General features: G+C 58.0%; 38 protein-coding genes and 3 pseudogenes. 27 read left to right on the top strand and 14 right to left on the bottom strand.

Annotated elements, in window-relative coordinates; translation table 11 throughout:
• Together A5906_RS39700 and A5906_RS39705 are read left to right on the top strand one after the other, a co-directional pair.
• The coding region (locus A5906_RS39700; protein WP_080140496.1) for a restriction endonuclease subunit S domain-containing protein at positions 1-944 on the top strand (944 nt) is incomplete at its 5' end.
• A gap of 8 nt (positions 945-952) precedes the next feature.
• On the top strand, positions 953-4,555 hold the full coding sequence (locus A5906_RS39705) for a type I restriction endonuclease (protein ID WP_136615827.1): 3,603 nt from the start codon (positions 953-955) through the stop codon (positions 4,553-4,555).
• Between the two features lie 99 nt (positions 4,556-4,654).
• On the opposite strand, the gene A5906_RS39710 is transcribed toward A5906_RS39705, so the two are convergent.
• The 3 genes from A5906_RS39710 to A5906_RS39720 all read right to left on the bottom strand — a co-directional run bounded on the left by A5906_RS39710 (position 4,655) and on the right by A5906_RS39720 (position 6,932).
• Positions 4,655-5,047, bottom strand: coding sequence for a hypothetical protein (locus A5906_RS39710; RefSeq protein WP_245327142.1), 393 nt, complete (start codon positions 5,045-5,047; stop codon positions 4,655-4,657).
• Between the two features lie 65 nt (positions 5,048-5,112).
• On the bottom strand, positions 5,113-6,492 hold the full coding sequence (locus tag A5906_RS39715; RefSeq protein WP_080140498.1) for a recombinase family protein: 1,380 nt from the start codon (positions 6,490-6,492) through the stop codon (positions 5,113-5,115).
• A complete protein-coding gene (locus A5906_RS39720; RefSeq protein ID WP_080140499.1) occupies positions 6,489-6,932 on the bottom strand; it encodes a DUF2924 domain-containing protein in 444 nt (147 codons plus the stop codon). The genes A5906_RS39715 and A5906_RS39720 overlap by 4 nt, the downstream gene beginning before the upstream one ends.
• Positions 6,933-7,410: 478 nt before the next feature.
• Between A5906_RS39720 and A5906_RS39725 the strand changes: the two genes are divergently transcribed.
• Entirely contained in the window at positions 7,411-8,205 is a 795-nt protein-coding gene (locus A5906_RS39725) for a hypothetical protein (RefSeq protein ID WP_080140500.1), read from the top strand.
• 88 nt (positions 8,206-8,293) lie between these two features.
• On the top strand, positions 8,294-9,040 hold the full coding sequence (locus A5906_RS46565; protein ID WP_080140501.1) for a helix-turn-helix domain-containing protein: 747 nt from the start codon (positions 8,294-8,296) through the stop codon (positions 9,038-9,040).
• 807 nt (positions 9,041-9,847) lie between these two features.
• On the opposite strand, the gene A5906_RS39735 is transcribed toward A5906_RS46565, so the two are convergent.
• Entirely contained in the window at positions 9,848-10,744 is an 897-nt protein-coding gene (locus tag A5906_RS39735) for a 3'-5' exonuclease (protein WP_080140502.1), read from the bottom strand.
• A 39-nt stretch (positions 10,745-10,783) separates the two neighbouring features.
• Here A5906_RS39735 and A5906_RS39740 point away from each other — a divergent pair, with 39 nt between their 5' ends.
• From A5906_RS39740 to A5906_RS42290, 4 genes are all read left to right on the top strand, one after another.
• Positions 10,784-12,766, top strand: coding sequence for a DUF2075 domain-containing protein (locus tag A5906_RS39740; RefSeq protein WP_080140503.1), 1,983 nt, complete (start codon positions 10,784-10,786; stop codon positions 12,764-12,766).
• A gap of 199 nt (positions 12,767-12,965) precedes the next feature.
• Positions 12,966-13,562 carry an RNA-binding domain-containing protein gene (locus A5906_RS42280; RefSeq protein ID WP_161495488.1) on the top strand — a complete coding sequence of 199 codons (597 nt, stop codon included), beginning with the start codon at positions 12,966-12,968 and terminating at the stop codon, positions 13,560-13,562.
• Between the two features lie 323 nt (positions 13,563-13,885).
• A complete protein-coding gene (locus A5906_RS42285) occupies positions 13,886-14,599 on the top strand; it encodes a tetratricopeptide repeat protein (RefSeq protein ID WP_136615829.1) in 714 nt (237 codons plus the stop codon).
• A 6-nt stretch (positions 14,600-14,605) separates the two neighbouring features.
• Positions 14,606-14,989: a hypothetical protein gene (locus A5906_RS42290; RefSeq protein ID WP_136615830.1), complete on the top strand. Its 384-nt coding sequence runs from the start codon at positions 14,606-14,608 to the stop codon at positions 14,987-14,989.
• A 394-nt stretch (positions 14,990-15,383) separates the two neighbouring features.
• On the opposite strand, the gene A5906_RS39755 is transcribed toward A5906_RS42290, so the two are convergent.
• The gene (locus A5906_RS39755; RefSeq protein ID WP_080140506.1) at positions 15,384-16,145 is read right to left on the bottom strand and encodes a hypothetical protein; all 762 of its coding nucleotides are present in this window, start codon (positions 16,143-16,145) and stop codon (positions 15,384-15,386) included.
• A gap of 95 nt (positions 16,146-16,240) precedes the next feature.
• Between A5906_RS39755 and A5906_RS39760 the strand changes: the two genes are divergently transcribed.
• From A5906_RS39760 to A5906_RS39790, 8 genes are all read left to right on the top strand, one after another.
• Positions 16,241-18,415 carry an AAA family ATPase gene (locus tag A5906_RS39760; RefSeq protein WP_080140507.1) on the top strand — a complete coding sequence of 725 codons (2,175 nt, stop codon included), beginning with the start codon at positions 16,241-16,243 and terminating at the stop codon, positions 18,413-18,415.
• Entirely contained in the window at positions 18,412-19,761 is a 1,350-nt protein-coding gene (locus A5906_RS39765; protein WP_080140508.1) for an McrC family protein, read from the top strand. The genes A5906_RS39760 and A5906_RS39765 overlap by 4 nt, the downstream gene beginning before the upstream one ends.
• Before the next feature lie 220 nt (positions 19,762-19,981).
• On the top strand, positions 19,982-23,380 hold the full coding sequence (locus A5906_RS39770) for a TM0106 family RecB-like putative nuclease (protein WP_080140509.1): 3,399 nt from the start codon (positions 19,982-19,984) through the stop codon (positions 23,378-23,380).
• Positions 23,381-23,740: 360 nt separating this feature from the next.
• Positions 23,741-24,802, top strand: coding sequence for a toll/interleukin-1 receptor domain-containing protein (locus A5906_RS39775; protein WP_080140510.1), 1,062 nt, complete (start codon positions 23,741-23,743; stop codon positions 24,800-24,802).
• A gap of 8 nt (positions 24,803-24,810) precedes the next feature.
• Positions 24,811-27,678, top strand: coding sequence for an nSTAND1 domain-containing NTPase (locus A5906_RS42295; RefSeq protein ID WP_136615831.1), 2,868 nt, complete (start codon positions 24,811-24,813; stop codon positions 27,676-27,678).
• Positions 27,679-27,710: 32 nt separating this feature from the next.
• Entirely contained in the window at positions 27,711-28,589 is an 879-nt protein-coding gene (locus A5906_RS39780; RefSeq protein WP_161495489.1) for an alpha/beta fold hydrolase, read from the top strand.
• 79 nt (positions 28,590-28,668) lie between these two features.
• Positions 28,669-31,431 carry a patatin-like phospholipase family protein gene (locus A5906_RS39785; protein ID WP_161495490.1) on the top strand — a complete coding sequence of 921 codons (2,763 nt, stop codon included), beginning with the start codon at positions 28,669-28,671 and terminating at the stop codon, positions 31,429-31,431.
• Positions 31,432-31,547: 116 nt separating this feature from the next.
• The gene (locus tag A5906_RS39790) at positions 31,548-32,072 is read left to right on the top strand and encodes a TIR domain-containing protein (RefSeq protein WP_080140513.1); all 525 of its coding nucleotides are present in this window, start codon (positions 31,548-31,550) and stop codon (positions 32,070-32,072) included.
• 243 nt (positions 32,073-32,315) lie between these two features.
• On the opposite strand, the gene A5906_RS39795 is transcribed toward A5906_RS39790, so the two are convergent.
• The 3 genes from A5906_RS39795 to A5906_RS39805 are packed head-to-tail and all read right to left on the bottom strand — an operon-like array spanning position 32,316 to position 35,661.
• Positions 32,316-33,182, bottom strand: a complete 867-nt coding sequence (locus A5906_RS39795; RefSeq protein WP_245327145.1) for a plasmid partitioning protein RepB C-terminal domain-containing protein — start codon at positions 33,180-33,182, stop codon at positions 32,316-32,318.
• A 33-nt stretch (positions 33,183-33,215) separates the two neighbouring features.
• A complete protein-coding gene (locus tag A5906_RS39800) occupies positions 33,216-34,094 on the bottom strand; it encodes a plasmid partitioning protein RepB C-terminal domain-containing protein (RefSeq protein ID WP_080140515.1) in 879 nt (292 codons plus the stop codon).
• The gene (locus A5906_RS39805) at positions 34,072-35,661 is read right to left on the bottom strand and encodes a recombinase family protein (RefSeq protein WP_080140516.1); all 1,590 of its coding nucleotides are present in this window, start codon (positions 35,659-35,661) and stop codon (positions 34,072-34,074) included. The genes A5906_RS39800 and A5906_RS39805 overlap by 23 nt, the downstream gene beginning before the upstream one ends.
• A 69-nt stretch (positions 35,662-35,730) precedes the next feature.
• On the opposite strand from A5906_RS39805, the gene A5906_RS39810 reads away from it, so the two are divergent.
• The 4 genes and pseudogenes from A5906_RS39810 to A5906_RS39820 all read left to right on the top strand — a co-directional run bounded on the left by A5906_RS39810 (position 35,731) and on the right by A5906_RS39820 (position 37,118).
• The gene (locus A5906_RS39810; RefSeq protein ID WP_080140517.1) at positions 35,731-36,099 is read left to right on the top strand and encodes a hypothetical protein; all 369 of its coding nucleotides are present in this window, start codon (positions 35,731-35,733) and stop codon (positions 36,097-36,099) included.
• A gap of 11 nt (positions 36,100-36,110) precedes the next feature.
• Positions 36,111-36,248, top strand: a pseudogene (locus A5906_RS45860) (IS1595 family transposase); the annotation flags it as partial.
• A gap of 264 nt (positions 36,249-36,512) precedes the next feature.
• On the top strand, positions 36,513-36,797 hold the full coding sequence (locus tag A5906_RS39815; RefSeq protein WP_080140518.1) for a type II toxin-antitoxin system RelE/ParE family toxin: 285 nt from the start codon (positions 36,513-36,515) through the stop codon (positions 36,795-36,797).
• Between the two features lie 24 nt (positions 36,798-36,821).
• Positions 36,822-37,118, top strand: coding sequence for a HigA family addiction module antitoxin (locus A5906_RS39820; RefSeq protein ID WP_080140519.1), 297 nt, complete (start codon positions 36,822-36,824; stop codon positions 37,116-37,118).
• 2,348 nt (positions 37,119-39,466) lie between these two features.
• Here A5906_RS39820 and A5906_RS42310 read toward each other — a convergent pair.
• The 4 genes and pseudogenes from A5906_RS42310 to A5906_RS39835 all read right to left on the bottom strand — a co-directional run.
• Positions 39,467-39,619, bottom strand: coding sequence for a dihydrodipicolinate synthase family protein (locus tag A5906_RS42310; RefSeq protein ID WP_136615833.1), 153 nt, complete (start codon positions 39,617-39,619; stop codon positions 39,467-39,469).
• Positions 39,620-39,782: 163 nt separating this feature from the next.
• Positions 39,783-40,226, bottom strand: a complete 444-nt coding sequence (locus tag A5906_RS39830) for a LysR substrate-binding domain-containing protein (protein ID WP_161495491.1) — start codon at positions 40,224-40,226, stop codon at positions 39,783-39,785.
• A 32-nt stretch (positions 40,227-40,258) separates the two neighbouring features.
• A pseudogene (locus tag A5906_RS45865) lies at positions 40,259-40,492 on the bottom strand (LysR family transcriptional regulator); the annotation flags it as partial.
• 1 nt (position 40,493) lies between these two features.
• A pseudogene (locus tag A5906_RS39835) lies at positions 40,494-41,212 on the bottom strand (LysR family transcriptional regulator); the annotation flags it as partial.
• A gap of 98 nt (positions 41,213-41,310) precedes the next feature.
• Between A5906_RS39835 and A5906_RS39840 the strand changes: the two are divergent.
• Both A5906_RS39840 and A5906_RS39845 read left to right on the top strand, forming a co-directional pair.
• A complete protein-coding gene (locus tag A5906_RS39840) occupies positions 41,311-42,492 on the top strand; it encodes an MFS transporter (RefSeq protein WP_080140523.1) in 1,182 nt (393 codons plus the stop codon).
• 10 nt (positions 42,493-42,502) lie between these two features.
• Positions 42,503-43,537, top strand: coding sequence for an aldo/keto reductase (locus A5906_RS39845; protein WP_080140524.1), 1,035 nt, complete (start codon positions 42,503-42,505; stop codon positions 43,535-43,537).
• 7 nt (positions 43,538-43,544) lie between these two features.
• On the opposite strand, the gene A5906_RS42315 is transcribed toward A5906_RS39845, so the two are convergent.
• Positions 43,545-43,721, bottom strand: coding sequence for a hypothetical protein (locus A5906_RS42315; protein ID WP_167523706.1), 177 nt, complete (start codon positions 43,719-43,721; stop codon positions 43,545-43,547).
• Positions 43,722-44,071: 350 nt separating this feature from the next.
• On the opposite strand from A5906_RS42315, the gene A5906_RS39855 reads away from it, so the two are divergent.
• The 5 genes from A5906_RS39855 to recQ all read left to right on the top strand — a co-directional run bounded on the left by A5906_RS39855 (position 44,072) and on the right by recQ (position 51,190).
• Complete coding sequence (locus A5906_RS39855) at positions 44,072-45,646, top strand: amidase family protein (protein WP_080140526.1); 1,575 nt, start codon at positions 44,072-44,074, stop codon at positions 45,644-45,646.
• Between the two features lie 255 nt (positions 45,647-45,901).
• The gene (locus A5906_RS39860; RefSeq protein WP_080140527.1) at positions 45,902-47,203 is read left to right on the top strand and encodes an O-acetylhomoserine aminocarboxypropyltransferase/cysteine synthase family protein; all 1,302 of its coding nucleotides are present in this window, start codon (positions 45,902-45,904) and stop codon (positions 47,201-47,203) included.
• A 12-nt stretch (positions 47,204-47,215) separates the two neighbouring features.
• Entirely contained in the window at positions 47,216-48,217 is a 1,002-nt protein-coding gene (metA, locus tag A5906_RS39865) for a homoserine O-succinyltransferase MetA (protein WP_080140528.1), read from the top strand.
• Between the two features lie 106 nt (positions 48,218-48,323).
• Entirely contained in the window at positions 48,324-49,067 is a 744-nt protein-coding gene (locus A5906_RS39870; protein ID WP_080140529.1) for a polysaccharide deacetylase family protein, read from the top strand.
• 257 nt (positions 49,068-49,324) lie between these two features.
• Positions 49,325-51,190, top strand: a complete 1,866-nt coding sequence (gene recQ, locus A5906_RS39875) for a DNA helicase RecQ (protein WP_080140530.1) — start codon at positions 49,325-49,327, stop codon at positions 51,188-51,190.
• A 179-nt stretch (positions 51,191-51,369) separates the two neighbouring features.
• Here recQ and A5906_RS45870 read toward each other — a convergent pair.
• The coding region (locus A5906_RS45870) for a pyridoxal-phosphate dependent enzyme (protein WP_245327146.1) at positions 51,370-51,883 on the bottom strand (514 nt) is incomplete at its 5' end.

A 51,883-nucleotide genomic window follows, 5' to 3' on the forward strand; every position in this document is an offset into this window, starting at 1 on the left:
CCTCTGACCTGGTCCGCGATGGACAAGCACTTCGCTACTCCAACTTCGGGCAAGTCCCGCTTCCGCGAGTCCCAAAAATAGAGCAAGCCGCGATCGTGCGGTTTTTAGACCAAACGAACCAGAAAATAGACAGGTTCATCCGGGCGAAACAGAAGCTAATCGCACTCCTCGGGGAGCAGAAGCAAGCTGTGATTTACAGTGCTGTCACCCGCGGCCTAAATTCAAAGGCCCCGCTCAAAGATTCCGGATTGGACTGGCTGGGAGAGATTCCTAGTCACTGGGATGTCGTTCCAAGCAAATCATTGTTCGGACATCGAAAGGAGAAGGCGCGAGCAGAAGACCAAATGCTCACCGCTTCGCAGGTTCATGGGATTATTGCCAGAGATGAATTCATGGCAATCGAGCAACGACGCGTCATGCACGTGTTTACGGGGGCAGACATTCTAAAGCACGTCGAGCCCGATGATTTTGTCATGAGTATGAGAAGCTTCCAGGGTGGTTTGGAGTGGTCAAAAGTTCGTGGAGCTATCAGCTCAGCATATGTGATGCTCATACCAAAAGAACAGGTGTACCCACCATACTACGCGCATCTCTTGAAGAGTAAGGCTTATATCTCAGCGCTACGTAGAACCTCTGACCTGGTCCGCGATGGACAAGCACTTCGCTACTCCAACTTCGGGCAAGTCCCGCTTCCGCGAGTCCCCATTGATGAGCAGCACGCCATAGCTGCCTATCTTGATAACGCAGTTGCGGACAGCGACGCAGCGATCAACCGGACGGAGCGCGAAATCGCACTGTTGCAGGAATACAGAACTCGGCTAACCGCCGACGTGGTGAGCGGGAAGCTGGACGTGCGCGCCGCTGGAACGAAGCGGCCCACCGACCCTGCTGAGGCTGCCGCTGACCTCGCAATCAGAGAGCCGCTGGAAGAGATTGAAGCGTAGGAAGTCTCATGAGCGACCGGCCCAAAGTTCCCATTCCCGTTAAGCGAGCCGTCCTTATCGAGACCTGTCATAGGTGTGCAGTTTGCGGCTTTGGACTGTCCATCGAGCTTGCGCACATTATCCCCTGGTTTGAAACCCACGACCACAGCGCCGAGAATCTGATCGCCCTGTGCGCCAACTGTCACGACATGGCGGACAAGCAGAAGTGGAAGAAAAAGGATTTCGAAGCCTACAAGAAGAGCCCTTGGGCGCTTCGCAACGGCGCACCGCAGCCAATGAGTGCGCCGCAGAAGGCGATGGTGGATTTTATCCTCGCCCGTGACGCCGCGGACATGGATGCAATTCACCGCGTGCAGTTAGTGCAAATGGTCGCGGCCTATGCAGGGGTCCTTGTGACAGACGTTAAGCTGGTAGCCGTGGCGGCAAGCAACAGCTCGTTGGTCCGCATTGAAATGCCGCGGGAGGCTGCCGAGCGGATCATTCGAGGATTTCAATCCGAAGACCCTCGCCTGGCTTCGTTCCTCGATGAGTTTGCACTGACAGGCCCGGTTGTGGATGCGGACGACAAACATGGCTCCCCCTTCGGACTTGAAGGCGGCCTCAAGCTCATCGAAACGGCGCGCCCAGCACCGGCAGAAACTCCGCCGGTCACGAACGTCAAGGAAGAGGGACTGGAGTCGCTTATCGTCGCAGCGATGACGAATTTCGGCTGGTTCGTGGGCGAGAACGCGGACTACGACCAGGAATATGCCGTGGACTTGAAGCATTTGACCGCCTTTCTCGAAGCGACGCAGGAGGACACCGCGGCGGAGCTGCAACTGCGAACGGATGGTCCGGTGCGCCGCAAATTTTTGGCGCAGCTGCAGGGCGAGATCACGCGCCGCGGCACAATCGACGTGATGCGAAAGGGCGTGAATCACGGGAAGCATCATGTGGACTTATTCTACGGGACACCATCGCCGGAAAACAAAGCGGCCGTGGCACGGCACGCAGCAAACCGATTCAGCGTCACTCGCCAGCTTCGTTACAGCCGCGAGCAGACCAAGCGCGCCCTCGACCTCGCGCTCTTCATCAACGGGCTTCCGGCTGCAACGTTCGAGCTGAAGAATAGCTTGACGAAGCAAACAGCGGAAGACGCCGAGCAACAATACAAGCGCGACCGCGATCCTCGCGAGACCCTATTCGCCTTTGGCCGGTGCATCGTCCATTTCGCAATGGATGACCGCGAGGTAAGGATGTGCACGGAGCTGAAGGGCTCGAAGGGTATGGCCAAGGATTCATGGTTCCTGCCGTTCAATCAGGGCTGGAATCAAGGAGCCGGAAACCCGGTCAATCCCTACGGGATCATGACGGACTATCTGTGGCGGCGCATCCTCACGCCCGGAGGATTCACGGAAATCTTGGAAAATTACGCGCAGATCGTCGAGGAGAAGAACGAGAAGACGGGCAAGAAGAAGCGGGTCCAGATCTTCCCTCGCTACCACCAACTCGACGCCGTGCGAAAACTCCTCGCTGATGCCGCATGGTTCGGTGCTGGCAAGCGTTACCTGATTCAACACTCGGCCGGGAGCGGAAAATCGAACTCCATTGCCTGGCTGGCCCATCAGCTCATAGGGCTCCGTAAAGGCGGCACGGATGTGTTTGATTCCATCATCGTGATCACCGACCGGCGCATTCTGGACCAACAAATCCGAGAGACGATTAGAGGCTTCGCCCAGGTATCCGCGATCATCGGAGCGGTGAAGGAGGGAGGTGGTATCTCCAAGACACAGCAGCTCTCAAAATTCCTGAAGGACGGGAAGAAGATCATCATATCCACGGTCCAGACGTTCCCCTTCCTGCTTGACAGCATTGGCGAAGAACATCGTGGCAAGAAGTTCGCCATCATCATCGACGAAGCTCACAGCAGCCAAGGCGGGCGGACGGCAGCTGCAATGAACGTGGCGTTGGCGGACAAGAACGACGACGCGGAAACCGCCGAGGATTGGATCAACGCCCGCCTTGAAGAGCGCATCAAATCGAAGAAGCTGCTGTCGAACGCAAGCTATTTCGCGTTCACCGCGACGCCGAAGAACAAAACTCTGGAGATGTTCGGCATTCCCTACCGAGTTGGCGACGAGGTGAAACACCGACCGTTCCACAGCTATACGATGAAGCAGGCCATCCAAGAGGGATTTATCCTCGATGTTTTGAAGAGTTACACGCCTGTCGATAGCTATTATCGGCTGGCAAAGACGGTTGAGGGCGACCCGGAGTTCGACGTGAAGAAAGCGCGCAAAAAGCTTCGCTTCTATGTCGAAAGTCACAGCAAAGCCATCCGCGACAAGGCCGAGATCATGGTGGACCATTTCCTCGAACAGGTGATCGGCCAGAACAAAATCGGCGGACAAGCGCGGGCAATGGTGGTGACCGGCAGCATTGAGCGGGCCATCGAGTATTTCTACGCCATCCGCGGCTACCTCAACGAGCTCAAAAGCCCCTACAAGGCGATCGTCGCGTTCTCTGGCGAACCGGAGTTCAAGGGTGAGAAGGTGAGCGAGGCCAAGCTCAACGGCTTCCCAAGCAACGACATCGCCGACAGGATTCAAGATGACCCCTATCGTTTTCTAATCTGCGCCGACAAGTTCCAGACGGGCTATGACGAGCCGCTGCTGCACACTATGTATGTAGACAAGGTCCTCAGTGGTATTAAGGCCGTTCAGACGCTGTCCCGCTTGAACAGGGCGCATCCAAAGAAGCACGACGTCTTCGTGCTCGATTTCCAGAACGACACCGATATGATCGAGAAGTCGTTTGCCGACTATTATCGCACGACGATCCTCAGCAAAGAAACTGACCCTAACAAGCTTCACGCTCTCAAAGGCGACCTCGACAACTTCCAGGTCTATTTGCAGGCGCAGATCGATCAGCTGGTTGAATGGTACTTGGACGGCGCGGATCGCGACAAGCTCGACCCTATTCTGGACGCCTGCGTTGCCGTTTACGTGAATGACCTCGACGAGGACGGCCAGGTAAATTTCAAGGGTAAAGCCAAGGCGTTCACCCGCACCTACGACTTCCTCGCGACCATCTTGCCCTATGGCTTGCAGGAGTGGGAGAAACTGTCGATCTTCCTGAACTTCCTCATTCCAAAATTGCCCGCTCCGAAAGAGGAGGATCTGGCAATAGGCATCCTCGAAGCGATCGACATGGACAGTTATCGTGCCGAGAAAAGGGCTACGCTGGCTATCGCGTTGCCCGACGCCGACGCGGAGATTGAGCCGGTTCCCACCAGTGGTGGCGGGCGCAAAGCCGAGCCCGAGATGGACAAGCTCTCGAACATCATCAAAGCGTTTAATGACCAATTCGGCGGGTTGTTCAACGATCCGAAGGCCGTAGAGAAGCGGATCATGGAAACAATTCCGCCGAAGGTTTCGGCCGACCCAGCCTACCAGAACGCCAGGCAGAACTCCGATCGGCAGAACGCCCGCATCGAGCACGACAAAGCTCTAAAGCGGGTGATCACGGCGATGTTCAAAGACGATGCCCAGCTTTTCAAACAATTTCAGGATAATGACTCTTTCCGCCGTTGGCTGACGGACACGATGTTTGGGTTGACCTACGACGAATGATGAATCAAAGCGATCGGCTGACGGTCAGAGTGAGAATGTTCCATAACATTCGATCAGCGAATCCCCCCGCCCGTGTTGTTGCCAACTTGGAAGGGGCTTTCAGCGGCCTCCGGCGTTCCGCGCGGATGAGCTGATCAGGGCCTGCTGCCGGTCCCACTCCGCTGGGATCGACTTCAACAGCTGCGCCAGCTCCAGACCGTCCGGCTGTAGTCCGTTCAAGATGGCTTCTGTGATCGTCGGCGAAAGCAGGGTGAGCCGGAGCACCCGGCATAGATAGGACTCGTTGATCTTTTCGGCTTTGGCGAGGTCTCGCACCGAACTAAATAGGTTCGATTCCAGCATATTGCGCCAGCGATGGGCCCGCACCACGGCCTTGACCAACGTGTTGTCGACCTGCGGCTTCGGCGGTGACCAGGCTTCTGTATTCGCAGGCGTGACGACGCGTTTGCGGCCACCCTGTCGGCGGAACGAGATCGGGATGCTCACCACCATTGTTCGGCCGTCTCGGCTGAGCTTCGGTCGACCGATAGGGCCGTGGGTGAGGGTGGTCGGCCTGTTCATTCGGCTGCCTGCCGGAAGGGTTCGGGCTGCAATTCCGCGGATAGCGAGGTCAACCCCTGAATCTTTAAGGTGATGTCCATTCGCTCGGCATGCATGTCGATGCGTTCGACGAGTAGCTGAACGATGCGCGCCTGTTCGGCCGGAAACAGCTCGTCCCAGAGCTCGTCAAAGCCGAGAAGCGCATTGCGCACTTCCGCTTCGCTGATATCAGTGGCCTGGTTGCGTAGAGCGCGCCAAGTTTGAACGATGATTTCAGGAGCCTGCAGCAGCCGACGGACTTGATCGATGATGATGCGCTCTAGCTCCGCCGCGGGCACCAGCTTGACCGGGCAATCCGATCTGCCCTGCTTCATCGCTGTCTGGCTGATGTAGTAGCGATAGAGGCGGCCCGACTTTCGCGTGTGCGTTGGCGACATGGCTGCGCCGTCCGGTCCGAATAACAAGCCTTTCAACAAGGCTGGTGTCTGAGCACGGCTGTTGTTCGCGCGCTTGCGGGGGCTTTCCTTCAGAATGCCGTGGGCCTGATCCCAGAGCTTGCGATCGATAATCGCCTCATGCTCGCCAGGGTATGCGGTGCCTTTGTGAACCGCCTCTCCGAGATAGACCCGATTACGGAGAATTCTATACAGCAACGTCTTATCTATGAGGTGACCGTACCGTGTGCGCTCGTTGGCAGCGATCAGTTCACGGGCCAGAAGGGTCGCAGACTTAAGCTGCACGAAGCGCCGGAAAATGGCGCTAACCCGCTCGGCATCGCCCTGGTGGACCAGCAATTTGCGATCGCGTACTTCATAGCCGAGCGGCGTCCAACCGCCCATCCATTTGCCACGCTTGCGCGAGGCCGCGACTTTGTCACGAATCCGCTCGCCGATCAGCTCGCGCTCGAATTGGGCGAAGGTCACCAGGATGTTCAGAGCCATGCGGCCCATGGCGTCCTTGGTGTTAAAGGACTGCGTGACGGATACGAATGTCACGCCATGACGTTCGAACAGTTCTACGAGATTCAGGAAGTCGAGCATCGACCGCGAAAGGCGGTCAATTTTGTAGACCACGATCACATCGAGCTTTCCGGCTTGGACGGCGGCGATGAGCCGTTTTAGGGCCGGTCTTTCTAGGGTGCCGCCCGAAAAGCCACCATCATCGTAGCGATCGGGAATCGGGGTCCAGCCCTCCGCTCGTTGGCTCACGATATAAGCCTCACAAGCCTCTCTCTGGGCATCTAGCGAGTTGAAGTCCATGTCGAGGCCTTCTTCGCTCGACTTGCGGGTATACACCGCACACCGGACTTTACGGATTGCGGAGCGGCCGGGATCTGCCCGCTCAAAAGAGCTGGGAAAGGGGCTGGCTCGCCGCTTTTGCGATGTTCGGGAGGTCATTTGCCCAGCGAGTTTTTGAGGCCGAAGAAGACCCACCCATTCCATTTGGTGCCCGTGATCTGGCGGGCGACCGAGGACAGGGATTTGTAGGGACGGCCGAGGTATTCGAAATCGTCGTGGCGAACGGTGACGCAGTGCTCAACGCCCTCCCATTCACGGATCAGCTTCGTCCCGGCGACGGGTCGCAAAAGCGGCCGAGCCTTGCGGTCCGCCGGCTTTTGCTCGGCATACTGCTTGGCCATGGCTTTGAGCCGTTCGGTGGTTTCCCGGGTCAGGCCGCCATAGGCCAATTCCTGAATGCGGTAGGCCAGCCGGCTTTCCAGGAAACGGCGGTTATAGGCGGGCGGCTCAGTATCGAAGAGCTCGCGCCAGCGGGCCTTTAAAGCGGGGGCGGCCGCGCCCTTAAGAGCGGCCAGCTGGGCCAAAACGGTGTCTTTCACGGGGTAATTTCCTGGGCTCTGTAAGCCTCATCACCCCCAGACAACCCAGCACAGTCGAGCGGAGAATTTGCGGGATCGGGCAAATTTCGACTGGACTTTCGGTCGAGAACACGCAGAAGGCCCGTGGCCAAAATGGTGGCCAACTCGTTGATTGCGTCCTGCGGCGATGGCGAATCAGAGAGAGGATGAGACATTGTCTCGGCAGGATGAGCTCGGCCTTCCTTGATGTCAGGCAATCAAGCCCGTTCAGCAAGTCTGGGTATTTTACCCGCAGGCCACTAGTTGGTGCCCAATGGATTCCTCAAGACCAAGACGGTGGTCCTTCAAATTGCCGCGGGCAGAAGCAGCGCTGCCGGCCGGGCCCCTCGAGAGTTTCGAGCAGGCGGTGCAATCCCTCCGACCTATTTCCACAATGCACCGGCTAAGCGAGTTCGGTGAGCGGCAACATTGCGCCTGCGTATCTTGCGCGGCCAATGAAGTGCAGCGGCTCGCCATCGAATTCAACCAAAACAAATTGCTTGAGCGAGATGCACCCCGAGCCAAGCACGTCGTCGATGGAGCAAACCTCGTTGCCGACTGCGCTGATCAGCTACTAAAAGCTATCAAGGGCACTGATGATTACACTCGAAAAGCATTCATGGAGTACGGAAGATATAACTCCGTTCAGGATCTGCCCAGCTATTCTGGCCAATTTGATAACATCGAAGAGGATGACGATTATCCTGATCCTGCTGACGACGACAGAGAGAGTTTGTGGATACAGAATCTACTTGAGTTGCGGCAGGGCGCGATATTGGTCGCAGCCGAATTTAAGAAGAGCCGTGGTGCGGAACGAAGCGCACCGATCGATAAGGGAGGGCGCACGAACCTGTTCAAGGAAGGGTTCGGATCCCCGGACCGCAATCTTGTCATTTCCGGTTGGAGTGTCTTTGAAACCTTCCAGCACAAGCAGGCGAAAGGCACCGAGCACGGCGCATTTCATGGGTTTCTCAAGCACGTGTTCAAGTATGCCACCGGCCGCAGCTCCGAACGGCACTCCAGCATTGGTTCATGGGTGAAGGCTCTTGCGAGTCTGCTCCGCCAGCGAGACGATGCCTCCGAAACATATCTCTCCGCAGAGAGGCTCTATCAAGAGCTGAAGGCGGAACCCCATTCTAACCTGCTAACTAAACACAAGCTGGCCCTCACTATGAAGGAGGCTGCCGATACGCTGGAGGTCCTCAACGGTCGAATCAGCAGCGCAAAGCTGAGCAAGAAAGCTCAACAGAAATAGCCTGGTAGTTTGCCTGATTGAATTTCTAAGCTCTTGTAGGCTGAGCCAGGATGATCGCTGGTGGGCAGCGATCGGGCTTGGTCTAGCAATGCTGCCGGAAAAATACGATACGACGTTGGCGCTGAAGGCGATTGGCCTAAGCGATCAACTCAACAAGACCGAAAAGCGTGTTGGCGTCGCATTGCTCGATCATTTCAATCGCAAAACCGCTCGATGCGACCCCTCTCAACAAACAATAGCTGCTCTTCTGGGAATAGACCGAAAAACGGTCAATCGAGCGATCAAGAAAATCGTCAGGTTGGGCTACTTCAATTCGTTGCGACATCGCGGTATCCGGCATTGTAATTCCTACCAACCCTGTTGGCATCGATTTCGAGCCGACGAAGAGAAGTGGAGTGCTGACCGTCGTAAACACAGGAGCCGCTTTGATTCGCCAGAAATGTCCCCTTCAGTGAGGCAGGTTTGCCCCACAACCCGCCACGAGATCACCTCACAAACCTATCCTACCAACATCCTTCCACTAACCTCCTCCGGTCCTCAACAAAGCGCTGCTCGTCAGGTTTGGACTGGCCCACCTGCCCGTGAGGAGACGCAGAACTACATCAAAATCTTTGCGCCGCGGATCGAGCGGAGGCTTGGCAGTGCAAGGTTTAGATCATGGTTTCACTCGGTGAGATTGGAGGAAGTGCGAAAGGACGCAATCGTACTGTCTGTCGACATGAAATTCGTTGCATCAAAGATCGTGGAGCAGTTCGAACCGCAGGTTTTGGAGTGCTTTCGCCCAGAACATCCAAATGTGGTTCGCCTGGTCGTCATTGTCCGCAAACCATGCTGACGAAGTAGCTCACGGGTCCTTCTGGTGGACCAAACCGGCGTGGGTAATTCGCACCCCGTCGCCGCGCTAGCTGGAGGCAATTAAAAGCTAGGTTGACAAGGTTGACAGGGTTGACTCCACGTTGACAGGGGAGGGGTGGCCAAAAGTCTAGAAGGGAGGCTTGAGGACCGGTGTCCCTGGTTCATACGCAAAATTGTGGAATTAAATACAAAAAGCCACTTGAGCCCTCGCGATCGTGGTCCTCTGCGGCTGGTCGCCCGGAGCGTCCATCTCGGGGGCTTAGGTGAGCTGCCGTAAGCCCCTCGAACGAAGTTAGCCCTAGCTGGCAGGTAGGGCTAACCCGCATCTGGTGCGGGCGGGCTCTGGAGTCGGTCAGCCGAAATGTTGGCAAGTAGATCAAGCTGACCGAATGGTCTGGTTACGGTTGAGAAATTAGCCCTTGCTACCAGCTAGGGCTAACCGCTGGGGGGCGCGTGGGGTGGGGGGTGGCTGATTCCTCAGGGCCTCTAATGCCGAGGACCGGCCCCACTCCCATTCGTGGATTTTTTTCGCGGTTGCGCGTGTTTTTGGCGATCACCTTCGATGGTCGTACCAACCCGTGTAATGAGGCGTCGGCGAAAACCGTTATGCTTCCGTCATTTAGCAGGCACAGGACTTGACGTCTCGCCGCCAATCGCCAGAGCAGTGGCCGATTTTCGCTATTTATTTCCCGCGACCAGATATCGTGCGCTTGGCCTTCGAGGCCCCCCCGCGCAAACAGGTAGTTCTGGAGCGACTTGGGAGACAGCAGCGTCCTCCCCATCAGGCTTAAAGTCTGCTGGAAAACCGGTTCATCGCGCTCATGATCTGCATGCGCGGCTCAACGTCTTTGAGATAGATGGCGGTCCTAAGAAACTCGACCTCCACAACCTGATTTACTTCATCCACATCGATGTACCAGGACCGCGGCCTTCCGTCGGAGCCGTCGCTCCAGCGGTACCCCCGCCTCTTCAGGACATCCTTCAAGTCAAACGGGGACTGCTCCGCCCAGATCCGAATTGTCTTGCGTCGAGCACGTTCGAGGAGAATGGCGAAAGCCGATCGAACCTGGTTTGGTACGTCCGTGGCTAAAATTTCAATTAGAGCCCGACAATCGTCGATTGCGCGATGAGCTTGGTGAAAAAGTCCAGCGCCGGCCAATAAGTAGCCGAGGCGCGATCCGTCAAATCCGTGTCTGCGCCATTCTATTTCTGTCGCGGAGCATGCCCACGGCTTCCGCTCAAAAACCGGCCAATAGCGTTCGGCAAATTTCCGATCAAAGTTTGCGTTGTGGGCGACGACGATCACGGCATCGGAGACAAACGCCGAAACCGCGTCCGGATCAATCCTATGCCCCAGCACCATTTCGTCTGTAATGCCCGTGAGCTCGGTGATCTCGACAGGGATAGGATGCTGCGGCTCGTTTAACGATGAGAATACGTCCGTGATTCGCGCAATCCTGTCATCTGGCAGATAGTCGAATTTCACCATCGCCAGCTCGATGATTTCGTCTTGCGCTGTATTCAAGCCGGTGGTTTCCACATCCAGCAAAATGCCAGTCTTTGTTGCCTGCCCATCGCATGGGGCGAATTCTGTCCGAGGCGTGAGCCGACGAAGGACCCGATAGTCCGGAGACTTCGATAAGATCTCGGCCATTGCTGTTAGATTGATCTCGTTCGACGTCATAGAATCAACCAAAAATCAGGCGGAAGCGCGCGAAACACGATGAATGGTGCCTTTTATTCTAGCTCGATCCAAGATCTTGTCGATCTAACCCCAGACGCTATTCTGGGACGTCTCGCCAAGCAGAACCCCTTTGCACTAGATGCGCTGCAGCGCAACGCGTGGCTGAGCCAGATCGAGCTCGCGCGGGCTCAATTTGGTGGGCTCGATGGTTGGATTGCATTTGAGTTTGCGATCCCGCGCATGGGCAAGCGTGCCGATGTGGTGGTGACTACGGCTGGAATCGTTTTCGTCATCGAATTCAAAGTCGGCTCGGATCAGTTCGATGCGGCCGCCCTCGATCAAGTTGTCGACTATGCCCTCGACCTCAAGAACTTCCATGCCGGGAGCCATGATCGGCGGATCGTGCCGATCGTTGTGGCGACGATGGCGGCGAATCCATCCTTTGAGCTCGCATGGCAAAATGACGGAGTCGCAAGCCCGGTCAAATCGAATGGGGACAATCTGCGAGAAATCCTCGGGCGTGTCGTGCGTGAGATACCAAAGCAGGCTGACTTGGACGGCGCACAGTGGTCGCGGACTGGCTACAAGCCCACGCCCACAATCATTGAAGCCGCGCAGGCGCTCTACCAGGGCCATCGGGTCGAAGATATTACGCGCTCCGACGCCGGAGCTAAAAATCTAAGTCAGACGGCCGCATGCCTTGCCGAAATCATCGAGGATGCCAAGGCTCACCGACGCAAGGCGATCTGCTTTGTCACGGGAGTGCCGGGTGCCGGAAAGACCTTGGCAGGCCTCAATCTCGTGACACTTCGGACGAAGGCTCACGAGGAAGAGCATGCCGTCTTCCTGTCCGGAAACGGCCCCTTGGTGGAGGTGCTGCGCGAGGCACTCGCACGGGACGAACACGCGCAATTAAAGGAGCGCGGCGAGAAGAGTAAGAAGTCCGACGCGCTCCGGAAAGTCAAAAGTTTCGTTCAGAACATTATGCATTTCCGCGACAGCAATCTCGTCACCTCTGAACCTCCGATCGAGCGGGTTGCGGTGTTCGACGAGGCACAGCGGGCATGGGACGCCAAGCATCTGGCGAACTTCATGAGCCAGAAGAAGGGGCAGACAAATTTCCAGATGTCTGAACCGGAGTTTCTTATCAGCGTCATGGACAGGCACGACGGCTGGTGCACGATCATATGTCTGATAGGCGGAGGACAGGAAATCAACGCCGGTGAAGCGGGCCTAACCGAATGGTTTTCCGCGCTCCAGCGAAGTTTTCGGAACTGGAAGGTCTATACGTCGGAACAACTAGCCCATCGAGACTACCATTGGGGGCAAGATCTACCGGCACTTCTGGCAGGGCTTGAGAGCCAATCTATGCCGGCGCTTCATTTGGCGGTCTCTGTGCGATCGTTTCGTGCCGAAAAGCTCTCAGCGTTCGTTGGCGCGTTGGTCGCTGGGGAGGCCAAAGAGGCTAAAGCGCTTTACCAAGCGATTAAGGACACCTATCCGATCGTCCTGACGCGGAAGCTCGGCCAGGCGCGGCAATGGCTCCGAGATCGTGCGCGGGGTTCAGAACGCATTGGTCTGGTGGCCTCGTCTGGCGCATCGCGCCTGAAGCCCGAGGGAATTAACGTTCACGAAAAGATCGAAGCAACGACTTGGTTTTTGAACGGAAAAGATGATGTGCGCTCGTCCTACTATATGGAGGATCCCGCGACCGAGTTCGATATTCAGGGCCTGGAGCTCGATTGGGTGGGGGTATGCTGGGATGCTGATTTTCGGTCGGTCGATGGCAGGTGGCAGTTCTATCGGTTTTCCGGCACGCGGTGGCAGAACGTCAATGACGACAACCGCAAGATCTATCTGACCAACGCTTACCGCGTGCTGCTGACGCGCGCGCGACAGGGGATGGTGATTTACATTCCGAGAGGGGACGCGATCGACGCCACCCGTCCACCAGCCTTCTACGAAGGAACGGCGGCGTTCTTGGTGGAGTGTGGGTTACCGCTGCTTGACCGAGGAAACTGAGCAGAGTGAAAAGTCGGTCGCTGGCCGACTTCTTCCATAACATCTCATTTGCGAATCCGGTCGCCGACTGGATGGCCGGCGTTGCCAGTTTTGAGGTGCACCCTGCTGACACTCAGACCATTGAATAATTGGAACTAGTCTGGGTTGTGTTCCCAATATATGCCTACGCTTACGACATGCCAATTGCGAGATATCGGACGTGACAGAAGAGGTCTTTGACAGTTCCTTCCAACGGCGAGCTGTTATCGCAGAGTTAGTTGAAAACGGCATCACCGACGGAACGGTGCTATCTTATTTGATAGTGAACGGCCACGCTATCTCGGACGAAGCCGTTCTGTGGGATTTCAAAATCGAAGTTCCGATCTCCCCACCCGGTGTGAAGCTGAACGAAGCTACAAAGCGAACTTACGACGCTAAGTTTGCCGAGATCGTTAAGGATTGCGTTTCGCTCTACAACACATACGGAGGGTATCTGATAGCTGGGATCGATAACGGCACGCGTAAAGTGGTTGGTTTTTCAGGGGCTTTCGATGCAGCAGACATCAACAAGCGAATCCAAGCTGCGACGCAAGTCAGCGTCGAAACCATTTATCGAGTTGCGACATTCTCAGACGATACAACTCCGCCCACACAAGTGGCCCAAGAGACCTGCTGGCGCCAAACCAGCAGCGTTCAAGAAAGATGCGCCCGAACGAGACAGCGGCCAGCGCTCATACAGACACAACGATTTTTATCTTCGCGAAAGGGACAACTGTCGAACGGCCAAAAGCCCGGAGGATTTCGAGTTTCTATTTAGCCAGCGCCTCATTGATGTCCCATACCGCCGCAGGAAATTCATTGAGAACAATCTTCCGCCCCGTGATCAAGAACTCAAGCACCTTCTTGGTCGCGAGACGGAGTTGGCGGCCCTATGGTCATGGCTCCCGGACACATTTAGTCCGGTCAAAATCTTGTCTGGGCTCGTTGGTGTAGGAAATACTGACAGCTCGTCGTAACCTTGGCGCGGCGCACGATACGTACATCGATGTAAAAGGTTTGTCTTATCCGAATTTCCAAGAGCTTGTCCAAGTAAAGTGCAAGCTCTTGAGCCTTCGACCCCCGTTGGAAAACTCGGACGAGATGAAGCGCTTTTACGATGCGAGCGGCGGCTCTCCGTTGTTTGCACTCTCAATACTTAGACTTGTAAGCCTCGGAGATGTTTTCTCAGAAGCGATTAGGAATTGGGCAGGTTCAGACGGCGAACATGTTCGGGGTATCGCATTTCGTCTTGAGCTGAATCGGCTAAAGGCAAATGCGGCGAAAGTACTTTTGGCTCTCTGTTATCTACAGCGAGCGTCGGTGGTCGAACTCGGCAATGTTCTTGGCCTTGCCCATGCTGAAGTGCAGGCTGCCCTTGCTGATCTTGAAGAGTTCTCCATGACAGCTAGAGATACATCGCTACCTGGAGGCGCCGCGTTCAAGGTGCCCGATATGATGGGCCTGATAACGCCGTTGGTCGAGAAGGTGGTCGTTGATCATCGTTCGATTAAAAGCAAATGCGATCAATTCAGAGCGCTTAGGGGCAATAAGGAGCCGTTCGTTGGCTCTGCCATCACAAGAACGATTGCCTTCTTAAATTCAGGGGACCGACTGAGCGCTCTACAAACGGCGAGAACTGCGCTTGAAAAGGTTCCTGAAGATCCGGACCTTCTCTGCCTTATGGGGCGGGTTTATAACGCAACCGGTAACGCGCCCAAAGCGGACGAATATTTTCGTGAGGCGCATCGAATGGGATGCAAAAAGCGTGTTCTCTTTGACGAATGGATTTCATTGCGTGAGAAGCGAGAGGACTGACCAGGCGTGATCGTGATTGCGATGACGGCGGCGGAATTGTTCAATTCTGCAAGATTTGTAGTCGCCAGATGCAATGCTGAAATGAGGATTGCAGATCAGGATTCTCGGATCGGGCGGCATTCACAAGCCGAATCGACCTATGAAGGCGCTATCAACGCAATTCAAGAGGCCCTGCGGGAAAGCGATATTCCAGCGGAACGTGCCGATCTTTGGAAATTGAACCGTAGCCTAGTAGTCCGATGGTTGGGAGCTGTGCGGATGCTTACGACCACGCTCGACGAGAAAAAAGCGATTCTTTGGAGCGTGCGTCAAGGCGGTGAGAACTTACAGGCTGCTGAACAAGGGTGTTGTACTGTCGGGATTCGTGGCTTTACGCGAATGGGCAGATGAGTATGTCGAGCACCCCGCTGTGGCTGATCGCACCCGAACAGACGCAGATGTGAACGAGGGGAGACTGAAGGACCTTCGCGCATTTGTTGCTTCTCGACAGGAGTTTAGTGATCTTAACGCATCGGACCTGGTACAAATTGATCAGCTGGTGTTGGATCTTGCCAAAATTGCTGCCAAGCCCCGGATGGGGAGGTGACGTGGAGCTGCCTTAAGGGCGGCAACTGTAATCGGTCGTTAGCGACTGGCGCAGCCGTCCAGTCGACTACCGGCCGATTTGTTCCGTAACATCTGTTTCGCGAATTTTCGATCGTGCCTCAGAAGTTGACCTTGTCAAAGAGACCGTTTGACAATCACCGGTGGGGCAACAATCTCGTCGGAGACTCGAGAGGCTTCATTACTCTTGCTTGGCGTCGGCCCGCTGTACCAGCTCAGCAAACGGCAGAAGTCGTTGTGCGGCTTCGATCGCAGTGTCGATCGACTGCGTTTGCTTTTCAAGCGGTGCGGTGAAATCGACAGGTGCCGTCTCTGTCACCAAGTTCACCGTCCTATCGTGGTGCTTGAGCCACATCGAACTTGGAAGGTTTACCAATGTGTCCGATGCGATACGCTTCCAGGGACCTTCGTACACAAGAGAGATGGTGGAGTTTGTGAAGCTGTGGACCAGTCTCATGTAGGGAGGAAAATCGACCGCTTTAAAATAGTAGGCCTTATCACCTCCAGGTTGGTGAGTGAGGTCAAATTGTTTGTACTTACTCAAAATGTACGCTCGGTAAGCCTGCTTGAAAGTAGCAAGTGCAGTTTCTTCTTGGCTTTTTGCGACAATCTGTTGATTCAGGAGAGTCACACTGACGACGTATCCGTCGGGTCCGTTCATGGGTGACTCTATCGCGCCGGCTGAGACAGCATGTCCTATACAGCCCTTGTCCATACGGCGCTTGTCGCCGTTAAAGTCCACAAACACGGGTACATCTCTCGTCCCGAGATGCCACGCTATGTTCTCCAATTGCTTTAAGAAGTGTTGTTGGCGCGGACCCTTTGCTGTCGCCGTTGTCTTACCAAGGGAGCTCGCATCAAATACAGACTCGGATGCGACGAACGTCTCCGTTCCCTCGCCGTACGCCTCGTAGTCTAATGGTACCGGTTTCCAATCGGGCATTGCAAAATCCAGTCTTGCCGGGCGATATTTTGCAGAAGTTGTCCCAAATTATAGAGCTCGACTATTTCGTTGCATAGTACCATGGAAAATCGCTGATGAGCCAAGCCGACGACATTCGCCATTTCGTGCGCGTGAACCTTATTGAGCCAGCAAGAGCGCGCGGAGACAGCTCTATCTCGATTAGAGCGGGCGACGTGCACAAGGAGATGGAGCTAAGCAACGCTCTTCCCGCCGTTTGCAGTGCGATCGGCAGCGACAAATTTCTTGCTGAGGCTGCCGTTTTGCTGGCCGCCAGAGAAGGTCCGCAAAACAGTACCACGACGACATTCAAATTTGAATTCGCCAATGGTGAAGCGCTCAGCGTTCCTCTAGCCGAACAAGAACTGCGCCGCCGCTACGGGACACCGGACGTCGATACAAAAAACTTGATATCGTTTGATTTGCCAGATGCGCGAGAAATCGCTCTTCAGCGGGGGAACGCGATAGTGCAACTCTGGCTCGAGGACAATGGACCAGTCCCCGGCGCGGAGCAAAGACCGTATGAGCCCAATGAGGGTCGGCATTCAAATCTACCGAACCGCTTGACGCATCAGCCGACGGCGTCTTTCAGGGAGCAGGGTTTCCCTCGACCTGTACGAAGCGTGCGTGTGACAAGTCGTGCGCAACTAAAGTCAATACTGGATTGGTACGAGCAGCGAAGTTCGGGTGATCGCGCACCGGAAGGAGGCGCGGTGAAACTTGGTGACCGGGAGGTCGGTGTGGCGCGGCAACTTCCAACGAATTTGATTCTTTATGGTCCCCCAGGAACAGGAAAGACATATTCCAGCGCCCGTGAAGCTGTGGCGTTGTGTGATGGGGAGCTACCGAAAATATCCGGCCGAACGGCCCTCATGGAGCGTTTCAATGCTCTTAAAGAGGCGGGTCGAATCGCCTTCGTAACATTTCATCAAAGCTACAGCTATGAAGAATTCGTGGAAGGGCTCAGGCCTGAAACTGCTGGGCAGGATAGCGAAGGCCAAAATTCCGCAGGCTTCAGGTTAAAACCAACCGACGGCATTTTCAAACGCGTGGCCGCGGTTGCCCAGCAAGCAGGTCGGGCAGGGCAAACCGGTATAGATCTGCGCACTCGAGATTTCTTCAAGATGTCGCTCGGCTCGGTCGATGAGGATGAAGATGTCTATCGGTCATCGATTGATGAAAATTACATCGCACTAGGATGGGGAAGGGATTTTGATTGGACCGACCCGATCTACCGAGACTTTGATGCCATTCTGGAAAGGTGGCGCACCAAAGATCCAAATGTAACTAGCCTGAGCTCTCGCGTGCGTCAAAGTCACTACATGAGAGCGGTAGTCAAAGAGGGGGATATAGTCGTCGTCTCGTTTGGGAACAGCCAGTTTAGAGCTATAGGCGAAGTAATTGGGCCCTACGAGTACGTCGCAGGTGCGAGCCAGTTTCGTCACAGACGAAAGGTGAGGTGGCTTCGGGTGTTCGAGCGTCCTCTACCGGTCGAAACAATCCTCCGTGGAAAGTTCACGCAGCCCGCGCTTTATAAGCTTGATCAAGCTAAGCTCAATCTCTCGGCTTTGAGCACCCTCATTGGTGAGGGTAAGCCAGGCGCTTCGGGTGAGGCGGCAGTGCTTCCTTACGTTCTAATCATCGACGAGATAAACCGAGCTAACATTTCGAAGGTATTTGGCGAGCTGATAACGCTGATCGAGCCTGACAAGCGCCTTGGGAGTGTGAACGCGCTGACGGTAACCTTACCGTATTCTGGGGAGGATTTTGGCGTGCCGGCCAATTTGCACCTCATTGGGACGATGAACACCGCCGATCGATCGATTGCGCTGCTCGATACTGCGTTGCGACGCAGGTTTCAGTTCAAAGAGCTAATGCCCGACGCTTCTTTATTGGGCAAAGTTGGATTGATAGATGTTTCCGCGGTGTTGGAGCGAATAAACGAAAGGATAGAGTATCTATTCGATCGAGAGCACCAAATTGGGCACGCATACTTCATGGATTGTGTAACGCGTGACCGGTTGGATGAGGTTATGCGCAACAAGATCATACCTCTGCTCTCTGAGTACTTCTATGAGGACTGGGAAAAGGTGCGGCTTGTGCTCGGAGAAACGGATGACGAAGGGAGGTTCATTGTTCGAACGAAGTTGCTCCCGCCGCCGACATTTGCCGACGAGAGCGCGCTCGAACGGTTTCGTTATGTGGTTCGCGAGAGCTTTGCGGAAGCAGCCTATGAAGGCTTCATGTTGTGATTCATCGAACCATCAAGGAATGGGACTATCTGGAGATTGAGCCTGCCTCAGATGGACCGCGTGCATTTACCCGCTCTGTTGCCGACGGCGTCATGAAGGTCGCCCGTAGCGTAAAGTTCGGAGGTGACGGTGAGGGGCGGGTATTGCTGGAGAGTATGTCGAGGCTCCGCGCACAGCAAGTTGTTGGTGTGTTAGTAGCAAAGGATGCGACCTTAGAAATTCTTCCCAAGATCGAGGGCGTGCGCGAAGATCGAGCGATTCGGCGAAGTCTCGTGAATATGTTGGCTTCAGTCATTGATTTGAATATCGCGGTCGGAAAAGTCGCCAATCTTGGCTGGCAGAACGAGAACTTGCTTGAAATTCTCATCCGCCTTTTTAGTGAAAAGCTATTCGCTACGCTCCGCCAGGGAATGCCCAGGGCGTATATTGGCCGCGAAGACGACGTGTCAGCGCTGCGTGGAAGGCTGGACGTCGTGCGCCAGTTTACAATATTGGCATCAACGCCACAAAGGCTCGCGTGTCGTTTTGATGAATTGAGTTCGAACATTGCTCTAAACCAAATTATGAAGGCGACGCTCGCTCGGCTTTTGCAGGTTTCGCGCAATTCCGAAAACCGGCGCCGCCTAAGGGAGCTAACCTTTGTATATGAGGAGGTGGAATCAGTTCCGATTCGGTCTCTGCGTTGGGATCGGGTGGTACTTGATCGGACAAATGTTGGTTGGACCGAACTTCTTAGGTTTGCAAAGCTGCTACTTCAGGATCGGTACCAGTCTACAACGTCGGGGACTTCTCACGGTTTTTCCCTCCTCTTTGAGATGAATAAGCTTTTTGAGGAGTTTGTCGGGCGCAGCCTCAGGCGTGCGTTGCAGGGAACCGGCCTTACGGTGCATCTCCAGGGCCCCAGGCGATACGCCTTGGTTGATCGGCAGAGTGGGGGGCTGCGCTTTGCGACAAGACCGGACATTGTCATTAGCCAGAACGGCAGGCCTCTGCTCGTGATCGATACCAAGTGGAAGCGACTTAAGGAGGCGACAGATGATCCAAAGCGGGGCGTGAGTCAGTCGGATGTCTATCAAATGATGGCCTACGCTCACGTGTACGACTGCGATCGATTGATGCTGCTTTATCCTCATCACCATGAGCTTGCCGACAGGGAGGGGCTAGTTGCAGTTCATCAGATTGCCAACAAATCGGACAGTCTCATCGGAATAGCGACTGTAGATCTTGTGAAGCCCGAATTCGTCGGGAAGCGTTTGAAGGAAATTCTTCTCGGCGACGAACGCCGCTTCGATTTGACATCGAAGCGCACCCAAATCGAACAGCACATTGTTTCCGTTCAGGGTTGAGGAATCCGATTCTGGAAGGGCTGGGCCGACTATTCCTGGTGTTCATTTGCACATATGGTGAGTGCGGCTCGGTTGCTGTTTCCGAGGCTTTAGTAGAGGAGCAAGAGGGCCTAGATAAAATTTTTGCCCCTTGCCACAGTGTCTTTCCGACTAACAAAATTTGATGTCGCGCCGAAGCCATGCCCTGCGGCATTTGCAAGAACAACCTCCGGAGAAGTAAATGCAAAGGAGTGGTGAGGGGATTGTCTTCAGCGCAAGCGACCTCGTTGGGCATCTGAATTGTCGTTACCTCACACATCTCGACATCAAGGTCGCCCAGGGCGAACTGGCCAAGCCGCAACTCCGCGATGACCCGACCCTCGATGCTCTGGTGGAGCGCGGCAAGGCACATGAGCAGGGTTTCGTGGAGCATCTCGCCAAGGAGGGCGGGACCGTCACAGTTATTGCCGGAGTCGGTGTCGATGACGCCTCGGTTGACCAAACGCGGCAAGCGATGGTGCGGGGCGATGCGGCAGTCGTTCAGGCGGCGCTACGGAATGGGCATTGGAGCGGTCGCGCCGACGTGCTGCGGCGAGTCGAGACACCAAGCGGTTTGGGCGCCTGGTCCTACGAGGTCACCGACACCAAGTTGGCCCGCGAGACGAAGGGCAACACGGTTCTGCAGCTGAGCCTCTACTCAGACCTATTGGCGATCACGCAGCAGAAGGTCCCGGAGGAGGCCCATGTTGTGACGCCCGGGACAGAGTACCAGCCGGAGGCCTACCGCGTGGCCGATTTTGCGGCGTTCTACCGGCGTATCAGGCGAAGCCTGGAAAGCTTTGCGGCTGCGCCCCCGCATGACGGTCTCTATCCCGATCCGATCGAGCACTGCGAGGTCTGCCGATGGCGCGGCCCCTGTGCTTCGAAGCGGCGCGCCGACGATCACTTGTCGCTTGTCGCAGGGATAGCCAAAGCGCAGATTGAGGAGCTAGTCCGGCGAGGTGCGGCTACCACGGCCGCCCTTGCCACGCTACCCATCCCGCTGCAATGGCGGCCTGATCGGGGTACTGCGCCAAGCTACGAGAAGGTGCGTGAGCAAGCGAGGCTCCAGGTCGAGGGGCGCAGAGCGGGCCAGGTGCTTTACGAGGCGCTGCCGCTGGTCGCGGAATTCGGCCTATTCCGGCTGCCTGAGCCTTCGGCCGGGGACATCTTTTTCGATTTCGAGGGCGACCCATTCGTAGACGGCGGCGGGCTCGAGTTCTTGTTCGGCTATCTCTATGCCAATGACGACGGCACAGACGCCTATGTCGGCGACTGGGTGACCACACGGCAGCACGAACGGGCGGCGTTCGAGCGATTCATCGACTTCGTTACGGAGAGGCTGAGCAAGCATCCCGGCTTGCACATCTATCACTTCGCTCCCTATGAGCCGGCGGCGCTGAAGCGGTTGATGGGGCGATACGCCACGCGAGAGGACGAGGTCGACAATCTGCTTCGGGCCGGCGTATTCGTGGACTTGTATGCCATTGTCCGGCAGAGTATTCGCGCCAGCGTCGAAAGCTACTCGATCAAAAAGCTCGAGCCGCTGTACCGGTTTGACCGCGTCGTTCCGCTGATCGATGTGGGCGGCGCCATGGCGCGCGTGCAGGCCAGCCTCGAATTGGCCGATGCTGATGCGATTGATGCGGGCGATCAGGCCGCCATCATCGGATACAATCGGGATGACTGCGCCTCGACCCGCGCTTTAAGGGATTGGCTTGAGGGGGTACGGAGCGGGCTAATCGCCCAGGGGAAGACGATCAATCGCCCGCAGCTCAAGCCTGCCGAAATTAGCGAGGATCTCAGCGACTGGAAGCGCCGAGTCGCCGAACTTGTCGCGCGGTTGACCGGCGACGTTCCGGACGACGTCGCCGAACGAAGCCCAGATCAGCAGGCGCGCTGGCTGCTCGCCCATCTGATCGACTTCTTCGGCCGCGAGAACAAAGCGGTCTGGTGGGAGTATTTTCGTCTCAGCGATTTGTCGGTCGAAGATCTCGTGTATGAGCGCGCAGGGTTGGCGGGACTAACCTTTCTCAGCCACGTTGGTGGAACAGCGAAGACGCCGATTCACCGCTATAGCTTCGCGGTTCAGGAGACGGATGTTCGCGCTGACGATGATCTAAGAAGCGTAGGCGGCGCCAAGCTTGGTAGCGTCGTAGCGATCTCCGATGATACCAGAACGATCGACATCAAGAAGCGCCAGGACACGGCCAGTTTCCATCCCGAGGCCGTGTTCGCGCATAAGTTCATCGACAATCAGGTTCTCGCTGAATCGGTGTTCCGGATTGGTGAATATGTCGCGGACCGCGGAATCATTGGGCCTGGTGCCTATCGTGCCGCTCGCGACTTGCTGCTCAAAGTCGCTCCACGTCTTTCCGGGCAGGTGTTCGAGGAATCCGGCGAGGCGCCGCTAGCGACCGCAATACGTGCTGCGCTCTCGCTTGATCAGAGCGTTTTGCCCGTGCAAGGGCCGCCGGGGGCCGGCAAAACTCATGCCGGTGCGCGTATGATCTGCGCGCTTGCGCGTGACCAGCGGACGGTTGGTGTTACGGCCAATAGCCATAAGGTCATTCGTCACTTACTTGATAAATCCCTGGAAGCGGCCGCCGAGCAAGGTCTGCCCATTCAATGCATCCAAAAGGTCAAGGATGAGCCGACGTCTCGTCCGGGACTGCAGCAAACGACGAAGAACCCGGACTTCATCGACGGGCTCGGCAATGGTTGCCAGGTTGGCGGTGCCACCAGTTGGTTTTGGGCACGGCCGGATGCTGCAGGCAGTGTAGATGTTCTGTTCGTTGACGAAGCGGCGCAAATGTCATTGGCAAACGTGTTGGCCGTTTCGCAGTCGGCTGAGAGCATCGTCCTTCTGGGTGACCCAAGGCAGCTTGAGCAGCCGATACAGGGAAGCCATCCCGATGGTGTTGCAACGTCCGCGCTTGATCATGTCTTGGGTGAACATGCAACGATCGGGGCTGGCCACGGACTTTTCCTTGAGGAGACATGGCGCTTACACCCCGATATCTGCGCCTTCACGTCGGAGCTCTTCTATGAAGGCCGACTTCGTTCGCGCGCGGGACTAGAGCAGCAGGAGATTCGGTCATCGAGCCGTGTGAACGGGGTGGGCCTGCGCTATCTTGCTGTCCAGCATGTCGGCAACCAGAATTCGTCTCCCGAAGAGGCGGACGAGATTAAGAAACTCGTCGATGAAATTCTCGCCGGCAACACAAGCTGGGTCGACGGTTCAGGCAAGGAAACGACAATCCGGCTGGAGGACATACTGATCATCGCTCCCTATAACGCCCAGGTCTTCGAACTTCAGGAACGATTGCCGGGTGCGCGCATCGGTACCGTCGACAAGTTTCAAGGACAGGAGGCGCCGATCGTAATTTATTCGATGACTACCTCGTCTCATGCCGACGCCCCGCGGGGAATGGAGTTTCTCTACAGCGCAAACCGGCTAAACGTGGCGACTTCGCGGGCGAGGTGCATCTGTGTTTTGGTGGCCAGTCCGCGGCTGTTCGAAGTCGAGTGCCGAACACCTCGCCAGATGCAATTGGCCAACGCGTTCTGCCGATACCTCGAGTTGGCGCGCCCGCTTTAGTTGCGAGCTTCCCCTGGGAGCGGTTCAAGTCAGCGGGGCCGGATCGGCCAACGGCCGACTTCTTCCATAACAATGGATCTCAGCTCCCATCATTGGGGAGTCAGCCACTGAAGGTTCTGCGCCATGGGCGATTCCATCGAGAGCGTGCTGACCAGGGCGAGGGAGTAGACAAGCAACTGTGCCTTCAATCCGCCGTCAGAAGGAGCCCGCGTCTAACCTACAGAACCGACGCAATGCGTTCCCTCACAGCGGCCTTCAGATAACGTCCAGACAGCACGGGTCGGCACATTGTCACAATTTATTTTAAGTTGTAGGATGTTCCAAAAGTAATTTTTTGAGACTATATTTCGGAATATCGGTATGGCCAGTCTAGCACCCGAGTTTAAGCACGACGTATTTGTCAGCTATGCACATGGGGATAAGCGCAAGAAGGGCAAGGCGCTGCTCAAGAGATGGTCCCAGGCTTTGGCAAGCGAGCTCGAAGAGGAATTGGCTTTGGATTGGGATGATCCAAAGGTATTTCTAGATACACGTGACATAGACCAGCACGGTGAGTTGGACAAAGAGATTCGTGAAGCGATTTCTGCGTCGGCGACGATGCTTGTGCTTATGTCGTCACCCTATTTGCAATCCGTTGCATGCAAACAGGAACGTGCTCTTTGGTTCGATAAGATTTCGCAAGAGGCTGTCGCGGAGGCACGGGACCGGGTGTTGTTTGCACGCGTGCTACCGATTGCCGACAGCGAGTGGCCAACAGAATTTCGGGACGCGAGCGGAGGGCCGCCGATAAGCAGGTGGTTTTTTGAACAGCCCGGAGGACCAAGAACTCGTCCCTTTGGCTGGCCGGATCCTACTGGAACGTCAGGTAAGTTTCGGGACAACGTGGTCGATCTTGCTGGCGATGTCAGCGTTCAATTGCGGGAGGTGAAGGAATCGATCGAGAGAAAGAAGCGGGAAGCAGCGCATGCAGAGAAAATGCGTGCCGCTTCTGGCCAGGCACTTTATCTTCATGCTCGGCAGCGCGATCCGTCTCAGTGGGGAGCCATGCGTGCTCAATTGGTGTCCGCGGGCTTTCATGTCGCCCCTGGTGCCCCCGAGAATGTAACCGGCGATCCATTAGGTCTCGACGATTTTGATAAGGAGAGCGTAAGGACATTGACCGCGTGTGATGGACTTCTGCTAGTCGGAGACGATCCGAATAGCCTAGCCTCTGACTTGGTGGTTGTCGGACGTCAAAGACGGAACTCCGCCATCGCTAAATCAAAGAAGCATCTTCCATGTGCCGTCATTGATCACTGCCTGACCGGAAACGAGAAGGCAATACTGCAACAATCGGCGAAGAATCTGCAAATCGATTGGATCGATGCGATTGGCTCGAGCTGGATATCAGATGTTCGGGCTTGGCTTAACAATGCGGTTTAGAGGGCTTCATGACGAGTTCGATGGAAGCCAAATTTGACATTTTTACGCCGAAGCTGCCCGCATCACCTTATCCGGGCTTGAGGCCATTCTATAAGGAAGAGTGGCCAATATTCTTTGGCCGCGAGGAAATGACAGAAGATGTCATAGAGCTTCTATTGAGGAAGAAGCTATTGCTCGTCCACGGTACGTCCGGGAACGGAAAGTCATCGCTCATAAGAGCTGGCGTACTTCCGAGGTTAGAGCAAGAGCATGCTAGGTCTGAAGTGCTTTGGCGCACGTGCGCGACAAGCCCAGGCAAAGATCCAGTCGGGAATCTAGCTCGCGGGCTTGCCGCTATCTCGTCGATCGATGCAATCGATTTCCGTCGGTCACTCAATCGCGGAAAGGTCAGCGCTAACGAAATTGCCAAGAAGCTCCACCTCAGTCGGCGGAACCGTCTTTGCGTTTTGATAGACCAATTCGAAGAAATCTTTCACGACGGCGCAAGAAATGAGAGAGCGAGCCTTCTGATTGAATTTCTGATTGGGTTTAAGGAAGATCCGCCGGAAGGCCTATTTGTACTACTCACAATGAGGTCTGATTTCCTCGGGTTTTGCTCGCAATACGTTGGCCTCGCTGATGCGATCAATGATGGTCAATATCTATTGCCACCCATGAAGACAGAGAATCTGCTTCGAGCAATCCGAGAGCCAGCAGCTTTGTTCGATGGCAGAGTTGCAAGTCGGTTAGCGGAACGGTTAGTTGTCGATGCCAAAGCTAGTCAGGATGAGCTTCCGCTTATTCAGCATGGATTGTCACGACTATGGGCCGCCGCAAGCACCCGCGTATCGGGCGCAGGTCCGCTTCTAGATCTGGATGACTATAAGGCCGCCGGTTCGCTCGCCAGCATGATTTCCGCGCACGCAGATGAAATTGCAGACAGCGTAACGCATAACGATCCCGACGCGGCAAGAGCAGTACAAGAGTTGTTTCGTGCGCTCAGCGCTATCAACTCCGAAGGGTATCCAATACGCCGATCACAGCGGTTTGGACAGTTGATCGCTATTACGGGGACGACTGAGGAGCGCCTAAGTCAGATATTGGACGCGTTTAGGCAGGCAGGTGTATCTTTCGTAACCCCGCCTCTGCCGGCGAAGCTACAGCCTGATACGATTGTCAACATTAGCCATGAAGCGCTAATTCGTAATTGGGGAAGGATTTCGGATCGCTCGACGGGGTGGCTCCAAAGGGAATTCCGAGATGGTCTCATTTGGCAGGCTCTTCGCGTGCAGGCCGAGAGTTTTTTGACCAACCCGGAAAATCTCTTGTCGGAGGCCACCACCGAGGCCCGTGGAACATGGCTTCAAGAGAGAAATGAAGCCTGGGCTTATCGGTACGGCGGCATGTGGCCCGACGTTCAAAGCCTAATCGACGCTAGCCGAGCTGAAACTCAGAAGAAAAAGCAGGAGATCATCGAGCGGAGAGAGCAGGCGGAAAAGTTGCGAGCAGAGGTTGAGCGGAACGCGCGGGTGCGTTACTATTTGATCGTGGCCGCTTTTGTCTCGGTCATAATGATTGCGCTTGCTTCATTCTCGGTGTTGGCCTGGCGCGAAGCCGAAGGGGAGAGGTCGAGAGCAGAATTCGAGCGCTCGGTCGCAGATCGAGAGCGTCGTAATGCAATTGACGCCTCAAAGAGAACTGAAGAACAGATGCTGAAGACAAAGGCTGCGCTGCAGCAGGCAACTGATGTCGCAAACAGAGCGTCAAAATTTCAGAATGAGTCTGCACGTACGTTCATCGCCTCGCATGGAGATCCTCAGGTCACCCTCGCGAACACTCTGAAGCTTCTAGAGAATGAGACGGATCCGCTTAAGGTCGCATTCTTCGGGCAGATTGTGAGTCAGCTCTCGGGATTTGCAAAGAGTGCGGACATCCAATCTGCCACGGAGGCGCTCATTAGGAGCTTTGAACAGACGCAAGATAGTTCTTCCGCGGATGCAATCGGCCAGGCGATTCGGGGGGTCGCTTTCAATCTCTCTGATGATCAAGCGCAACGGGAAGCGCGCGAATTGCTGAAGTCCATTTCGGGTGATATCGCGCCGAGGCGAGCCAAGGCATTAGCTCTCATATTCAGTGCGTTTGCGCCCAAAGTGAGCCAGGACACCGCGAATGAGATGAAGACATTCCTGGTTGGGATACTGTCAAGCACGAAGGATCCTGACCTAATGAGTAGTGTGGCGGCGGCACTCTTTACTCTTAAGTGGACGCCATCAACTGCTGAGTCTGAACTACTTGTCCGTACCGTGCTTAGAAGTCTCGGTTCTACGACTGATCCGGTTCAAATTGAGAATATTGTCACTATTCTTGCCGCTATTGCGCCAACTCTCACTCCTCCCTCCGCCCAACTAGCTCTGGAGTCGATCAAGTTGTTGGCGCCTCAAGCGCCAGATGTATTTCGGCCAGCTGTACTGGCGCTATCCGCTCGAACTGAGCAAGGGAGTTCGATCGTGACTCCTAGTTCTGGAGCTCCAACCTCCGCTCCCAGTCCGGGTCCTGCAACAGCTGTGCCCAGCCCTGGGACAGCGACCGTTCCCAATCCTGGGCCAACGTCTCTTCTTCAAAGGATAGCCACTGGGCGCTGGTGTGGATCGTCAAGATCTTACTCTTTGCAGTTGAGTGGAAACACTGCAATTTGGAGAGATAATCTCGGGTCAGTAGATGTGGAATCCGTTAGCTCAAGCAGCTCCAACGATGCACAAACCACAACCCAAAAGTCATTTCATCCCGACGGTAAGAGTGAGGAGATTGGAACGACTTGGTCGTATCGGTCAGGGGGCGCTGATAGGATCAACGTGAAGTCTAGTGGTGGCAAATCATTCTCTCTAACTCGGTGCTGACATTCATGTCGTCCACAAGACGCGAATGCATCGTGGGTTTGCTAGCGGGCGGCCTGTCTCTAAGTATGTCAGTGATCTCGAATGCCGGTTCAATTGAAGGGAAACGCAATGCTGGACAGAAGCCAGCCTGGCTGACCTTGCCCCCTACGCCGGCATTGCCGGCAACAACCCGCAAGGGGCTCGCTGCAATCAATGGCGTGAAGGTCTTCTACGCGCAATTTGGAAATGGTCCATCGCTCCTTCTCCTTCACGGTGGCTTGGCGAGCTCGAACTATTGGAAGCATCAAATTGAATTTCTGTCGCGGGACTATACGGTAACCGTGATGGATACCCGGGGGCACGGACGAAGTCCCCTCTCGTCTGCAGAGATGAAGTATCGGCTGTTTGCCGAAGACGCGGTAGCCCTACTGGACCATCTGAGTATTTCGAAAACCACAATTATAGGGTGGAGTGATGGCGCGATTACAGGTCTTCAGGTTGCGCTAACGCGACCAAATCGATTATCCGGTCTGTTTGCCTTCGGAGCCAACTCAAATTTGGATGGGTTAAAACCCGGCGGAGCAAAGACGGGAGTGTTTCCATCCTTCGGTGCACGTTGTCGCAAAGAATACGTTGAACTATCGCCGGCCCCGGAAAGGTGGCCCGAACTGCAGCGCTCGCTTGGCATTATGTGGCGGAGTGAACCAAACTTTAGCAAAAATCAGCTCCGCGAGATCGGTCTTCCGGTTGCGATCGTTGATGGCCAATACGATGAAATAATCAAGCCTGAGAATGTACGGCAGATGGCTTCAAGCATCAGGAACGCGCAGCTAGTCATTTTGCCGAATGTCAGCCATTTCGCGATGTTGCAAGACGTTGGTGCCTTCAACCACGCAGTTCGACAATTCCTTTCTAAGTCCAACCCCGACTGAATTCTATTTCATCTACGGCTCTGGTTTCGAACGTTTTCTCGCGAACAATTAATCCACGATCACTAAAATCGGAGCGATAATGAGCGAACAGTCCACTTGGCGAGATCACCTGACTCGCTATGCGCTGTTCGACGAACGCTTCCTGGGCCATTGGGGCGATCAGCCCTGGCCCTCGCATGATGACCCTAGTTACGCAGACGACATAATTTCGGCATCTGAACTGCATCTGCAGTTCGCATCGCGAATAGCCACGCAGCGTTTGACTTATAGCGATGGCGTGGAAGCAGCTGCACTTAAGAGCGTTTACGAGCTATTTGGCGAGGCGCGCGACATCTTTTATCGGCATCCGAGGTGCCGTCTAACAGATGCAGTTTGCTGGTATGTCATCAACACACATATCAGGCCGTTCACGACCAAATGGCATCGTCAAAGCGAACGTGGATCGCTTCTCGCGTTGGATGCAACCGACGTATTCAGAGACGAGCTATCGTCGCTTCAGAGGCGATTGGTTCGTTTCGACGCGCTACTGGTCGAGATTCGTGATGGTTACCCTTCGCCTCTCTCGAACGGAGAGGGCGTTGAAGGCGAACGCGAGAAGCGTATTGCCGAGGAGATGACGAAAGCACTGCCGTGTGGGATCGATCCAACGTTAGGCGGACTACCTGATCGATCAGCCGAGTATGTGAATAGGAAGGAAAAGGACGCAATCGAACGTCGGCGCCGCTATTATCAAGAACGTCTCGACTCGCAGCGGCGCGCGCCGCTGATGAGCGGTGTTATTCAAAATGAAGCCGCAATAGCGAGTCGGAGTCGAGAGGCGACCGCAGTCGGGCCGGAGTGGGTAGATCGTGAACACGCAACCGGATTAGCCATTTCGGGTGGGGGCATTCGGTCGGCGACGTTTGCGCTTGGCGTTCTCGTCGCCCTCGCGCGGCGCAATCTCCTGTTTCAATTTGACTATCTATCGACAGTTTCCGGCGGCGGATACCTTGGGTCATTCCTTTCGACGTTTCTTAATGGACGAGAACCGGAGGTCAAAGAGTCAGCGCACGTGGAGCAGCTTCGAATTGGCTTGCTGCGGGACGATCTTCCGTTTCGTCGTCGAGATGGAGAGGCAGCAGCGCTGCGTTACATTCGACATCACAGCAAGTATCTCGTCACTGGACGATTGTGGGAGCGGCTGCAAATGGCGTTCACCCAAATCTACGGGATGGCCTTAAACGGTTTCGGCTTCGCGTATCTGGCGCTAATCGCGGCAATCGCGGAATTCACTCTTCGTCAAGCTGTACCGATTGATAGCGTATGGCTGACCGAGGTGTCTGCATGCGCGGCGGTTGCCGGCACTGCATTCTTGTTGTCAATGGTTGCCCACCGATCGCCCAAGGTGCAAAGTCGAGCCGACACCGTAATGACTGCCGCCAGTCTTGGGTTGGTCGGACTGTTGCTTTGGAGGGCCCTTAATTATTTCCATTCGCCTGACGGAACGAGCGGGATAGTCATCGCTAGTGCTGCGGCGATACCCCTGATTTCCTCGGGGCTGCTCGTCCTGATTGGAGATCTACCAAAGCCTTTGCGGATTGTCCTTGTAGTGGCGTCGGCGTTTGCCGCTCCGGTCGTGTTCTTTGGAATCGAGGCGAACGTCTATGCCATTATTTCCATCCACAATTTTACCGCCCTTACAGCTACTTTGGGGATCATTGGTACCACGATCGTCGCACCGGCAATCTTCTGGTTCTTTTTTGACATTAACTTCACCTCGCTACACCGATATTATCGGCGCAAACTCAGCGAAGCGTATCTCGTGCAGCTCGACCCATCCAACAGCAATGAAGCGCTGCTCAACAGTGTTTCGATGCGGCTGTCCAAATGCGCCGAATTGGGGCGCGCGCCCTATCACTTGATAAATTGTGCGCTCAACGTTCCGGCCTCGAACAATCCTGCGATGCAGGGGAGGCTAACTGATTTTTTTCTGTTCAGCCCTCACTGTTCTGGAAGCCCGCTGCTGGGCTATGCACCGACAAGTGCATGGGAGGACTCGAATCCCAATCTTGACGTCGGGACCGCAATGGCAATTTCTGGGGCGGCAGCTGCGCCCCAGATGGGAACGGGCACGATGAGGAATATGAGCTTCTGGCTCGCCTTGTTTAATGTGCGGCTCGGATACTGGATCCGAAATCCGAAGGCAATACGTCGCCGTCCGGAAACACCGCCTGGTCTTTCCTATCTTCTGCAAGAAATGTTCGGTTGGGCGAACGAAAAGCGAGCTTACCTAAACCTTTCAGATGGCGGCCATATTGAAAACCTGGGAGTCTACGAATTGCTGCGCAGGCGCTGCAAGTTCATTGTAGCAATCGACGGCGAGCAGGACTCCCAGATGACCTTCCAAGGTCTGACGACGCTGCAGCGTCTCGCGTACATCGACCTTGGCGTCACGATCGAGGCCGGTCTTGACGCGTTGCGGCTTGGAGATAAAGGATTTAGCAACTCACATTTTGCGTTCTGCCGGATCCACTACCCATCAGGTTCACGTGACGGACCCGAAAGCTACGGCTATTTGATCTATTTGAAATTGTCGCTCACGGGCAATGAGGGTGAATTTATCCGGCGCTACAGGCTCGATGAACCGGCGTTTCCGCATCACTCAACAGCGGATCAATTCTTTACAGAAGCGCAATTCGAAGCCTATCGGAGCCTCGGAGAGCACGTTGGTGACAAAATGTTTCTCCCCGCCATCGTCGGGCCTGCGATAGCGAGATCTAATGATGTCGAATTGGAGAAATGGTTCGTCGAGATTGGCAAGAGCATGCTCGAACCCCTATCTGAACCGGACGTGCCCGCCTGATAATGCGCGCTCTTAAGGCGAACCTGGTCCAGGTACTTTTGATAAGGCCGCCGAAAGTTGATCGTCGACCCCCTGTTTCGATTTGAAGTCCACCGCGCCAACTGCAAGTTGTTCAAATGAGCTATAATCAAGTTGGGGCACTGCCCCTAATTAAGCACAAAGTGTTCGTCAGCTACCATCATGGAGGAGATCAGGCATATTACGATGCCTTCTCAAAGGCGTTTCATGCCACGTACGAGTCGATCTATGATAATTCGCTTGAGCGCCGCATCGATAGCGACAACGTCGATTATGTCAGGCGTCGCATCCGGGAGGACTACATAAAAGGAAGTTCGTGTACGATCGTACTAGTTGGTGCGCAGACATGGGGACGAAAGTACGTTGACTGGGAGATTGACGCCACGTTGGAGATGAGCCACGGACTAGTTGGAATCCGTCTGCCGTCAGCGCCAATGCGCGATGGCAAGGTTGTCGTTCCGGATCGTCTGCACGACAATATCACGTCAGGATTTGCGCTTTGGGAGACTTGGGCGCACGTCACCGCGGGCGCCGCCCAACTCGATTCATGCATCGCTGCCGCAAAGTTGAGGTCGCCGCGACTGATAGATAACTCACGTGGCCGACGATTGCGAAATGCGTGACGCATCTTGGTACCCAGCAGCGGGCTGGTGCCACTAGCATAAGAGTTGTTGTCCGACACAGCACGCCGCTCAGCGCCATCAGGTACCCACCCCGCCGCTCGGCTCTTGGGCAAAACTGAATTTTGGCGCGTGCGAGGATCGCTTGGCTCGATCCTACGGTAAGTGGCTCCGTCGCTGGCTGAGGTCTTCCATAAGAATGCATACGCGAATAACGCCAAATCGACCTTCATTTGACGGATCAGCTTAGGCGGGGCTCGCTTCCGATTCAGTGATGCGCTGGAATTCGAACAACAGCTCTTGGAAGTGCTTGGCGAGATAGCCGACCACCTTGCCGTTGCGCAGCAGCTTTGAGAGGTAGCCGACCGCCAGCACCAGATCGAGATGATCGGTGCCATAGGTCTGTTCGGCCACCTTGAACTCCCGTGCCAGCGAGGCCGATTCCCGCTCCATCAACGCCAGCTGCTCATCGGACAAGCCTTTTGGCGCGCGCGGGGCGTAGCCGGCAGCCAACTGATTGCGCGGTGTCGCGGCTACGAGGGAGCGCACATAGCTGTTGGAAAAAGTGTTCATCGCGATCATCAATTCGGCCGCCTCGATCTGCCGAATCGGGGCAAGCTTGCGCAGTTCGGAGAACGAGTTGAGGGTCAAATGCTTCTCTTTGAGCAACTCGACCGCCTCGGCGCAGATGCCGTCGAGCAGCTTGCGGCGCCGGCGAATGCTGGCGACATCGACATTGAGCGCCTTGGCGATCCGCGACTCGGAGACGCCGTTTTCGACCGCCTTCAAGATCATTCGATGCTCCTGAATGATCGCAATTCGATTGACGCGCTTGTTGTAGGTGAAGGCTTCGTCTTCGGTCGACAGAAGGCATTCGATCTCGAGCAGACCACGATCTCGCAGCACCTCGAGTCGCAAATGGCCGTCGAGCAGAAGGAACTTGCCGGCTCCATCGCGGCTCCGTGCCACTACGGGCGGCTCGACCAGCCCGATCTCGGCAATTGAGGCGGCGATCTGCCGATACTTTGCCGAGCGCTTGACCTCCTCGGACACCAGTTTTAAAGGCTGGATATCGGCGAGCTTGATCGATGCCGTCTGCGCCTCAAAGCCCATCCGAACTGCAATGTGAGGCCGACGTGCCATGCGCTAGCCATGCCCGTGCAGCCGCAGCGCCAGGTTCTTGGGCAATGTGTCGAGCTTTTCATCCTCCAGGATCGATAAAAACTCGGGCTCAATCAAGAGCTTGCGCAGTGCTTCCAGGATGAAGACCAAGCGTGCCTTGGTGCTGTTGGATTTGCGGATCAAGATCCGCTTGCGGTCAACGTCCTGCCGATAGGCACGCAACAGGGCGTTTGAGCTCACCGGCGCGCCGTCGGCCCGACGGGGCCCGGTCTTATAACCCTTGCCCCGACGGCGCCGCTGCTCGATCAGCTTCTTGGCCGCCAGCAAACGCTGGCCTCGCAGCAGCCGTTCTTCATAGGCCTGCTGCAGGACGGCCTGGATATCGCTGTCCTGGGCCTGCGAGATCATCACCGCGATACTGACGGGCATCTGCCCGGCCTCTACCGCACGCAAAAGCCGATGCTCGCCGCCTTCCAACAGGCTGCTGACGCCTTTGACATATTCCAGGCTGAGCCCGGTCTTGCGCGCGATATCCTCAAAATCGTAGCCGCGCTGACGTAGTCCATCGATGTCATGCAGCAGGTCGATTGCCCGGTGCTGGCGCCGTGCGCAGTTCTCGACCAGGCTCATAATCGCACTGTCTTCATTGGTGGCATCGATCACCACGGCAGGAATCTCGCGCTGCCCGAGCGCTTGGTAGGCCTCCAATCGTCCCTGACCACAGACAAGGTCGTAGTGCGGCTCTCCATCCCCTGGTTTCCGCTTCACGGTGATAGGACGCTTCAACCCAAGTTCGGCAACGCTGGTGACTATTTCCTTGAAGATCCGTCGGTTGCGGGCCCTGGGATTGACGACGTCGATGGCTCCTATCGGAATGATCTCAATGCCTTGAGCCGATCCCATAGCTGACCTCCATCAATTGCGAGCGAGCTGCCAGTTCAAACAACATATCGAGGGTGTCAAAACGATAAGCGTCGAGCGCCATCCCATTGTACTCAGCGAGGGCCACCTGCTCTGCTTCCATCTCGAAGCGCGGTAACAAATAGTAGTCGAGCACGGCGCTATTCATCTGGTTCATTCGGATCGCTACGGTGATGTCCGGCCGCAAGCCAGCATCAAAGCGCACCTTCCAACGATAAGAGCCCGCCATCGTTTCATGGGAGCGAACTAAACAGAGCGAAGCGGTGAACTCGTCGTTGACCGTGAGAAGGTCCGTTTCGCTGTCCTGTCGAACCGACCCCCCGATCTCCTCGATTCCGCGCACCGTTGATGCAACGACGTCTGGATACATCCGCCGCAACGCGCGATTGATCTCGATATAGCGGTAGTCCCGGTCTGGGTTAAAGCCGATCAGTTCATAGGCGCGGACTAGGCTGCCGAAACGCGTGCGATAAGCGCTGCTGGATGGTCCGACCTCAAGTTCATCTATGATCATTCCAGAAAGATAGCCATGCTGCTCCAAGAGGCCGCGGAGCACGTCCAGCAGCTCTTCATCAGAATAACGCTTGCAGCGATCGGAAATGATTGTCTGAGCGGATCTAAACGTGTCCTCGTCGACAATGGACTCAAATGCCTGATCGTGGCGTATCCAGTGCTCAGGAGGATTGTAGATTCGTCGGCCCTTAAGCTTGCATGAGCATCTGTTCCAAACATTGTTGCCAATATACTTCTCGTTGATGAGAATTTGGTGCACAGTAGCCCTCGTCCATATACGGCCGAGATCCGTGGTGATACCTCTCGCATTGAGGCTGTCCGCGATTTCTCGTTCGCATTTTGCTTGAGCGACGAAGGCGTCGTAAATGAACCGGATGGTTTCGATCTCTTCTTCTGGACCGGGAATCAAGACGATCCGATCGGTTTGGATGCTCTTGTGTTCGCCGCGAGCCAGCTCAGCCTTGGCCAGACCATTCTGATCAATCAATTGTCGCCGTAATCCGTATCCTGCCGGCCCGCCCTGCCGATAACCGAGTTCGATCAGGCGCCGCTGCCCAGCAAACACTTTGACCGAAAGTTCGCGACTGTACTCGCCGGCCATCGCGCGTTTGACGCCTTTGACGATGGTCGAGACCGGGCTGCCATCATTCTCGAATTGCTCGGCGCAATACCGGACTGAAATGCCGGCGCGCTTGCAGATATATTCGTAATAAGCGCCTTCATCGGCGTTCTGGAAACGGCCCCATCGACTGACGTCGTAGACGAGGATCGTCGAGAACTCGGCTGCGCCGGTTTGCACATCCTCGATAAGCTGTTTGAGCCCCTGCCGATCATCGAGATTGAGACCGCTCTTGCCGCTATCCTCGTATCTCTTTTGAATCTGAAAGCCATGACGCGCAGCATACTCGCGAATGGCCTGTGACTGGTTCGCTGTTGAATATTGCTGGTGATCCGTCGACATCCGCACGTATTCGGCCGCGGCGATGGATACCCGGCTTCCATGTTCGGAAGTTGCATTCAAGACATCTGGCAACATTGTCGCCCCACTAAGGTCAAGAAGAGATGATGGGTTGCTCTGAAACTATAACTTAGCTCGGGGGGAAACATGTTTCCGAAAACGGGCAAGAAGTTTCCAGAAGACGGAACGGCGTCTTCCACCTACGCCAGCTTGATCGCCGAGATCCTCAGATCCGAGCTGGGCAGCAGCCACCAAGCTCATAAGACCTTGATGCGGTGGACGGGGGCGAATGAAAGGACCGCTAAGAATTGGCTCTCGGGCACCAACGGCCCGAGCGGCGAACACCTATTACAGCTCATGCGCAATTCGGATCAGGTCTTCGAATTCGTCTTGAAGCTATCGCATCGTCCCGCATTGTTATGCAGCCGAAGGCTTGAGGAGGTGAGGAACAGCTTGCAAGTCACAGCTGATCTGCTCTCGGAAGTTATCGAAATCCAGGACAGACACGCCCAGTAAACTCAGCTCCGAAGGAGTCTAGGCGCTACCTCGCAGAATATGACTTCCGCTATAACACCAGCATCGCGCTTGGCTGGAATAACGAAATGCGCGCTGAGAAAGCGATGAAGGGCATCCGTGGCAAGCGCCTGATGTATTGCAGACCTGACCAAGTCCACTCAATTAAGCAGTTGGCCCGGAAATTCTTACGATGGCGGCGGACGTTGTGCCGCACCATCCGTTCAACTTGACATAGTTAGCAACGCTGCTGAGTATTCCGTCGCCCCGAGAAAGCTGGAAACCGGCGAATCGGCGTATCGGGTAATATTCTAAAAGTGATTAATTTTCAATGAGTTATTCGGATTGGTATCGGTTTATGATACGTTCTCTCTTGCGGAACGTATCAGCTGATGATACGTTGTTGGACACTGGGCATGGCAATCAAAAGTTTCGCTGACAAAGTAACCAGTGCAGTTTTTGACGGTGAATGTCCGAAGGGATTCCCTGCCGATTTGCAAGCCGTTACTCGACGCAAATTGCGAATGATCGACGCGGCCCATGAACTTAACGATCTGAAGGTGCCACCAAATAACAAGTTGCACCCACTTTTGGACGATAGGGCCGGGCAACACGCGATTTGGGTCAATGACAAATACCGGATCTGCTTTCGATGGCAGGACGGCGACGCTTACGACGTAGAGTTTACCGACTACCACTAGTAGCGATTAAGATAGGAGGTAGAAATGGCCAAATTAGCACCCCTTCACCCCGGCGAGGTTCTTCGCGAGGAGTTCTTGGTGCCCATGGGCCTTTCCGCCTACGCCCTGGCCGATCGATGCCACGTTCCCCGTACTCGCATAGAGCGCATTGTGAACGAAGAGAACAGCATCTCTGCGGACACCGCGCTTCGCTTGGCGAAGGCTTTAGGCACTACTCCCGAATTTTGGCTAAACCTTCAGGCTCGGTATGCAGTGGAAGTTACGCGACCAAAGATCAGCCGAGAGCTAGCAACGATAGAGGCGCCCAAAGTCGCAGCCTGACATCAACCCCGCTTCGGCGGGGTTTTCTTTGCTCTCTTCTTTGAAGAAGCCTCAGGCTTATGAGGTTGCGGCCTCGACTCGGGACGGACTGTCCTGATTTTTCGGACTGTCACCCGGCAAAATACGATCGGCCCTTGGTGGATAAACGCGATTTACCCACGGGAATCATCGGGTCGGCGTGGACTCTCGCACCGGAGGGCTCCACCATAGAGCCTTGCGATTCGGCCCACGGCTGATTCGCAAACGTGGTGGCGAGCCGATCTTCCGCCAAGTTGACCCGGCTCTCCCCACTGGCGATCCCGCTCCTAGAGCGGGACCCGGCCGCCCCTTCCACAAGGGTGGCCGTACACCTGCCGGCCCCTTCCATAAGGGCCACCCAGTCTTCCCCCTCCCGTTCGAAAGCGAGGGGTTCGAAGCAAAGGCCGTCCGGTCCACCCCGGGCGGTCTTTGTGCTTTCAACGGCCGAATCACAATGGTTGCGGCCATCAGAAGCAAACACAGCGTATGCACACGCGTCTACGTCAGCAAGACGTAATAACTCACCAACCCGACAAATCCACTAACGCAAACGGAACAACGCAAACCAACATTAACTCAGCAACCCGCAACCGGCCTGTCACGGCCCGCCCCAATACCGCGCACGAAGCCGGTACGAATTCCCCCAGACATGGCAGACCGACCCGCGAGCTGGCGCATGCCGAACCCGAAGCAGACGGAAAAGGTGCGTTGCCGGCCGACGGCCCGCGGCCACCCTCCTGCAACTGACGGTCGTCTCCGCCACGCTCGCGATCTGGCCTTTGAGATTGCGCGGCAACATCACCCAGCGGGATTATCGCCAGAGACGGCTGCCCTCGCGATAGCGGAGGTACTTGAAGGTGTTGGCGACACTTGTCCCGAGTGCTCGCCCTGAGCACGGCGCGACGAACCGAAGGTCAAAATTCGCTAAATACGAAATATTGCTTGCGTCGTCGGGCAAAACAGTGGTTCATAGGGCGCTGGCCCTCGCCAACTCAAAGGAACCAGCGCCATGCCGGATGAAGTCGAAGCATCTACTGAGTTTGCTAAAATCGCAAAGCTCAATGGGGACTTCCGAAAAAACTATGGAACACTAATCGCCGCATTCCTCTACCTTCGATCCATCAGTGCCGCGCGCGGCCGTTCTTGGTTCTGGACAGGCCTGGTTTCCGGGGCTTGCTCAGCGGCGCTAGCATGGGTCGGAAGGAACGGGCTTGCTTGGTTAACCTCCGGGTGATCGCTCGAACGAGCGCGTCTGGGCTTTTGAAGCAGGTGATGTCCCGGCGTTCGCGGGCCTGTCAGAGAACCGGATAGTCCTTTTCACTTTCCCGTCAGTCGGCAGCAGCACGTAATCAAGTACGCGCTTGTTATGCTCTGCTAGCCTAACGGCAGCAATCCACCCAGCGGGCACATGCGCATCGCATTGAATCGTCCAATGTGGAGAATGGGTGTCCTCCGTCTGGGGGCGGCGAGTACTAGCAAGATTGCAGTAAATCCGCCCGCACAGAGACTGGGACTTTGCGTCTTACTGATTGGTCGGCACTTTTTTCGCATCATGCGAGCGGTCCATCAGTGACCGAATGGCCGCCCCTTTCGCCGCAGCATCTCGGGAGTCCTCAGCGACGCGTTCAGGTGTGCACTTCGTTGAAGGCGGATTTCCACACTGGCGCGCAAGCGCTTCCCATCCAACACACTTTCCGGATTGGTTTCGGTATCCGGGGCCTCCATAGTCTCCGCAGGCTGCGAGTGCCGATGGGGCATGCAAGAGTTGCAAGACGATGAAGAGCGAAACTACCTTGGAAATCACTTTGGACGCTCCACAGCGGAACTGAACTACGCCATCTTCACGGCGCGCGGCCTTCCCAACGGACTTATCCAAACGCAACTGAGGCGCGAGTTCAAGATCCGGTGCCATTTTGAAGGAAGTCCGATCCAGAGGGTTACCGGCCACTGGTGCTTCGGTTGACTGCCTGTCCCCAGTCTCAACGGACCGTTGAGGGTTTCCGGACCGGCGCCCGGCCACCGGGGTGCCCGCAAGCGCGAACTCGGTCTCGAGGCCACTCTATGCGCCTCTCGCAGCTTCCGAGGTGAACCCCGTTCTGATCCGGATATCTGTCACGAATTGCCATTGTAGAGATCAGCCCGTGCAAGGCGTCCGCTGGTGTCGGCTCTGGCCATTTTCCCTTGGCGGAGACGCTGCAAAGTGCTGGTCTGCTTGCCTATCAAGAGAACCTGAGAGGCTGCGCTGGAGCAATTTTCTTTCTAGATTCTCTCCCTCCGCCATCGGCGCGATTGTCCACGCTAAGCCACGCCTTCTAATGCCGCGCCCTCAGTCACCGGCGCTTGGCAATCTCGGAGCTCTCGTCGACAGGCAGGGTCTTGATGCCGTCGATCGTCTTCGCATTGAGCGGGATCACGCCAAAGCAGACATCCATGGCAGCAGCAACGTCGCCATGATCGACATGTTGTCGAGCCAATGGGATCACGGGCTGGTCCTCCCGCGTCTCACTTTAGAACCGAGCATCCCATTCCTGGCGCTCGACAGCAAATTTGGAATCCCTTGAGCTATGGCGCAGGCGGTGTTCAGCCAGCTCTCGGCGGCACCGTATAGCCGATGGGTCGCGTTCGACGAAGGCACCCATTCGGTATTCATGGAGAAAAATCGCTGGCAGGTCTTCGCTGCTTCGACGGTTTCCTCGGGGAACGGCCTGCGGCCTGAAAGAGGGCACTCCGCGATTGCCCGATGCAGCTCGTCTGGTCAGGGCGATCAGGCGGCGAGCTGTCCGAGTGCTTTGATCCAGAACTCCGGAAGGGATAATCGACAAGGAGCGGCACGAGCTCTCCGGTCGACAATGCAGGCTGCGCCACGTGCCGCGCAATCCGCTCAACGCCCATGCCGGCGATCGCGGCACGCAACAGCAATTGGCTGTCGTTCGCGCTCAGCCGCGCCTTGACCTCGACATTGATCGGACCGCGCCGGCTTTCAAAATCCCAGGTCAGTCCGGTCGTCGCGAACGTCAGGCAGTCGTGTTGGACGAGGTCGCGCGGGTGCGTGGGTGCGCCACAGCGCGCCAGATAGGTGGGCGAAATCATCGCTGTGGACCGTGGCCGCCAACTAGCCAGCCTCATCGCACCAGTTTCCACCGTCCATCCCCGGCTCTCTTCAGCGCGGAGTCGCTCACCCGCACATGCTCGGCGAGGAAATCGATGAAGGCGCGCACGCGCGCGGGTAGCGGCGCGGTGTGGCCGACATAAACGGCGTGGATGTCTTCGCGGTCGCCGGGGTTGTAGCTCTGCAGCACCGGCACGAGGCGGCCGGCTTCGATATCGGGGCCGATATGGAAAAGGGCGAGGCGGGCNAGTCCGACACCGCCGAGGCAGAGGCGCCTTGCGGCTTCGCCGTCGCTGGCGCGTGCGATCGGCGGCGGCACGGCTTCCTCGGTGAGGTCGCCACGCTTGAACGTCCAGTCGCGGATGCTGCGCGGAAAGGTCCAGCCGATGCCGCGGTGATCGGCGAGATCCGCAGGTATCTTCGGCGTGCCAAAACGGGCGAGATAGTTCGGCGCGCCGACCACGACCATGCGGCTGGTCCCGAGCTTTCGCGCGACCAGGCGCGAGGCGCGCAAGGGGCCGACACGAATGGCGACGTCGGCCCGCTCCTGCATCAGGTCGATCAGCGTATCGGTCAGCACCAGGTCGAGCGTGACGGCGGGATGTTGCGCCAGAAAGCGCGGGATCAGTGGCATCACATGCAGCATGCCGAAGGGAATGTTGCTGTTGACCGTGAGGCGGCCGCGCGGCGCCGCGCCCGAGGCTGCCTCGCGCTCGGCTTCCTCCATCTCGCTGAGAATGCGCACGGCGCGGTCGTAAAAGGCCTGGCCTTCCTCCGTCAGCGTCAGCTTGCGCGTGGTGCGGTTGATCAGGCGCGAGCCGAGCCGCGCCTCCAGCCGCGAGATCAGCTTGCTGACGCCCGACGGCGTCAGACGCAGTTTTCGCGCAGCCTGGGTGAAGCCGCCGAGGTCGACGACGCGGACGAAGACCTCCATCTCGGCGGAGCGGTTGGTGTCGAAACGGGCCATGTTGAATTCACGTCACAAATGATTGGATTGCGGACATTCTAATGGTTTTGCCGCAGTGCAGCTATCTGCGTGGCTCGTCTCATCCATTGGAGCAACGCATGCCTCCCGCCGTCCTCGCGCTCACCGCCGGTGCCTTCGGCATCGGCACCACCGAATTCATCATCATGGGCCTCTTGCTCCAGGTCGCCGCCGAGATGCATGTCTCCGTGCCGGTCGCGGGCCTGCTGATCTCGGGCTACGCGCTCGGCGTCTTCGTGGGGGCGCCGGTCCTCACGCTGGCGACGCGCAAAATGCCGCGCAAGACCGTGCTGCTGGCGCTGATGGCGATCTTCACGCTCGGCAATGCCGCCTGCGCGCTGGCCCCGAACTACGAATTGCTGATGGCGGCGCGGGTGCTGACCTCGCTGGCCCATGGCACCTTCTTCGGCGTCGGCTCGGTGGTAGCCACGAGCCTCGTCGCCGAGGACAAGCGCGCCTCCGCCATCGCGACCATGTTCATCGGCCTCACCGTCGCCACGCTGCTGGGCGTGCCGTTCGGCGCCTGGGTCGGCCTGGTGCTCGGCTGGCGCGCGGCGTTCTGGGCGGTGACCGTCATCGGCATAGTCGCCTTTGCCGTGGTGGCCGCGTTCGTGCCCGGTCATGTCGGCAACGGTGACAAGCCGATCTCGCTCGCTGAGGAGGTTGCGGTGCTCGGCCGTCCGCAGGTGCTGCTCGGGCTCGCCATGACCGTGTTCGGCTTTGCCGGCCTGTTCGTCGTCTTCACCTATATCCAGCCGATCTTGACGCGCTTCACCGGCTTTTCGGAGGCCGCGGTGTCGCCGATCCTGCTGGTGTTCGGCGCGGGCCTTGCGATCGGCAATGTCGCGGGCGGCAAGCTTGCCGACCGTGGCCTTGCGCGCGCCCTGATCGGCACGTTGGCCGCGCTCGCCGTCGTGCTGCTTGGCCTTGCCGCGGTGCTGTCGGTCAAGTTTGCCGCCGTCGCGCTGATCCTGCTGCTCGGCATCGCCGCCTTCGCAACCGTCGCGCCGCTCCAGCTGCGCGTGCTGGAAGCCGCTGGCCCCACCGGCCGCACGCTCGCCTCCAGCCTCAACATCGCCGCGTTCAATCTCGGAAACGCGCTCGGCGCCTGGGCCGGCGGCGTCACCATCGATCGCGGGCTCGGCCTCTCCGCGCTGCCACTGGTCGCAGCCGCCATCACCGCCATCGGCCTCGTGCTGGCGCTGTGGAGCCTGCAGCTTGACCGCACCGCGACCGCGGTCGCGGCGTGCCCGGCGGAATAGGAGAGCAGTCATGGACTACCGCAATCTCGGCGCTTCCGGGCTCAAGGTCCCCGTCCTCAGCTTCGGCACCGGCACGTTCGGTGGTCAGGGCCCGCTGTTCTCCGCCTGGGGCCGCAGCGGCGTTGAAGAGGCCCGCCGGCTGGTCGACATTTGTCTCGATGCCGGCGTCAATCTGTTCGACAGCGCGGACGTCTATTCGAACGGCGCCTCCGAGGAGATCCTCGGTGCCGCGATCAAGGGCCGGCGCGACAAGGTGCTGATCTCGACCAAGATGAGCCTGCCGATGGGCGAGGGCCCGCTCGACGCGGGCTCGTCGCGACAGCGGCTTGTGACCTCGGTCGATGCGGCGCTGCGCAGGCTCGGCACTGACACGATCGACCTGCTTCAGCTCCACGCCTTCGACGCGTTCACGCCGATCGAGGAGGTGCTGTCCACACTCGATACGCTCGCGCGCGCCGGCAAGCTGCGCTATGTCGGCGTCTCGAATTTCGCCGGCTGGCAGCTGATGAAGTCGCTCGCCCTTGCGGACCGGCATGGCTGGCCCCGCTATGTCGCGCACCAGGTCTATTACTCGCTGCTCGGCCGCGACTATGAATGGGAGCTGATGCCGCTCGCACGTGACCAGGGCGTCGGCGCGCTGGTCTGGAGCCCGCTGGGCTGGGGGCGGCTCACCGGAAATATCCGGCGCGGTCGGCCGCTGCCGCAAGGAAGCCGCCTGCACGCAACCGCGCAGTTCGGCCCGCCCGTGGACGAGGCGCGGCTTTACGCCGTCGTTGACGTGCTGGATGCGATTGCCGCGGAGACGGGTCATACCGTGCCGCAGGTCGCGATCGCCTGGCTATTGTCGCGGCCCACCGTCTCCTCCGTGATCATCGGCGCGCGCGACGAAGCGCAGTTGCGCGACAATCTCGGCGCGGTCGGCTGGTCGCTGAGTGCGGATCAGGTCAAGCGTCTCGACGAGATCAGCGCGGTGATGCCGCCTTATCCCTACTATCCCTACCGCATCCAGGAGGGCTTTGCGCGGTTGAACCCGCCGTTGGTGTGAGGGATCGCTAATAGAAGGCGGCAATCGCCGCGCCTATTCCTTGCGGAAGGTTTGCCTCGCTCTTCAGCGTGTCGATGAAGACGGGATCATCGACCACCGTAAGGCCATCCAGCTTGATCGGGTGCAGCGGCTCGGGCGCCGCTGCAGCCGTGGCGAGCAGATCGGAAGATCGGTCCCCATTCAATCCGGAAATCCTGAGGATCATAGGCTTGGGCGCCAGGGTAGGTGGCGCACAGATCGCGAAAGGGTTGTTCGCCGTATCCGCTGTCGAACTCCGTGAGCATGGCAATGCTCCAATCAGTCGAGGTCAAATGGCTACCTCACTGAACCTGTCTCCGCAGCAATCTTGGCGGTCATATCATGTACGACTCAACCAGTATATGGGTCGAGCCAGGTCGCCCAAAGGTTCAGGACGGTCGGCCGCTTGTTACTTGCCGCTGCAGAGCGTCGCGACGGCGCGCCATGCAGAAACGCGCCTGTACAGGGTCGCGTGACCTCCATAACCTCCGCCGCGCAATTTTTTGGAGATGCGACGTGGCGAAGAAGACGGCGAGCAAGAAGAAAAGTGCCTCAAAGAAGGTGACCAAGACCTCAAGCAAGACGAGTACCGTCCGAAAGGGCGCCGTCGCGAAAACCGCGAAGAAGACAGTCAAGAAGGCGGCACCGCGCAAAACGGCTGCAGTCCGCCGTCCCAAGGGGCCGGTCTGGCAATGGTCCGCGGTCGAGACCGCGGCCGCGATCCGCTCCGGCGCAATTTCCGCCGTCGAGACGGTCGAGGCGCATCTGGACCGGATGCGCGCGGTCAATCCCAGGCTGAATGCGGTGGTCGTCGATCTCGGCGAGGAGGCGCTGAAGGCGGCGCATGCGGCGGACAAGCAGCGCGCCAAGGGCAGCGAGCTCGGCCTCCTGCATGGCGTGCCCATCACGATCAAGGAAAACGTTGACTACGAGGGGCGGCCGAACTTCAACGGTGTGCCGGCGAACAAGGATCTCATCGCGCCGTCGGACTCCCCTGTCGTCAGCAACCTGAAGAAGGCCGGCGCCATCGTCATTGGTCTCACCAACACGCCGGAATTCTCCTTCCGCGGCTTCACCGACAATCCCTTGCACGGCCTGACGCTGAACCCCTGGGATCCTGATATCACCTGCGGCGGCTCTTCGGGCGGCGCGGGGTCGGCGGTTGCCGCCGGCATCGGCACCATCGCCCATGGCAACGACATCGGCGGCTCGCTGCGCTGGCCGGCGCATTGCAACGGCGTTGCCACCATCAAGCCGACGCAGGGCCGCATCCCCGCCTTCAACGGCAGCGCAACGGCCGAGCGGCCGATGCTGGCGCATCTGATGTCGGCGCAGGGGCCGCTCGCCCGTCACGTCGCCGACGTTCGCCTTGCGCTGGAGGCGATGAGTCAGCGCGATCCGCGCGATCCCTGGTGGGTGCCGGCGCCGCTGATCGGCGAGAGGCCGAAGGGTCCCATCAAGGTCGCACTCGCAAAGATTCCGGAGGACATGGATGTTGATCCGTCCGTAGCCGCGGCGCTGCGTCAGGCCGCCGATCACCTCGAGCGTTCCGGCTATCGCGTCAGCGAGGTCGAAGTGCCCGACATCAACGGCGTCTGGCAGACATGGTGCGACATCATCACCAACGAGACGGTGGTGATGCAGGAGGCCGGCATGCTGAAGGTCACGTCCGAGGATTTTCACAAGGCCTGGGGCGGCATGAGGGCCAAGGCCAATGGGCTCGATCTCAAGGCCTGGATGCAGGCGACGGCCGCGCGCAACGGTCACATCCGCGCGTGGCAATTGTTCTTCGAGGACTACCCGGTGGTGCTCGCGCCCACCACGGTGAAGCCGACGCCGGGCCCGCGCGACGACACCGTCAGCGCCGAGCGCGTGCAGCAGATCTTCTGGGGCGAGATCCGCTTCATCTCCGCGATCAACGTGCTGGGCTTGCCCGGCGCGGTGGTGCCGGTCGCCGTCCACGAGGGCAAGCCGATCGGCGTGCAGCTCATTGCCGGCCGCTATCGCGAGGACCTCGCGCTCGATGCCGCAGCTGCGATCGAGAAGCGCGCCGGCGTGATCGCCCATCGGCTCTGGGAGACGATGGCCTGAACTCTCGCTTGCGGGCTCCGCGCGTAACGCGCGGAGCTCGGCCAGTTTTCAGCAGGGCCGGCATGGCACATCAATTCACGAATCCAATTTAACTCGAATTTTAGCCAATTCACCAACAAGCGTTAGGGTTACTTCCTCGATCTCTAAGCGAATTATTGTCCGCTTTACCACCCGCCTCTAACAGAGGGAGCGCGGACAACGCACGTGCCTCATACAGGCCAATAAGTGCGGCCCGCTCCACGCGGAGGTGGCACGATGCGCAACGAGACGATCGCTATTCACGCCGGCTACGAACCCGAAGCCACCACGCACGCGGTCGCCGTGCCGATCTACCAGACCGCGGCCTACGCTTTCGACAGCGCCGATCATGGCGCGGCCCTGTTCAATCTCGAGGCCGAAGGTTTCCGCTACAGCCGCATCGCCAATCCGACCAGCGCGGTGCTGGAGAAGCGCATCGCCGAACTCGAAGGCGGCGTCGGCGCGCTCGCGGTCGCGACCGGCCAGGCGGCACTGCATTTCGCCTTCGTCAACGTCGCCGATCACGGCGGCAACATCGTGTCCGTGCCGCAGCTCTACGGCACGACGCACACGCTGCTCTCGCACATCCTGCCGCGCCAAGGCATCGCCGGCCGCTTCGCCGAGAGCGACGCGCCCGATGCAATCGCAAGGCTGATCGACAAGAATACCCGCGCGGTGTTCGCCGAGACCATCGGCAACCCCGCCGGCAATGTCTGCGACATCGAGGCGCTGGCGAAGATCGCCCATGCGCACGGCGTGCCGCTGATCGTCGACAACACGGTCGCAACGCCGATCCTGCTCAAGCCGTTCGACTACGGCGCCGATATCGCCGTGCATTCGCTGACCAAGTTCCTGGGAGGCCACGGCACCACGCTCGGCGGCGCCATCGTCGATTCCGGAAATTTTCCGTGGGCGAAATACGCCGACCGCTTCCCTGCCTACAACAAGCCGGACGCGTCCTATCACGGTCTCGTCTACGCCGAGCGCTTCGGCCGGACCGCCTATATCGAGCGCGCGCGCAGCGTCTATCAGCGCACCATGGGCTCGGTGCTGTCGCCGTTCAACGCCTTCCTGCTGCTGCAGGGCATCGAGACCGTGGCGCTGCGCATGGAGCGCCATGTCGAGAACGCCCGCAAGGTCGCCGAATTCCTCCGCAGTGATCCGCGCGTTGCCTGGGTCAACTACACGGGCTTCCCCGACAGTCCCTATTACCCCCTCGTCCAAAAGTATCTCGACGGCAACGCCTCGTCGCTGTTCACCTTCGGCATCAAGGGCGGCATGGAAGCCGGCAAGACCTTCTATGATGCGCTGAAGCTGATCACGCGCCTCGTCAATATCGGCGATGCCAAATCGCTGGCCTGCCATCCGGCCTCGACCACGCACCGCCAGATGTCGGCGGAGCAGCAGCGCGCCGCCGGCGTGCTGCCGGAGACGATCCGCCTGTCGATCGGCATCGAGCATGTCTCTGACATCATCGAGGACATCGAGCAGGCTCTGGAAAGAGCCTGTCCGTCGTCGCGCCTTCAGGCCGCGGAGTAGGCGGACGGCCCGATGACGATCTTGATCGAAAGGGATCAGGGCATATCGAGCCCGGCGCTGGTGCCGGCCGAGCGCGATCTGGCGCGCGATCCAGCCGGCGCCGAGCTCACTATCGGACTGATCAACAACATGCCGGATCCGGCGCTGAAGGCGACCGAGCGGCAGTTCATGAAGCTGCTGCAGGCCGCCGCGGGCCCGCGCCGCATCCGCTTTCACTGCTTCTCGCTGCCTTCGGTCAAGCGCTCGCCGGAAGCGAAATGGCATGTCGAGAGCGAATATTCCGATCTCAAAGAGCTCAAGCGCGGGCGCTTCGACGGGCTGATCGTGACCGGCGCAGAGCCGATCGCGCCCGAGCTCCACCAGGAACCATATTGGCGCGACCTCACCGATCTGATCGATTGGGCCAGGACCAACACGCGCTCGACGATCTGGTCATGCCTTGCCGCGCACGCAGCGGTGCTGCATCTCGACGGCATCGCACGACGACGGTTGCCGACCAAATGTCACGGCATTTTTGCTTGCGAAGCAGTGACGGACGACCCGTTGACGCGAGAAGCGCCTGCCCCGCTCAAGGTTTCGCATTCACGCCTGAACGAGCTCGCCGAAAGCGACCTCGCGGAAGCCGGCTATCAGGTGTTGACCCGCTCGGCCGAGGCCGGGGTCGACGTCTTCGTCCGCCAATATGCCAGCCGCTTCGTGTTCTTCCAGGGCCATCCGGAATATGATGCGCTGTCACTCCAGCGCGAATATCTGCGCGACATCGGCCGCTATCTCGCGCGCGAGCGCGAGTCCTACCCGCATGTGCCCGTGAGCTATTTTGACGCAGTCACTGAAGAGAGGCTGGCGCGCTTCGAGAAGCGGGCGAAGCACCAGCGGCATCCGGCGTTGACCAACGACCTGCCGGCCCTCAATTTGCGGGCCGATATCGCCGTCGGCAGCGCGGCGGCGGTGCTCTTCCGCAACTGGCTGCAATATCTCGGTGCGGAAGCCGATGCCTCGGTCCTGGCGCGCTAGTCCAAGGAGCTTTCGTTCGGCGTTAGGATTACCAAAGCGTTAGGCTTGCCTCGACTGGCGCCTGAATGTTTCAGTACAGAAATACGGAATCGCAGGAAGCGCAGTCGTGTGGTCGGCACTCCAGGGACGCGTGAACAATCGGCTGGCCCGGCATTTCCGCGCCGCGCCGCACCGCTTGCCTGCCCACGCGCCGATGGTGAGCTTCACCTTCGACGATGCGCCCGATAGCGCCGCCGGCGAGGGCGCCTCGCTGCTCGAAGCGCATGGCGGCCGCGGCACTTACTACATCGCCGGCAGCCTGATCGACCAGCCGTCGGATCACTGGCATGGGCTGTCGAACGACGCGATCGTGCGGCTTCACCGTGCCGGTCACGAGATTGCCTGCCATACCTTCTCGCACCAGTGCTCGGCCAATCTCGACGAGGCCGCCATGGGCCGCGAGATCGAGCGGAACCGCAGCCATTTCCGCGCCATCGATTCCTCGATCGCTCTGGAGAATTTCGCCTATCCTTATGGGATCGCCTCGGTCTGGCGCAAGCCGCAGCTCGCAAAAGCCTTCCGCTCGGCGCGCGGTATCCTCCCCGGCGTCAATCGCGACGTCATCGACCTCCAATTCCTGCGCGCTTCGCCCCTGGTCAATTGCGAGATCGATCCGGCAGGCGTCGATCGCTATTTCGACGAGGCGGCCGCAAGCGGTGGCTGGCTCATCTTCTACAGCCACGACGTCGCCGATGCGCCGAGCCCCTATGGCTGCACGCCGCACCTGATGCGCCACGCGCTGGAGGCGGCGGACAAGCGCGACATGCCGATCGTGACGGTCGCAGAAGCATTGCGGCGAATCGGGGCGTAGCTGCTTTCTTCCTTCTCCCCTTGTGGGAGAAGGTGGCGCGAAGCGCCGAATGAGGGGTATGTCTCCGTAAAGCGAGCCTCATCGAATCCGCGGATAGATACCTCTCACCCGTCTCGCCGCTTCGCGGCAAGCCACCCTCTCCCGTAAGGGGGGAGAGGGGGAGACCGCCTACTTGTCCCCCCAAACAGTCTTGCCATGGCCGCACCGGCATGCGACTGGCGTTGTGACGAATCCCACGGCCTTGCTCCGACACGCTCATGAACGCCTCTTCCACCGCTCCGCTGCCCGCGCCGGCCAACGGCCGCGATGCGTTGTCGGTGCTGCATTCGGTGTTCGGCCTGCCGGGGTTTCGCGGGGCGCAAGGCGACATCATCCGGCACGTCACCGATGGCGGCAATTGCCTTGTTCTGATGCCGACCGGCGGCGGCAAGTCGCTGTGTTACCAGCTACCGTCCCTGCTGCGTGAAGGCTGCGGCATCGTGGTCTCGCCGCTGATCGCGCTGATGCGCGACCAGGTCGCGGGCCTGCTGGAGGCTGGCGTCAACGCCGCCGCGCTCAACTCGTCGCTGTCGCCGCAGGAAGCCTCCGACATCGAACGCCGCCTGATCGCAGGCGATCTCGATCTGCTCTATGTCGCGCCGGAACGGCTGGTCACGCCGCGCTGCCTGTCGCTGCTGGCACAGGCGAAAGTTGCGCTGTTCGCGATCGACGAAGCGCATTGCGTCTCGCAATGGGGGCACGACTTCCGCCCGGAATATGTCGGCCTCTCCGTCATCGCCGAGCGCTTTCCCGATGTGCCGCGCATCGCACTCACTGCGACCGCCGACGAGCTGACGCGCAAGGAGATCGTCGAGCGGCTTCAGCTTGCCGGTTCCCCGCAATTCGTCTCCAGCTTCGACCGCCCCAACATCCGCTACGAGATCGTGGACAAGCGCAACGCGGTGTCGCAGCTCAAGGAGTTCATCCGGGAGCGGCATATGGGCGACGCCGGCGTCGTCTACTGCCTGTCGCGCAACCGTGTCGAAGAGGTCGCCGCCGCGCTTGACGAGGCCGGCATCGCCGCGCTGCCCTATCATGCCGGCCTCGACAGCAACGTGCGCTCGCGCAACCAGGACCGCTTCCTCAACGAGGACGGCATCGTCATCGTCGCCACCATCGCCTTCGGCATGGGCATCGACAAGCCCGACGTGCGTTTCGTCGCCCATCTCGATCTGCCCAAGAGCATCGAGGCTTATTACCAGGAGACGGGGCGCGCCGGGCGCGACGGCAAGCCGTCGGCGGCATGGATGGCCTACGGCCTCTCGGACATCGTTCAGCAGCGCCGCATGATCGACGAGTCGGCCGGGTCAGAGGATTTCAAGCGCGTCTCGATCCGCAAGCTGGATGCGCTGGTGGGCCTCGCCGAAACCGCGCATTGCCGGCGTCGGCGCCTGCTTGGCTACTTCGGTGAGGTCGTGACGGCCGAGAGCTGCGGCAACTGCGACAATTGCCTGACGCCGCCAAAGATGCGCGACGGCAAGGTGCTGGCGCAGAAGCTGCTGTCCTGCGTCTATCGCACCGGACAGCGTTTTGGCGCGATGCACCTGATCGACGTGCTGATCGGGCGCCTGACCGAGAAGGTCACGCAGTTCGGCCACGACAAGCTGTCGGTGTTCGGCATCGGGCGCGAGCTCAACGAGAAGCAGTGGCGCACGGCGCTGCGGCAGCTGGTGGCGATGGGCCATTTGCAGAGCGACAGCGAGGCCTATGGCGCGTTGAAGCTGACGGAGTCCGCGCGCGGCGTGCTGCGCGGAGAAACGGACGTCTGGCTGCGCGAGGAGGCGCCCGGTACCCGTCTCGGGTCAAGCCGCGCCAAATCCCGCCGCGGCGATCTTGCTCCCGCGGCGAGCGCGCCGCAGGGCGACATCGATCCCGAATTGCGCGCGCGGTTGCGGTCCTGGCGTTCGGAGGTGGCGCGCGAGCGCGGCGTGCCGGCCTATGTGGTGCTGCACGACGCCACCGTCGACGGCATCGTGCGGGCCTGGCCGACCACGCTGGACGAGCTGCGCAACGTGCAGGGCATCGGCGACAAGAAGCTCGAACATTACGGCGACGAGCTGCTGCAGATCATCAGGACGCGGTAGGGTATCTCGTCATCCCGGACAAGCGCGCCCAAAGCGCGCGCAGATCCGGGATCCATAATCACAGGCCGTGGGAAGCGACACGCTGATTGCCCCAGCGTGCTTCAACAATTGGCAGCCGGTTTAATGTCGTCCTGGCTTTTGCCAGGACGACATTAGAAGGGAGCGAGAGCTACGCTATCTCAGCCATTCCGGAACGCGTAGCCGTAGCCGTTGAGTGCCGGCGCGCCGCCGAGATGGGCGTAGAGAATCTTCGCGCCCTTCTCGAAATAGCCCTTCTTGGTCAGGTCGATCAGGCCCTGCATCGACTTGCCCTCGTAGACGGGGTCGGTGATCATGGCTTCGAGACGCGCGGTGAGTCGGATCGCCTCCTTGGTCTCTTCCGACGGCACGCCATAGGCGGGATAGGCGTAGTCCTCGATCAGCACGACGTCGTCAGCGACGATGTCCTTGCCGAGCTCGACGAGCTTGGCCGTGTTCTGCGCGATCGAGAGCACCTGCGCTTTCGTCTGCGCCGGCGTGAAGGAGCCGTCGATGCCGATCACCTTGCGCGCGCGGCCGTCGGCGGCGAAGCCGACCAGCATGCCGGCATGGGTCGAGCCGGTGACGGTGCAGACGATGATGTAGTCGAACTTGAAGCCGAGCTCCTTCTCCTGCTTGCGCACTTCCTCGGCAAAGCCGACATAGCCGAGCCCG

It is taken from the genome of Bradyrhizobium sacchari (assembly GCF_002068095.1).
GTDB classification, from domain to species: domain Bacteria; phylum Pseudomonadota; class Alphaproteobacteria; order Rhizobiales; family Xanthobacteraceae; genus Bradyrhizobium; species Bradyrhizobium sacchari.

Bases quoted from the DNA above. Each gene is read 5' to 3' on its own strand.
- A5906_RS39705 (WP_136615827.1), top strand. From the start codon at position 953: ATGAGCGACCGGCCCAAAGTTCCCATTCCCGTTAAGCGAGCCGTCCTT.
- A5906_RS39710 (WP_245327142.1), bottom strand. From the start codon at position 5,047: ATGGTGGTGAGCATCCCGATCTCGTTCCGCCGACAGGGTGGCCGCAAA.
- A5906_RS39715 (WP_080140498.1), bottom strand. From the start codon at position 6,492: ATGACCTCCCGAACATCGCAAAAGCGGCGAGCCAGCCCCTTTCCCAGC.
- A5906_RS46565 (WP_080140501.1), top strand. From the start codon at position 8,294: ATGCTGCCGGAAAAATACGATACGACGTTGGCGCTGAAGGCGATTGGC.
- A5906_RS39735 (WP_080140502.1), bottom strand. From the start codon at position 10,744: ATGACGTCGAACGAGATCAATCTAACAGCAATGGCCGAGATCTTATCG.
- A5906_RS39740 (WP_080140503.1), top strand. From the start codon at position 10,784: ATGAATGGTGCCTTTTATTCTAGCTCGATCCAAGATCTTGTCGATCTA.
- A5906_RS42285 (WP_136615829.1), top strand. From the start codon at position 13,886: ATGAAGCGCTTTTACGATGCGAGCGGCGGCTCTCCGTTGTTTGCACTC.
- A5906_RS39755 (WP_080140506.1), bottom strand. From the start codon at position 16,145: ATGCCCGATTGGAAACCGGTACCATTAGACTACGAGGCGTACGGCGAG.
- A5906_RS39760 (WP_080140507.1), top strand. From the start codon at position 16,241: ATGAGCCAAGCCGACGACATTCGCCATTTCGTGCGCGTGAACCTTATT.
- A5906_RS39770 (WP_080140509.1), top strand. From the start codon at position 19,982: ATGCAAAGGAGTGGTGAGGGGATTGTCTTCAGCGCAAGCGACCTCGTT.
- A5906_RS39775 (WP_080140510.1), top strand. From the start codon at position 23,741: ATGGCCAGTCTAGCACCCGAGTTTAAGCACGACGTATTTGTCAGCTAT.
- A5906_RS42295 (WP_136615831.1), top strand. From the start codon at position 24,811: ATGACGAGTTCGATGGAAGCCAAATTTGACATTTTTACGCCGAAGCTG.
- A5906_RS39785 (WP_161495490.1), top strand. From the start codon at position 28,669: ATGAGCGAACAGTCCACTTGGCGAGATCACCTGACTCGCTATGCGCTG.
- A5906_RS39790 (WP_080140513.1), top strand. From the start codon at position 31,548: ATGAGCTATAATCAAGTTGGGGCACTGCCCCTAATTAAGCACAAAGTG.
- A5906_RS39795 (WP_245327145.1), bottom strand. From the start codon at position 33,182: ATGGGCTTTGAGGCGCAGACGGCATCGATCAAGCTCGCCGATATCCAG.
- A5906_RS39800 (WP_080140515.1), bottom strand. From the start codon at position 34,094: ATGGGATCGGCTCAAGGCATTGAGATCATTCCGATAGGAGCCATCGAC.
- A5906_RS39805 (WP_080140516.1), bottom strand. From the start codon at position 35,661: ATGTTGCCAGATGTCTTGAATGCAACTTCCGAACATGGAAGCCGGGTA.
- A5906_RS39810 (WP_080140517.1), top strand. From the start codon at position 35,731: ATGTTTCCGAAAACGGGCAAGAAGTTTCCAGAAGACGGAACGGCGTCT.
- A5906_RS39815 (WP_080140518.1), top strand. From the start codon at position 36,513: ATGGCAATCAAAAGTTTCGCTGACAAAGTAACCAGTGCAGTTTTTGAC.
- A5906_RS39820 (WP_080140519.1), top strand. From the start codon at position 36,822: ATGGCCAAATTAGCACCCCTTCACCCCGGCGAGGTTCTTCGCGAGGAG.
- A5906_RS39830 (WP_161495491.1), bottom strand. From the start codon at position 40,226: ATGATTTCGCCCACCTATCTGGCGCGCTGTGGCGCACCCACGCACCCG.
- A5906_RS39840 (WP_080140523.1), top strand. From the start codon at position 41,311: ATGCCTCCCGCCGTCCTCGCGCTCACCGCCGGTGCCTTCGGCATCGGC.
- A5906_RS39845 (WP_080140524.1), top strand. From the start codon at position 42,503: ATGGACTACCGCAATCTCGGCGCTTCCGGGCTCAAGGTCCCCGTCCTC.
- A5906_RS39860 (WP_080140527.1), top strand. From the start codon at position 45,902: ATGCGCAACGAGACGATCGCTATTCACGCCGGCTACGAACCCGAAGCC.
- metA (WP_080140528.1), top strand. From the start codon at position 47,216: ATGACGATCTTGATCGAAAGGGATCAGGGCATATCGAGCCCGGCGCTG.
- recQ (WP_080140530.1), top strand. From the start codon at position 49,325: ATGAACGCCTCTTCCACCGCTCCGCTGCCCGCGCCGGCCAACGGCCGC.